At 46.9% G+C, this 55324-nt stretch carries 46 protein-coding genes; 32 read left to right on the forward strand and 14 right to left on the reverse strand.

Annotated features, from left to right (window positions below; translation table 11 throughout):
- Positions 1-195: DUF2179 domain-containing protein (locus tag DW657_RS18340; RefSeq protein ID WP_233546636.1), on the forward strand; the 195-nt coding region annotated here is incomplete at its 5' end.
- A gap of 81 nt (positions 196-276) precedes the next feature.
- Here the strand turns inward: DW657_RS18340 and DW657_RS18585 are convergent.
- From DW657_RS18585 to DW657_RS06495, 3 genes are all read right to left on the reverse strand, one after another.
- On the reverse strand, positions 277-408 hold the full coding sequence (locus tag DW657_RS18585) for a hypothetical protein (protein WP_255415901.1): 132 nt from the start codon (positions 406-408) through the stop codon (positions 277-279).
- Positions 409-1243: 835 nt separating this feature from the next.
- Positions 1244-2554, reverse strand: coding sequence for a serine hydrolase (locus tag DW657_RS06490; RefSeq protein WP_118311869.1), 1311 nt, complete (start codon positions 2552-2554; stop codon positions 1244-1246).
- Positions 2555-2577: 23 nt separating this feature from the next.
- Positions 2578-4434, reverse strand: coding sequence for a DNA polymerase III subunit gamma/tau (locus tag DW657_RS06495; protein WP_118311870.1), 1857 nt, complete (start codon positions 4432-4434; stop codon positions 2578-2580).
- Positions 4435-4534: 100 nt separating this feature from the next.
- Between DW657_RS06495 and DW657_RS06500 the strand changes: the two genes are divergently transcribed.
- The 10 genes from DW657_RS06500 (at position 4535) to DW657_RS06545 (ending at position 16616) form a co-directional block, all read left to right on the forward strand.
- On the forward strand, positions 4535-4891 hold the full coding sequence (locus DW657_RS06500; protein ID WP_118311871.1) for a septum formation initiator family protein: 357 nt from the start codon (positions 4535-4537) through the stop codon (positions 4889-4891).
- 71 nt (positions 4892-4962) lie between these two features.
- Positions 4963-5388 (forward strand): hypothetical protein, encoded by a 426-nt coding sequence (locus DW657_RS06505; protein WP_117663027.1) that lies wholly within the window; start codon positions 4963-4965, stop codon positions 5386-5388.
- A gap of 100 nt (positions 5389-5488) precedes the next feature.
- Entirely contained in the window at positions 5489-6310 is an 822-nt protein-coding gene (locus DW657_RS06510; protein WP_118311872.1) for a DUF4369 domain-containing protein, read from the forward strand.
- A gap of 27 nt (positions 6311-6337) precedes the next feature.
- Entirely contained in the window at positions 6338-7717 is a 1380-nt protein-coding gene (locus DW657_RS06515) for a dihydroorotase (RefSeq protein ID WP_118311873.1), read from the forward strand.
- Positions 7704-8534 carry a vitamin B12 dependent-methionine synthase activation domain-containing protein gene (locus DW657_RS06520; protein WP_233546637.1) on the forward strand — a complete coding sequence of 277 codons (831 nt, stop codon included), beginning with the start codon at positions 7704-7706 and terminating at the stop codon, positions 8532-8534. The genes DW657_RS06515 and DW657_RS06520 overlap by 14 nt, the downstream gene beginning before the upstream one ends.
- A gap of 64 nt (positions 8535-8598) precedes the next feature.
- Complete coding sequence (locus DW657_RS06525) at positions 8599-9831, forward strand: metallophosphoesterase (RefSeq protein ID WP_118311874.1); 1233 nt, start codon at positions 8599-8601, stop codon at positions 9829-9831.
- A 44-nt stretch (positions 9832-9875) separates the two neighbouring features.
- Positions 9876-10634, forward strand: a complete 759-nt coding sequence (locus DW657_RS06530; protein WP_118311875.1) for a 1-acyl-sn-glycerol-3-phosphate acyltransferase — start codon at positions 9876-9878, stop codon at positions 10632-10634.
- A 20-nt stretch (positions 10635-10654) separates the two neighbouring features.
- The gene (locus DW657_RS06535; RefSeq protein WP_199658315.1) at positions 10655-11395 is read left to right on the forward strand and encodes a polyprenol monophosphomannose synthase; all 741 of its coding nucleotides are present in this window, start codon (positions 10655-10657) and stop codon (positions 11393-11395) included.
- A 2-nt stretch (positions 11396-11397) separates the two neighbouring features.
- Positions 11398-14844, forward strand: a complete 3447-nt coding sequence (gene mfd / locus DW657_RS06540; RefSeq protein WP_233546638.1) for a transcription-repair coupling factor — start codon at positions 11398-11400, stop codon at positions 14842-14844.
- 410 nt (positions 14845-15254) lie between these two features.
- A complete protein-coding gene (locus DW657_RS06545; protein WP_118311878.1) occupies positions 15255-16616 on the forward strand; it encodes a TrpB-like pyridoxal phosphate-dependent enzyme in 1362 nt (453 codons plus the stop codon).
- A gap of 87 nt (positions 16617-16703) precedes the next feature.
- Here the strand turns inward: DW657_RS06545 and DW657_RS06550 are convergent, their stop codons facing one another.
- Together DW657_RS06550 and DW657_RS06555 are read right to left on the reverse strand one after the other, a co-directional pair.
- Positions 16704-17258 (reverse strand): glutathione peroxidase, encoded by a 555-nt coding sequence (locus DW657_RS06550; RefSeq protein WP_117663015.1) that lies wholly within the window; start codon positions 17256-17258, stop codon positions 16704-16706.
- 560 nt (positions 17259-17818) lie between these two features.
- Positions 17819-21874: a response regulator gene (locus DW657_RS06555; RefSeq protein ID WP_118311879.1), complete on the reverse strand. Its 4056-nt coding sequence runs from the start codon at positions 21872-21874 to the stop codon at positions 17819-17821.
- 248 nt (positions 21875-22122) lie between these two features.
- Between DW657_RS06555 and DW657_RS06560 the strand changes: the two genes are divergently transcribed.
- Positions 22123-22860, forward strand: coding sequence for a hypothetical protein (locus DW657_RS06560; RefSeq protein WP_147381896.1), 738 nt, complete (start codon positions 22123-22125; stop codon positions 22858-22860).
- A gap of 98 nt (positions 22861-22958) precedes the next feature.
- Here DW657_RS06560 and DW657_RS06565 read toward each other — a convergent pair whose 3' ends face one another.
- The gene (locus tag DW657_RS06565; protein WP_089542903.1) at positions 22959-23210 is read right to left on the reverse strand and encodes a type B 50S ribosomal protein L31; all 252 of its coding nucleotides are present in this window, start codon (positions 23208-23210) and stop codon (positions 22959-22961) included.
- Between the two features lie 385 nt (positions 23211-23595).
- Between DW657_RS06565 and DW657_RS06570 the strand changes: the two genes are divergently transcribed.
- The 3 genes from DW657_RS06570 to udk are packed head-to-tail and all read left to right on the forward strand — an operon-like array spanning position 23596 to position 25867.
- A complete protein-coding gene (locus tag DW657_RS06570; RefSeq protein ID WP_118311881.1) occupies positions 23596-24660 on the forward strand; it encodes an endonuclease/exonuclease/phosphatase family protein in 1065 nt (354 codons plus the stop codon).
- 2 nt (positions 24661-24662) lie between these two features.
- The gene (locus tag DW657_RS06575) at positions 24663-25238 is read left to right on the forward strand and encodes a uracil-DNA glycosylase family protein (protein ID WP_117663010.1); all 576 of its coding nucleotides are present in this window, start codon (positions 24663-24665) and stop codon (positions 25236-25238) included.
- 5 nt (positions 25239-25243) lie between these two features.
- Entirely contained in the window at positions 25244-25867 is a 624-nt protein-coding gene (udk, locus tag DW657_RS06580) for a uridine kinase (RefSeq protein WP_117663009.1), read from the forward strand.
- Positions 25868-25939: 72 nt separating this feature from the next.
- On the opposite strand, the gene DW657_RS06585 is transcribed toward udk, so the two are convergent.
- The gene (locus tag DW657_RS06585; RefSeq protein WP_118311882.1) at positions 25940-26545 is read right to left on the reverse strand and encodes a DUF308 domain-containing protein; all 606 of its coding nucleotides are present in this window, start codon (positions 26543-26545) and stop codon (positions 25940-25942) included.
- 225 nt (positions 26546-26770) lie between these two features.
- On the opposite strand from DW657_RS06585, the gene DW657_RS06590 reads away from it, so the two are divergent.
- On the forward strand, positions 26771-27349 hold the full coding sequence (locus DW657_RS06590) for a histidine phosphatase family protein (protein ID WP_118311883.1): 579 nt from the start codon (positions 26771-26773) through the stop codon (positions 27347-27349).
- Positions 27350-27372: 23 nt separating this feature from the next.
- The gene (locus DW657_RS06595) at positions 27373-28125 is read left to right on the forward strand and encodes an SDR family oxidoreductase (protein WP_089542897.1); all 753 of its coding nucleotides are present in this window, start codon (positions 27373-27375) and stop codon (positions 28123-28125) included.
- Between the two features lie 48 nt (positions 28126-28173).
- On the opposite strand, the gene DW657_RS06600 is transcribed toward DW657_RS06595, so the two are convergent.
- Positions 28174-29790 (reverse strand): DUF6377 domain-containing protein, encoded by a 1617-nt coding sequence (locus DW657_RS06600; RefSeq protein ID WP_118311884.1) that lies wholly within the window; start codon positions 29788-29790, stop codon positions 28174-28176.
- Positions 29791-30417: 627 nt separating this feature from the next.
- Between DW657_RS06600 and rfbD the strand changes: the two genes are divergently transcribed.
- The 8 genes from rfbD (at position 30418) to DW657_RS06640 (ending at position 40594) form a co-directional block, all read left to right on the forward strand.
- Positions 30418-31290, forward strand: a complete 873-nt coding sequence (gene rfbD / locus DW657_RS06605; protein ID WP_118311885.1) for a dTDP-4-dehydrorhamnose reductase — start codon at positions 30418-30420, stop codon at positions 31288-31290.
- 23 nt (positions 31291-31313) lie between these two features.
- Positions 31314-32447, forward strand: a complete 1134-nt coding sequence (locus tag DW657_RS06610; RefSeq protein ID WP_006847283.1) for a dTDP-glucose 4,6-dehydratase — start codon at positions 31314-31316, stop codon at positions 32445-32447.
- A 195-nt stretch (positions 32448-32642) separates the two neighbouring features.
- Entirely contained in the window at positions 32643-33605 is a 963-nt protein-coding gene (locus DW657_RS06615) for a PCMD domain-containing protein (RefSeq protein WP_233546639.1), read from the forward strand.
- A gap of 106 nt (positions 33606-33711) precedes the next feature.
- The gene (locus tag DW657_RS06620; RefSeq protein ID WP_369973468.1) at positions 33712-34848 is read left to right on the forward strand and encodes a BamA/TamA family outer membrane protein; all 1137 of its coding nucleotides are present in this window, start codon (positions 33712-33714) and stop codon (positions 34846-34848) included.
- A 93-nt stretch (positions 34849-34941) separates the two neighbouring features.
- On the forward strand, positions 34942-36672 hold the full coding sequence (locus DW657_RS06625) for a phosphoethanolamine transferase (RefSeq protein ID WP_118311888.1): 1731 nt from the start codon (positions 34942-34944) through the stop codon (positions 36670-36672).
- Positions 36673-36816: 144 nt separating this feature from the next.
- On the forward strand, positions 36817-38346 hold the full coding sequence (locus DW657_RS06630; RefSeq protein WP_118311889.1) for a carbon-nitrogen hydrolase family protein: 1530 nt from the start codon (positions 36817-36819) through the stop codon (positions 38344-38346).
- A gap of 64 nt (positions 38347-38410) precedes the next feature.
- The gene (locus tag DW657_RS06635; protein ID WP_118311890.1) at positions 38411-39487 is read left to right on the forward strand and encodes an o-succinylbenzoate synthase; all 1077 of its coding nucleotides are present in this window, start codon (positions 38411-38413) and stop codon (positions 39485-39487) included.
- 108 nt (positions 39488-39595) lie between these two features.
- The gene (locus tag DW657_RS06640; RefSeq protein ID WP_118311891.1) at positions 39596-40594 is read left to right on the forward strand and encodes an AMP-binding protein; all 999 of its coding nucleotides are present in this window, start codon (positions 39596-39598) and stop codon (positions 40592-40594) included.
- On the opposite strand, the gene aroB is transcribed toward DW657_RS06640, so the two are convergent.
- A complete protein-coding gene (gene aroB / locus DW657_RS06645) occupies positions 40581-41627 on the reverse strand; it encodes a 3-dehydroquinate synthase (protein ID WP_118311892.1) in 1047 nt (348 codons plus the stop codon). The genes DW657_RS06640 and aroB overlap by 14 nt on opposite strands.
- Positions 41628-41903: 276 nt before the next feature.
- On the opposite strand from aroB, the gene DW657_RS06650 reads away from it, so the two are divergent.
- Complete coding sequence (locus DW657_RS06650; RefSeq protein ID WP_118311893.1) at positions 41904-44828, forward strand: TonB-dependent receptor; 2925 nt, start codon at positions 41904-41906, stop codon at positions 44826-44828.
- Between the two features lie 173 nt (positions 44829-45001).
- Here DW657_RS06650 and DW657_RS06655 read toward each other — a convergent pair whose 3' ends face one another.
- The 4 genes from DW657_RS06655 to DW657_RS06670 form a co-directional block, all read right to left on the reverse strand.
- Positions 45002-45532 (reverse strand): porin family protein, encoded by a 531-nt coding sequence (locus tag DW657_RS06655; RefSeq protein ID WP_118311894.1) that lies wholly within the window; start codon positions 45530-45532, stop codon positions 45002-45004.
- A 283-nt stretch (positions 45533-45815) separates the two neighbouring features.
- Positions 45816-46238 (reverse strand): RNA-binding S4 domain-containing protein, encoded by a 423-nt coding sequence (locus DW657_RS06660; protein ID WP_118311895.1) that lies wholly within the window; start codon positions 46236-46238, stop codon positions 45816-45818.
- A 10-nt stretch (positions 46239-46248) separates the two neighbouring features.
- Entirely contained in the window at positions 46249-46821 is a 573-nt protein-coding gene (gene pth, locus DW657_RS06665; protein WP_118311896.1) for an aminoacyl-tRNA hydrolase, read from the reverse strand.
- A 49-nt stretch (positions 46822-46870) separates the two neighbouring features.
- Positions 46871-47476: a 50S ribosomal protein L25/general stress protein Ctc gene (locus DW657_RS06670; protein ID WP_118311897.1), complete on the reverse strand. Its 606-nt coding sequence runs from the start codon at positions 47474-47476 to the stop codon at positions 46871-46873.
- A gap of 309 nt (positions 47477-47785) precedes the next feature.
- Here DW657_RS06670 and nusB point away from each other — a divergent pair, with 309 nt between their 5' ends.
- The 5 genes from nusB to DW657_RS17715 all read left to right on the forward strand — a co-directional run bounded on the left by nusB (position 47786) and on the right by DW657_RS17715 (position 51303).
- Positions 47786-48793 (forward strand): transcription antitermination factor NusB, encoded by a 1008-nt coding sequence (gene nusB / locus DW657_RS06675; protein WP_118311898.1) that lies wholly within the window; start codon positions 47786-47788, stop codon positions 48791-48793.
- A 111-nt stretch (positions 48794-48904) separates the two neighbouring features.
- Positions 48905-49222, forward strand: coding sequence for a preprotein translocase subunit YajC (gene yajC / locus DW657_RS06680; RefSeq protein ID WP_117662985.1), 318 nt, complete (start codon positions 48905-48907; stop codon positions 49220-49222).
- 18 nt (positions 49223-49240) lie between these two features.
- Positions 49241-50212: a CdaR family protein gene (locus DW657_RS06685; RefSeq protein ID WP_118311899.1), complete on the forward strand. Its 972-nt coding sequence runs from the start codon at positions 49241-49243 to the stop codon at positions 50210-50212.
- A 30-nt stretch (positions 50213-50242) separates the two neighbouring features.
- Entirely contained in the window at positions 50243-50818 is a 576-nt protein-coding gene (gene coaE, locus DW657_RS17710) for a dephospho-CoA kinase (protein ID WP_158577326.1), read from the forward strand.
- Positions 50819-50853: 35 nt separating this feature from the next.
- Positions 50854-51303 (forward strand): DUF5606 domain-containing protein, encoded by a 450-nt coding sequence (locus DW657_RS17715; RefSeq protein ID WP_153128383.1) that lies wholly within the window; start codon positions 50854-50856, stop codon positions 51301-51303.
- Positions 51304-51388: 85 nt separating this feature from the next.
- Here DW657_RS17715 and DW657_RS06695 read toward each other — a convergent pair whose 3' ends face one another.
- On the reverse strand, positions 51389-52729 hold the full coding sequence (locus tag DW657_RS06695; RefSeq protein ID WP_118311900.1) for an MATE family efflux transporter: 1341 nt from the start codon (positions 52727-52729) through the stop codon (positions 51389-51391).
- Positions 52730-52958: 229 nt separating this feature from the next.
- Here DW657_RS06695 and DW657_RS06700 point away from each other — a divergent pair, with 229 nt between their 5' ends.
- Positions 52959-55163 carry a sodium-translocating pyrophosphatase gene (locus DW657_RS06700; RefSeq protein WP_118311901.1) on the forward strand — a complete coding sequence of 735 codons (2205 nt, stop codon included), beginning with the start codon at positions 52959-52961 and terminating at the stop codon, positions 55161-55163.
- Positions 55164-55324 lie beyond the last annotated feature (161 nt).

A 55324-nucleotide genomic window follows, 5' to 3' on the forward strand; every position in this document is an offset into this window, starting at 1 on the left:
GCCAGCGGTTTCTATTCCGGTCAGGATGTGAAGATGCTCTTCGTGCTTGCCAAGCAGCGCCAGGCTCCAGCCATTTTCCGCCTTATCAGCGAGATAGATCCACATGCCTTTGTCAGTCAGAGTGCCGTTATCGGTGTTTATGGCGAGGGTTTTGATAAGATTAAGTACAAAGCCAAGAAAGAGCACGGAGTTTAATCTTGACTAAAATATCCCCCATCCTGCTTGCAAAAATAGGATGGGGGATTTCTGTTTATCTATTAACTCTAAGATAATATCTTATTTCCAGTTTTCTATCTGTTCCTGGGTAAGTCCGGAATACTTCATGATCAGATTGATGTCAACACCATCTGCAAGCATATTCCTGGAATGATAGTTGTCTGCGTCATATATGATGATCGTCTGCGTCATGTTAAATCTGCGTAATCTGTGTCTTTGAGATATCCCCTGCGGGATTCTTGAGATAAATAACTTTACAGAATCAATGCGTCGGAAAAATCTCTTAAGAGAAGCTGTCTTTTTCCTTAAGGAAAAAAATAAAAACCCTTAAGGGAAAATTCTCAATCTCTTCTTTCCCCATTTTCCAGGCGTTTTCGTCTGATTTTCTCTTCCTTGAATATTGTATACACGGATATGGAGAGAAAATGGGAGTTGAACAGTCGTTTTAGTAGCTTCGGATATACCTTTCCTCCGTTAGGCGTTCCGGCGAAAGGCAACCCTTGTCACATAAGCAAAACCCCCATACCGATTGCGAAAGATAGAAGAAAATTTGGCTGAAACAGAAAAAAGACGTATCTTTGCATTCATAATTTGATCTCAAACAAACAAAAATAATAATATGGTAAACGTAAATTTTTCGAAAGCAAAGTGCCCAACTTGTGGCAAGAAGGTGTCTTTGCGGGTAATCAGCAAATACTTCTGGCATGGAACAAGCTATTATACCGAATGCAACCATTGCGGGCAAAGAATACATCCAGCAAAAGAACCTGTAAGTATGTTCAAATGCTTTTCCTGGGGTGGAATGTCGGTCTTGCTTCCGATGTATTCCTACTGGAATCTGGTTGCGTGGGATTTCTTGCCAGCTCTTTTATGTGCCATTCCTTTTATACTGCTAACATTATTAATAAGTTGCATCCTCATAGTGCGTAAAATACAATTCATTATTTAATAAAAAGTGCCGAATAGGAGTAATCCTATCGGCACTTGTCTATCTGGTAAGTTGAACTGTCGCATCCCTCTGTCCTTTTTACAGGAAGAGATTACGCTTTGGCATCTGCGGCATATATTTCTTGCGCAGCTTCTCGAAGAATGCCATGGTGTCGTTGCTGAAGCCATGACCCTTCCAGGTGGAGGTGTTGGTGATGAGAATCCAGCACTGACCGTCGGGATATTTCAGAATCAGCGCAGAGGTGCCGGCAAGGGAACCCGTGCGGATCCAAGGGCGGTTGCTCTTCGGGGTGTAGTTCCAGCCTATGGAGTACTGATGGTTAGGCTGTTCCTGCGTCATAAACTGCACACTCTTCCTGCTCAGGATATCCTTGACATGAGGCATGCCGTCGATGCTCGCAATGAATCTCGACAGCTCGGCTGCCGAACCGCACCAGGCTCCTGCTCCCGAAAGTCGGGGAAGGTCAGTATCGCCATAGCACTTCTCTACCATCCTGCCACTGTTGTTGTACTCATATACCGGAATGCTGCCCTGATGCATGTAATACTTCGTCTCGTTAGGACGGCGGTCCTTGTAATAGGTGCCCGCAATGTGCATGTCGAAACAGCCGGCTGGCTGGAGCACATACTTCTGGATGAAGTTCTCGTATTTCATTCCGCTCTTCTTCTCCACGATCATCGAGAGAATCATATAGCCCAGATTGCTGTAGCACTTGCCCTCGCCCGGTGTATAAGCCAGATGACGCTTCAGGAGAATCCTGAGCAGGGTAGGATGGTCGGGAGGGGTGATGAGGTGGTTCTGCATCATGATGTAACGGGTGGAGGATACCGGGTCGCCGGCATAGTTGTTGAAACCTGCCTGGTGGCGCAGCAGCTGTTCTACGGTGATGTTGTAGTAGCGCTGGTCCTTGATACTGTTGTTATAGGTGGTATCGCAGAGGATGCCCTTCTGTCCGAACACCTTGTCGCCCATGCGCAGCTTCTTCATCTCTACGAGCTTCATGATGCCGGCAGCGGTGATGAGCTTGGATACGGATGCAAAGCGCATCAGCATGTTGGGTTCCATACGGATGCCCCTTTCCTTGTCTGCCCATCCGAATCCACGGGCATAGAGCAGGGAGTCGTTGCGGGTGATGACGAGCTGGGCACCGTTGATTTCCCATCTCTTGAGGTATCTCTCGATGACGGAATCCATCTCCTGGTATGCCTTTCCCTCGGTGAGGGCATTGGTGATGGAATCGTTGATATGTACCGTAGGCAGTGAATCTGCAGATTTCTCCTTGTCGGATGAGGTGCAGCGCGATACGCAGCTGTGGGTGGTCCATCCGATGAGGGCTGTAAACGTGAGCAGTATCACGGCTATACGCTTCTTTCTAAGTCTTCTTGCCATTATTGTCTTACTATTCTGTTTGTTTATGCCATGACTAACCGTAGATCCTGGGTCAGCTTGCCGATGGCAGGGTTTTCCTTTATCATATTCTCAAGTATCTCTCGCTTGGAAAGGATGCGGGTTACTTCATCCGATTCTGCCAGACGGTAGTCGAGGGTTACCTGGCTGTTGTTCAAGCCGATTCTGAAGGTCTGCAGGATTCTGCCCTTGATCTTGACCACGTCGTCGAGCAGCAGCTTGTTGTCGATGACTACCTCGATATGCGGAAAGTCGGTGATGGTAGGTACGATCGGTTTCATGCGATTGGCAAGTCCGATGAAGTCCTTGATGCCTTGCATTCTCAGACACATGCTGATCCACTGGCCTTCTACCTGTTCCTGGGTGAAAGGCTGGTCGTGGTTGGCGGCAGCTCCGGTTGATGCCGGTGTTTCTTCCTTGAGCTGGTCGATAGGATTGTAGATGCGCTGACTGTTCTGCTCCGTCTTCTCCAGGTTGGCGAAGCTCATGCCGATGCCTTTCAGCTTTACCTGAGCCGGCGACTTGAGAATGGTCTTTGCCTTCGGCGATGCTGCGGATGCAGCCTCCTCTGAGCCGTTTTTCTCTGTTGATATAGGCGCAGCAGTAGCTGCAGCGACAGGCTGTGCTCCTGTAATGGGAGCCTTGCTGCCGCTCTCTTGCCCGGCACCTGCACCCTGAGAGGCAGGCTTAAGCTGGGCAACGATTTTCTGAAACAGGGATTTTAGTCTGTGGGGCGTACGCCCCGCACTAGGCACATCCTGGTCTTCGGGCTGGGTAATCTGACCAATCTGTATCAGGGTCAGCTCTACGAGCAGTCGCTTGTTGGAACTCTGTCGGTACTGCACATCGCAGTTGTTCATCAGCTGGAGTGCCTTATATAAGAAAGGTGTTGGGGCCTTCTTTGCCTGCTCCACGTATTTTGCCTTCTGCTCTTCGCTGGTTTCCAGCAGCGGCAGGGTCTGGGTATCCTTCGCCATCATCACGTTGCGTACGTGCTGGGCGAGTCCCTGAATCATGTTTCCGCCGTCGAATCCCTTGCCCAGGATATTGTCGAGCAGCAGCATCATCTGGCTCACCTTGTTCTCCAGGGCGAGGTCCACGAGCTTGAAGTAGTTGTCGCTGTCGAGCACGTTCAGGTCTTCTATCACCTTCTGGTAGGTGATGTCGCCCTGGCAGAAGCTGGCAGCCTGGTCGAAGATGGAGAGGGCATCTCGCATACCTCCGTCTGCCTTCTCGGCGATGACGGCAAGCGCCTGCTCCTCGTATTGGATGCCTTCCTTCTCAGCCACCATCTTGAGGTGGGCGATGGTATTGGGCACGGTCATACGCTCGAAGTCGTAGATCTGGCATCTACTCAGGATGGTAGGCAGGATCTTGTGCTTCTCGGTGGTGGCGAGGATGAAGATCACGTGCGATGGCGGTTCCTCCAGAGTCTTGAGAAAGGCATTGAAGGCGGCGGCACTCAGCATGTGGACCTCGTCGATGATGAACACCTTGTATTTGCCTACCTGAGGCGGGATGCGGGTCTGCTCCATCAGGGTCTTGATCTGATCGACACCATTGTTGCTGGCGGCATCCAGCTCGAAGATGTTGTAGGAGCGCTGCTCATTGAAAGCCTGGCAGCTCTCGCAGGTATTGCATGCCTCGCCGTCCTCGCGAGGGTGCTCGCAGTTGATTGCCTTGGCAAAGATGCGGGCACAGGTGGTCTTTCCCACACCTCTCGGACCGCAGAAAAGATAAGCGTGGGCAAGCTTGCCACTCTTCACTGCATTCTTCAATGTGGTAGTCAACGCACTCTGTCCAACTACCGAATCAAAGGTCATCGGACGGTATTTTCTAGCCGAAACTATGTATTCTTCCATTCTTTTTTGCTTGAATATACGTTCACTTACATTATTTTTTCTTAATTGTGATGCAAAGATAACAAAAAAATATTATCTTTGCAAACAAATTCGGAAATTAATGAGTCAAAAGTTAAGTATTATATGGAATTATCTCGCTCACTATAAATATCTTATAGTGATAATTGCGGGTGTTTTGATAGTGGGTGTCATTGACGACAATAGCATCCGCCAGCATATCAAGTATCAGATTGAGATAGCCACGCTGCGTTCTGAGATAGAAAAGTACAGAACGGAGTATGACCGGGATCTCCGCATCCTGCAGGAAATGCGCAAGGGACCGGAAGTCTTCGGCAAGATAGCACGCGAACGCTACTTCATGAAGGCTGACAACGAGGATATCTTCGTGCTGAGCACGGATCTGCCTGGTTCGGTGGAAATAGATGAAGACGAGGAGGATAAGGATTCCATCCGGTAACGCAATCTATATATAATAACGCTATCTATATATAATAAGGTGTGAACGAACAGAAAAAGAAAGTAAGAAAGATGAAACAGTTGAATAAAATACAGAGTGCTTTGTTTTTGTTGGGCGGCGTGCTGATGGTTGTCGGTGCGTGCAGCTTTGTGCTGAAACAGATTTATCCTTCGCTGGTGGAAACCACGAGCTGGGTGTTCCTTCTGGGCACCGTGCTCTTCAGCGTGATCCAGTCGATGCAGACCTACGAGGGCAAGTCGACTGTCATCCATCGCCTGAAGCGCATCCAGAATGTAGCCAACATCCTCTTTGTCTTTGCCGGCATCTCGATGGTGGATACGGTCTATACCTTTACCGAGAAATGGCTGGGCAATCCGCAGCTCTTTTACTCCATCTTCTACGGCAAGTGGATCGTGGTGATGCTGGTGGCATCTATCCTGGAACTCTACACTACCTTCCGCATTTCGCACGAAATGAAGGGGGAAGAATGCAAATAAAACATAAATACTTGTAATATTCAATTAAATTGCATCAATTTATTTCGGTACTTCAAGAAATGATTGTACTTTTGTTCACTGAATGTGAATTATAAAGCTTATGAATAAGATATTTTACGCACTTATCACCTTGGTGGCGCTTACCTCATGCGCCAGTAGCTACGATATTTCGGGTACTTCCAACGTGAGTACCCTGGATGGCCGTATGCTCTACCTTCAAATCTTAAAGAATAACGAATTCAGCAAGATCGACTCCTGTGATGTGGTACATGGACAGTTCCATTTCCAGGGAACGGTAGATTCTGCAAGAATGGCAAATGTCTTCATGGACGATGAGCCTGTTCTGCCGCTGGTGCTGGAGGCGGGAAGCATTACCGTGAAACTCGACGATGTACAGCAGGTAGTAAGTGGAACGCCACTCAACGATAAGCTCTTCGGATTCTTCAAGAAATACCAGCAGCTGCAGAGCCAGCAGCGGGAACTGGTGCATAAGCACGACCAGGCCATCATGAATGGAAGCGATATGCAGGCGGTGACTGCCCAACTGAATGCTGAGGCGATGAAACTCTCCGAGCAGGAGGACAAGCTGGTGACTACCTTCATTACCGACAACTTCGAGAATGTCTTGGGACCGGGCGTATTCTTCCTCGTAACCATGGGCAACCAGTATCCGATGCTTTCGCCATGGATAGAGGATATCATGAGCAAGGCTACAGAGCACTTCAAGAGCGATCCATACGTGAAGGACTACTACCAGAAAGCACAGGAAAACCAGGCTATCATGAACGGTACCCACGAAGCGCAGATGGATCCAAGCATGCAGGCTGGACAGATGGAGGCTCCGCAGACCGATCCGAATGCGGCTCCTGCACCAACGCCTAACGAGCTGGCGAAGCCAAGCATTCCTGAAGCAAAAGAGTAAATTCAAAGTTTAGAAAAAAGAAATACTATGTCTAAAATGTTAATTAAAGGCGGAACTATTGTCAATGAAGGTCGCTCATTCCTGGGTGATCTTCTTGTCGATGGTGAAGTGATATCTGATATATTTGAAGGCATGGCTCCCCGTGGCATCTACGATGAAGTAGTGGATGCTACGGGGTGTTTCGTTTTGCCGGGTGTAATAGATGACCATGTTCATTTCCGTGAGCCGGGACTTACCCGCAAGGCGGATATCGAGAGTGAAAGCCGTGCGGCTGCCTATGGCGGCGTGACTTCCTATATGGAAATGCCGAATACCGTGCCGCAGACTACCGAACTGCAGGCGTGGAATGACAAGAGAAAGCTGGGCGCAGAGAAGAGTCATGTAAACTACAGCTTCTTCTATGGTGCCACCAATGACAACGTGGATTCCTTTGCCCAGCTGGATATGCACCATGTGCCTGGCATCAAGCTCTTCATGGGTTCCAGCACCGGTAATATGCTGGTGGATAAGATGGAATCGTTGAAGCGCGTCTTCAAGACGGCTAAGGACCTGAACCTGCCGGTGATGACGCACTGCGAGGATACCGGAATCATCAACCGCAACATGGCAGAGGCCAAGGCTAAGTACGGAGAGGATCCTGCCGTGGAGCATCATCCGGAAATCCGCAGCGAAGAGGCATGCTATGAGAGCAGCAAACTCGCAGTGGAATTAGCCCGCGAGTTTGGTACCCGTCTGCATATCGCCCATGTTACGACAGCCCGGGAGCTGGAGCTCTTCGCCCATCAGAACGGAAAGGCGAATGAGCATTCCGGAGATGGCATCCCTCTCCCTCAGATTACAGGAGAGGCGGTGATTGCGCATCTCGTCTTCTCGGATGCCGACTATGCTACGAAGAAGGCGCTCATCAAGTGCAATCCTGCCATCAAGACCCTGGCTGACCGTGAAGCCTTGCGCAAGGCGCTCAACGACGGAACCATTGCCACCATCGGTACCGACCATGCTCCACACGAGTGGAAGGACAAGCAGGGGGGATGTGCCAAGGCGGCTTCGGGTATGCCGATGGTACAGTTCTCGCTCGTTTCCATGCTGGAACTGGTAGATGAAGGCGTGCTTACCATCGAACGGATGGTAGAGCTGATGGCACATCAGCCGGCTCAGCTCTTCCGGGTAGCCCAGCGTGGTTTCCTGCGCAAGGGTTATCAGGCAGACATCGTCATCGTGAAGCCTCATTCTCCATGGACCGTTACAAAGGATGTCATCCAGAGCAAGTGCAAGTGGAGTCCGATGGAGGGACATGAATATCAGTGGCAGGTGGAGCAGACCTTCTGCAATGGTCACCTTGTCTATAACAAGGGTGCCTTTGATGCAGCCTACCGTGGCGAGGAGATGACTTATGACAAAAGATAGAATCGTAAGGCAATACAGAATATCAGAACTGGTGCCTTATATCAACTGGCTCTATTTCTACCATGCCTGGGGATTGAGCGGAAAACCACGCTGCGACAAGGAAAAGATGAGGCTGGAAGCACTGGATATGCTTGCCTCCTGGGAGGACAGGTTTCACTGCCATGCCATCTTCCAGCTATTCGATGCCAACAGCGATGGGGATGATATCCTGTTTCTGGGTCAGCAGCTCCGTTTTCCGATGCTCCGTCAGCAGCATCCATCTGCTCCGGGCGCACCGAATCTCTGTCTGGCTGATTTCATCCGCCCATTGTCTCTGGGCAAGAAAGACCAGATCGGGGTGTTCTGTTCTACGGTAGATGGAGGAATCATGGATGCCTACCGGCACGATGATTATCTCAACATGATGGCACAGACCCTGAGCGACCGACTGGCAGAGGCTACTGCCGAGAAACTGCACGAAGAGGTAAGAAAGACTTACTGGGGCTATGCACCCGATGAACATCTTACTATCGAACAGCAGCATAGGGAGGAGTATCAGGGCATCCGACCTGCCATCGGTTATCCTTCGCTGCCGGATACGAGTGCAAATTTCCTCATCGACCAGCTTCTCGATATGAAGCAGGTGGGCATCCGACTCACGGAAAGCGGAATGATGACACCCCATGCCAGTGTGTCGGGACTGATGTTCGCTCATCCCATGGCGAGATATTTCGAACTGGGTAAGATCGGGGATGACCAGCTGAGGGATTATGCCCGCCGCAGGAGCGTTCCCGTGGAACTGATGAAAAGGTTCCTGCAGTCGAGCCTGCTGAAATAGAAGGTGAGAAGATGATGTTAGTAATCAGAAGTTAGAGAAGATAAAAAAAAGATAGTTTTTAACAATGATAGCTAGATTATTGATTCCCGTGATTGTGCTCACGGTATTGCCCTATCTCTGGATAGACCGGAAATACCTGCATATTCCTAAGGGAAAACGAAAGATACTATATTGGTTGCCTGCTGCCATCGTGATAGGATACACATCCTATCTCACCCTGGAGCCTGACTTCCTGCCTGCCAATCCGGTGTTCATAGACATCTGGTTTGGCATGATGGCACTGTTGGCTGTTCCGCAGTTTGTCTTTGCCTTCGTCAGTTTTGTGGGATGGGAATGTATGAAGCTCTCCCGCCGCTTCAAGGCAAAAAAAGGGGATGGCAGGTTTGGAGGCAGTGTGCATCGGGCACGCAACTGGGGAAAACTGGTAGGAATCATCCTTGCTGTATGGGCTTTCTTCAGTTTCATCTATGGCTTTACGATGGGGGTACGACAGTTTCAGGTGAAGCATCTCACGGTCTATGTGCCCGATCTGCCTGAGGCGTTTGAGGGTTACCGCATCGTGCATTTCAGCGATATCCATGTAGGTTCCTATTATGGATGGCGCAGACACATGCCTCAGCGGGATGTAGATAGCATCAATGCCCAGCATCCCGACCTGATCTGCTTTACGGGTGATCTGCAGAATGTGAGACCGGAGGAACTGGCTCCTTTCAAGAAGACATTGAGTGGTCTCAAGGCGAAGGATGGCGTGGTGAGCGTATTGGGCAATCACGATTACACCTATTATATGAATGTGGATGACGAGGCTGAAATCCTCAGGATAGAAGAAAAGGTGCAGCAGACGGAACGGGAGATGGGATGGCATCTGCTGATGAATGAGCACTTTGTGCTGCATCGCGGCAAGGATTCCATCTATGTTGCCGGTACCGAAAACTTCAAGAAGCCTTCGCGTGCAGAAGTGGCACAGGCACTCTACGGTATAAAGAAAGGACAGTTTGTGCTGATGCTCCAGCATATTCCGGAGATGTGGAAAGACATGACGCCTTCACGTATCAACGAGAAATATGGTTCGAAGGACAGCGTGCTGGTAGCTCCGCAGCTTACCCTGAGCGGACATACCCATGCCGGACAGGTTTCTGTTCTCGGCTTGCGCCCGTCTATGTTCTCGGCTTTCGATTACGGACTCTATGAGCGTGAGGGCTGTCAGCTCTATACCACAGCTGGATTGGGAGGAACCATTCCAATCCGCATCGGAGCCACTCCTGAAATAGTAGTCATCACATTGAAACGAAAATAAGATGATCAAATTACGATCTTCCAATCATTCATGAAATTGCGATTATGAAATACTTATATCGATTATATCAGCTTTTGATATGTTTGCCGATTCTTGTTCTGGCGAGCATTCTTACCAGTCTTACTACCGTGATAGGCTGCAGACTGGGCAATGGTCACTTCTGGGGATATTATCCCGGCAAGTGGTGGTCTATCCTGTGGATCCGTCTCCTTTTCCTGCCGGTGAAGGTAGAGGGTAGGGAACATCTGAAGAAGAATCAGAGTTATGTGTTTGTAGCCAATCATCAGGGTGCTTTCGACATCTTCCTGATCTACGGCTTCCTGGGACGTAACTTCAAGTGGATGATGAAGAAGGGCATCCGCAAGATTCCTCTGGTAGGTTTGGCTTGCGAGTATGCACATCATATCTTTATCGACAAGAGCGGACCTTCCAAGATCCGTGCTTCCTATGACAGGGCGCGCGAGGTATTGAAGGAGGGTATGTCGCTGGTGGTATTCCCGGAGGGTGCCCGCAGCTTTACCGGTCACATGGGTGTGTTCCGCCGAGGTGCCTTCATGCTTGCCGACGAATTGCAGTTGCCGGTTTGCCCGCTTACCATCAATGGCAGTTTCGACGTCAAGCCCCGCATGAAGGATATCTACTGGGCTTTCTGGCATCCGCTGAAGCTCACTATCCATGAACCGATTGAGCCGATGGGCAAGGGTCCTGAGAATATCAAGAACCAGATGACCAAGAGCTATGATGCCATCATGAGTGGACTGGTGAAGGAATATCAGGGATTCGTGGAGAATCCTGACCAATAAATATATTAAATTAGAACATTATGAGTGACAGTATTGTAATCATTCCTACATACAACGAGAAGGAAAATATAGAGAAAATCATCCGTGCCGTTTTTGGTCTGGAGAAGAAATTCGACATCCTTGTTATCGATGACGGTAGTCCGGACGGAACAGCAGCCATCGTTAAGAAGCTGATGGCTGATGAGTTTGCCGACCGTCTCCATATCCTGGAGCGTTCGGGTAAGCTGGGCTTGGGCACAGCCTATATCATGGGCTTCAAATGGTCGCTGAAGCAGGGTTATGACTTCATCTTCGAGATGGATGCCGACTTCAGCCACGACCCTAATGATCTGCCTCGCCTCTATGCGGCTACCCACGATGAGGGCTACGATGTAGCCATCGGTTCCCGTTATGTTTCGGGTGTCAACGTGGTGAACTGGCCTATCGGTCGCGTATTGATGAGCTATTTCGCTTCCAAGTACGTGCGTTTCGTTACCGGTTTCAAGGTACATGATACCACAGCAGGATTCGTCTGCTATCGCCGCAAGGTATTGGAGACTATCAATCTTGATGCCATCCGCTTCAAGGGCTATGGTTTCCAGATAGAGATGAAGTTTACTTCCTATAAGATTGGTTTCAAGATCAAGGAGGTGCCGGTTATCTTTGTGAATCGCCGTGAGGGAGTGAGCAAGATGAGTGGTGGTATCTTCGGAGAGGCTTTCTTCGGCGTGATGAGACTGCGTCTCGATGGATGGTTCAAGAAATATCCGAAATTGAAGTAAAAGTGACATTACAGGAAATTGCAAAACTATACGGGCGTTCGCCACAGGCGAATGCCCTCTTTGATTTATTGAAGAAGAAGTCGGTTCATTCTGTCTTTCTTCAGGGATTGGTGTGCTCTTCTGCCTCGGTGTTCTTCGGTTCGCTGCAGGCTAAGATGAAGCGCACCGTGCTTTTCGTGCTCAATGATGCAGATGAAGCGGGTTATTTCTATCATGATCTTACGCAGATGCTGGGACAGGAGTGCGTCTTCTTCTTTCCTTCCAGCTACCGACGCGCCATCAAGTATGGTCAGCGGGATGCGGCTAACGAAATCCTGAGAACGGAAGTGCTGGCACGATTGTCGGCTGGCAAGCAAATCTATATCGTTTCTTATCCAGATGCCTTGGCTGAGCTCGTGGTTTCCAAGCAGATTCTGGATGAGAGAATCCTCAAACTTACTGTCGGACAACAGACAGCACAGGTGGATATCGTGCATCAGTTGCGTGATTTCGGACTTCAGGAGACTGATTACGTCTATGAACCGGGACAGTTTGCCGTTCGTGGAAGCATCCTCGACGTCTATTCCTACAGTTGCGAATATCCGTTCCGTATCGATTTCTTCGGTGATGAGATTGATACCATCCGTACCTTCAACATCGAAGACCAGCTTTCGAAGGATAAGCGTGATGCCATCGAAATCGTTCCGGAACTTGCTGCCGAACAGAGCGTGAAGCAGTGCTTCCTCCATTTCCTGGATGCGGATGCACTCGTGGTGATGAATGACTATACGCTGCTGCACGACCGTATAGAGCAGATTTACAAGGACGGTTTCTCTACCCAGAGTCTAACCGAACAGCTGGAAGGTGCCACCGAGATGGAGGCAGAGAAGATCAGAAGGGAGATGAAGGCTGAGCTGAATCTCGTTTCCGCTTCAGATTTTCAGCATGCGCTGGTTGAGCACGTACGTATTGAATTCGGCAAGCAGTCTGAGGGTGATGTTGCCAGGAAGCAGGAGCATCTGTTGACTGCCAAGGGCGATAACCAGGCTCTCGTCGCTTTTGATATGGCGCCGCAGCCGCTGTTCCACAAGAATTTCAATCTTCTCGCCCAGACTCTTGAAGATTATCAGCTCCAGGGCTATACCTTATATATATTGGCAGACAGCCAGAAGCAGCAGGAACGACTGAAGGATATCTTCGACAGTGAGGAGCTGAAAAGGTATCAGATCCGGTTTACCCCTGTAGAGAAAACCATTCACGAGGGATTTGTGGACCATGAGAAGCATGCCTGCTTCTTTACCGATCACCAGATCTTCGACCGATTCCATAAATACAACCTCCGTTCAGATTCGGCAAGAGCCGGAAAGATGGCGCTCACCATGAAGGAGTTGCAGGAGATGGATTATGGCGACTTCATCGTTCATGTGGATTATGGTATCGGAAAGTTCGGCGGACTGGTGCGTGTGCCTACCGGCGACAGCTATCAGGAGATGATCCGCATCGTGTATAAGAACAACGACAAGGTGGATGTGAGCATCCACTCGCTCTATAAGATCAGTAAATACCGCAGAAGCGATACCGGCGAACCGCCACGCCTCTCTACCTTGGGAACAGGTGCCTGGGACCGGTTGAAGGAGAAGGCTAAGAAGCGAATCAAGGATATCGCCCGCGACCTGATCAAACTCTATGCGCAACGCCGGCGTGAAAAGGGATTTGCCTATAGTGCCGACAGTTATCTGCAGCATGAGCTGGAGGCTTCATTCCTTTATGAAGATACGCCCGACCAGAGCAAGGCTACGGCTGACGTGAAGAAAGACATGGAAAGCGGTAGGCCGATGGACCGTCTGGTGTGTGGCGATGTGGGATTCGGTAAGACGGAGGTTGCCATCCGTGCTGCCTTCAAGGCAGCTTGCGATGGAAAGCAGGTGGCTGTGCTGGTGCCTACCACGGTGCTAGCCTACCAGCATTACCAGACCTTCAAGCATCGACTGGAGGGACTTCCTGTTTCCCTGGAATATCTGAGCCGTGCCCGTACTGCCAAGGATACCAGGCGCATTCTGGAAGAACTGAAGGAGGGCAAGGTGGATATCCTGATAGGTACCCACAAACTGATATCGAAGTCAGTACAGTGGCACGACCTGGGATTGCTGATCATTGATGAGGAGCAGAAGTTTGGTGTATCTACCAAGGAAAAGCTTCGCCAGCTGAAGGTGAATGTGGATACCCTTACCATGAGTGCTACTCCGATTCCGAGAACCCTGCAGTTCTCGCTGCTGGGAGCCCGCGATATGAGTATCATGCGTACACCGCCACCTAACCGTTATCCTATCCAGACCGAGGTAATCACCTTCGACAAGTCGGTGATTGCCGATGCCATCAATTTTGAGATGAGCCGTAACGGTCAGGTGTTCTTCGTCTGCGACCGTATCGCCAAACTGACCGAGCTGAAATTGCTCATCGAGAAACTGGTGCCAGACTGCCGCGTAGCTATCGGGCATGGACAGATGAAGCCGGAGGAACTGGAGAAGATCATCATGGGATTCATCAATTACGACTATGATCTGCTCCTTTCTACTACTATCGTAGAGAACGGAATCGATATTTCCAATGCCAATACCATCATCGTGAATGATGCCCACCGTTTCGGATTGAGCGACCTGCATCAGATGAGAGGTAGGGTAGGGCGTAGCAACAAGAAGGCTTTCTGCTATCTGATAGCTCCGGCTAAGGCATGTCTTACTCCGGAATCCCGTCGCCGTCTGGAAGCACTGGAAACCTTCAGTGACCTGGGTAGCGGTTTTAATCTGGCTATGCAGGACCTGGATATTCGTGGTGCTGGTAATCTGCTGGGTTCTGAACAGAGTGGATTCATGGAAGATCTGGGTTACGAGACTTATCAGAAGATTCTCTCCCAGGCTGTCACCGAGTTGAAGAACGAGGAGTTCAACGACCTGTATCAGCAGGAGATGGATGAAGGAAAACAGCTCACGGGTGATGACTTCGTGGATGACTGTGCCGTGGAGAGTGACTTGGAGACCTATTTCCCGGATACCTACGTGCCGGGTAGTTCTGAGCGAATGCTGCTCTACCGCGAACTCGACCATCTGCAGAGTGAAGAGGAGGTGGCTGAATTCCGCAAGCGAATGATCGACCGTTTCGGTCCGGTTCCTAGGGAGGCGGATGAGTTGATGTGTGTGGTAGGTCTGCGCCGACTGGGCAAGTCGCTGGGTTGTGAGAAGATCATGCTCAAGCAGGGTACCATGCAGCTGCAGTTTGTGAGCAATGTGAATAGTCCGTTCTATCGCAGCGAGATGTTCTCCCGTGTACTCGCTTATGCCACTACCCATATCCAGGATTGTGCCTTGAAGGAAAAGAACAACAAGCGATACCTTCGCATCCGTGACATGAAGAGTGTGGAACAGGCAAAGAATCTGCTGAGTTTCATTTCTCAGATCAAGGTGAATGACTAGGAGTGAAACTTCTGCCAATTTTTTCAGCGTGAACTGAAATCAATAAAAAAAAGCATTGGAAATCTGATCCTCTTATCAGATATTCCGATGCTTTATATTTTTTGTATAAGTAAAAGATGATGATAGCGTTTCCCAACGCCTTTGTTTTAGCGTTTCCCAACGCCTTTGTTTTAACTGATGCAAAGGTACGAAGAAAATGAAAAATATAGGGGGAATAATTGTTGTTAGTAGGGGTGAAAACTGGTAAAAGTACACTTATTAAACATCAAATAATCCTTACGCAATAATAATTACTCCTATTTTATGCTCAAAATACATCAAATTCGTTAAAAAACGAGGGAATATTTCTGTATTTCATTTTTTATTTGTACTTTTGTAGCTAGAATTAACAATTTAATAAAAACATATACATGAGACAGAAAAAGTTTATTCTCCAGGAGCAGGATATCCCTACTCAGTGGTACAACATTCAGGCAGATATGCCTAATAAGCCTTTGCCACCGTTGAATCCACAGACTCACAAGCCGCTCAGTGCAGACGACTTGTCTCACATCTTTAATAAGGAGTGCTCTAAGCAGGAGCTTGATACCGAGCACGCTTGGATTGACATTCCAGAGGATGTACAGGAAAAGTATGCGTTCTACCGTTCTACACCATTGGTTCGTGCCTACGGATTGGAGGAAGCTTTGGGTACTACAGCACATATCTATTTCAAGAATGAAAGTGCAACACCATTGGGTTCACATAAGATCAACTCTGCCATTCCTCAGTGCTATTACTGCAAGCAGGAGGGGGATACCAATGTTACTACAGAGACTGGTGCCGGACAGTGGGGTTGTGCCCTTTCCTATGCTGCCAAGCTCTACGGACTGGAGGCTGCCGTTTATCAGGTAAAGATTACCATGCAGCAGAAGCCATACCGTTCCAGCATCATGCGTACCTTTGGTGCTACCGTTGAGGGTTCTCCTAGTATGAGTACACGTGCCGGTAAGAACATCATTACCCGCGATCCTCATCATCCAGGTTCTCTGGGTACTGCCATTTCTGAGGCTGTTGAGTTGGCTACAACCACTCCTGGCTGTAAATATACCTTGGGTTCTGTTTTGAATCATGTGGCTTTGCATCAGACTGTCATCGGTCTGGAGGCTGAAAAGCAGATGGAGATGGCGGGTGAGTACCCTGACAAGGTGATAGCTTGTTTTGGTGGCGGTAGTAACTTTGGTGGTCTTGCCTTCCCATTCATGCGTCATAACCTGAAGGGTGAGAAGCATACCGAGTTTATCGCAGCAGAACCAGAGAGCTGTCCTAAGCTGACTCGTGGTAAATTTGAATATGACTTTGGTGATGAGGCTGGATATACTCCTCTGTTGCCTATGTTTACCTTGGGTCATGACTTCAAGCCAGCCAACATCCATGCAGGTGGTCTCCGTTACCATGGTGCCGGCATGATTATCTCTCAGCTGATCAAGGATGGTTATATGCATGGTGTAGATATAGCCCAGACAGAAGCCTTCGAAGCAGGTATGCTCTTTGCCCGTGTAGAGGGTATCATTCCGGCTCCAGAGAGCTGTCATGCCATTGCTGCAACAATCCGTGAGGCAAAGAAGGCAACTGAGGAGGGTAAGAATACCGTGATTCTCTTCTGTCTTTCTGGTCATGGTCTCATTGATATGCCATCATACGAAAGCTATATCAATGGAGATTTGCATGATTATAGGGTGAGTGATGAGGAAATCAACAAGTTCCTCCAGACTGTACCACAGGTAGATTAAAAAAATAAAATAAATAAGAAAGCCAGCCTACAGGAATGTAAGCTGGCTTTTTTATGCTTTTATCAATGAAAGTACTTAACTTTATCTTTATGCCTGAAGCCACTCTTCAATGGCCTTTGCGATAACGTCGAAGCTGGTAGTAGGTTCGAAGCGAGCCACCACCTGACCCTTCTTGTTAACGAGGAACTTGGTGAAGTTCCACTTGATGTCTGCGCTTTCCTTGTAGTTAGGATCTGCCTCAGAGAGCATTTTGTCGAGAACAGGGTAGAGCGGATGAGTCTCGTCCCAGCCTGCGAAGCCTTTGCATTCCTTGAGGAATTTGAAGAGAGGAGCGGCATCATCACCATTTACCTTGATCTTCTTGTAGCGCTGAAATTCTGTGCCGTATGTAAGTTTGCAGAACTGATGGATGCTTTCATCAGTACCAGGAGCTTGCTGACCAAACTGATTGCATGGGAAGTCGAGTATCTCGAAGCCTTGCTGGTGGTATGTCTCATAGAGCTTTTCCAGTTCCTCATACTGAGGAGTAAAGCCACACTTGGTAGCTGTGTTAACGATGAGCAGTACTTCGTTAGCGTACTCTTTGAGGGAAACTTCCTTTCCCTTTCTGTCCTTAACGGAGAATTCGTAAACGGTTCTCATTTTTTATTTGTATCTAATTTTATGTTTATTTCTATCCCTTTTTTTTTGACATTGGAGAAAATCCTTTGTCGCAGAATCATTATTATTGTGCAAAGGTACTATTTTTCTTTTAGAAATAGTAAATAGTTTGCATAAATTTTCTAAAAAAATAGCCTGAGTTATCATTTGTAAGGTGCATAGGGGGATATAGGTGGTTGGGTGAAATAAAAAGAGTCCGGGAATTTCACAATCCCCGGACTCTTTCGTCTTCTTTCCTAACTCGAAATATAAAATAGGAGAGAAGCCTTACGATTAATCTATCATTTAACTTTTCTAAGAACTTGGTGCAAAGTTACACATTTTTTTTGTAAGTTGTATTATATACAACGTTAATTTTTTTTTTTTGCGTTAAAAAAGTGTTAAAAACCCAGTTTTTGCTCTCTTTTTTTTATTTTTGGGACGGTTTTATGGCTGTTTATACGCTATTTTTTACCGAATAGACACAAAAATAGGCAGAACGTTTTGTTCTGCCTATTCTCGTGTGTAGCCTTATAGAGTACAGGTTTTTGTCTCTTATTGCTTTATTCCTTGGTTCGTTCGCGATATTCGCTAGGAACAATACCCAGTTCTTTCTTGAATACCTTGGAGAAGTACTTAGGGTCGCTGAATCCTACTTCGAAAGCGATGCTGGTAAGCGGATCATTGGTCTGCTGCAGCAATTCGCAGGCTCTCATGATTCGGATATGGCGCACGAAGTCGATTGGTGTCATACCTACAGCCTGCTTGATCTTGTTGTAGAGTACACTTCGGCTCATACCGATGGCATCTGCGATGTCGTCTATCTTCAGGTCTGGACTGCCCATATTGTCGGTCACGTACTTCAGGATCCTACCCATGGTCTTGTCGTTGATCTGACTTTCCATGAATGCATAACTCTTCATTTTCGACTTTTTCTCTTCTGCCAGTCTTTCCTTTTCCTGGATATCGAAGTTCAGCTCGCTGAGCGTCTTTCTTGGCTCTGTAGCTGGTTGGAAGATTTCTGCTTCTTCGGCATTTCCTGAATTTTCAGTCTTTCCAGCATATCCTACTTTTCCGTTCTGCTTCATCATCTTGGCAATGTCGGTCTGCGCAGCCTTGCGTTTATTGATGGCAGCCTCGATACGTCCCATCAGGTATGAGGTAGAGAATGGTTTCGTAAGATAGCCATCCACTCCCTGTTCGAATCCCTTCAACTGGTCTTCCACACTGGCTTTTGCCGAGAGGATGATGATAGGTATATGCGAGATGGTACGGTCTTGCTTGATTTCACGTATCATCGTGATACCATCCATCACAGGCATGGTTACATCGGTGAGGATAAAGTCTGGCATCTCTGTGCGAGCCTTATAGAGACCCACCTTGCCGTTTTCTGCCAGGAGCACATTGTACTTTTCTTCGAGTACGCTGTTGAGATATAGGCGCAGGTCGGAGTTGTCTTCCACTACAAGAATGGTGAGATTCTTGCTTGGTTTGTCAGGGGCGGTACCCTTCTGGTTTTTCTCCTCTTCGTGTTTTGCCTTTTCTTTCTTCTTTTCTTCTTCCAACTCCTTCAGGTACTTGGATACGGTGGTATCGTCTATTTCGCCTTCAACTTTTTCCATCTCATTGCCTTCCTCATTGACGTTTTCGTTGAGTCCGCCGTTGACCAGGAAGTTGGCATTGTCGTCGAACCTCAGTACCTTGTTGAGCATATTCAGCATTTCTCTTGAGTTCTTCAGGGCAATGACGAGCATTTCCCTACTGTTTCGAGTGATACCATGCTCGGTGTCCAGAACGTGTTGCAGCGGTCCGCCGATCAGGGTCAGAGGGGTGCGCAACTTATGACTGGCATCGCTGAAGAAGTCGTTCTTCATCAGACTCATTTCATGCTCCAGCTTCTCACGCTGCTTCCTGTTATAGGAGTAGAATATACTTGCCACTACCGCAGCGAGCAATAGCAGCAGGGTGAGTCTGCCCCATACACTTTCCCAGAAAGTAGGACGTACCTCGATAGGAAGTTCTGCAATGTACTTGCTCCATACACCATGGGAGTTGGTGGCTGATACCTTGAGAATATAGTCTCCTTGTGAGATTCGGTTGAAGCCGATAGTATTGCTGCTACCATTGTCAATCCATTTTCCTGGAGGAGTTTGTCCCTCCAGACGATAGCGGTATTTCATCTGGTATTTACGTGAATAATCGAGCGAAGCGAAGCTGATGGTCAGGTTTCGCTTGTTGGCTGGAATCACGATCTTCTTGCTATGCAGGATAGGGATAGACTCGCTTTCGCCGGTAAAGTGCAGCGAAGTGAAGATGATATGAGCCTGGTATTGACTCTTCTTCAGGGTTGCTGGATTGAAGGTCAGCCATCCGAATGGGGTTCCTACGGAGATGTCATTCGTGGCTGGATCATGGGTAGGGCGAGCCTCGGTGAAGGAGATGTTGTAATCGAAGTCGTTCGGACCGAAGACGGTGGTCTTTCCTGTCTTCAGATTACATTTGTTGATACTCGACTCACGGATCACCCATAGGTTGCCCTCGTTATCTTCTATCATGCTTTGCACGATACCTTCATTATAGTTGATGTTCTTGAAATACTTTGTCTTCAAGTTGTCCTGCAGCAGTTTCTTGTTGATGATGCTTTCCAGAATTCCTCCTAACTGAGAGATGTAGGTCTTGCCATTGCTATGCTCTATGATAAAGTTGACATCGTTGGCTGCCAATGATGTGGTATCGTTGGGAATATAGCAGGTTTGATAGAACTTGATCTGTTGCGGATTCCTGAAGTTATCGCCGAATGTAATGAGACCGTCTGTGGTACCTACCAGAATTTCTCCTGTAGGGCTACAGAAAATGCGTCGTATATCGGCAAAACGGTTCTTAGGCCATGGCAAGCCATTTTTCATATTGTAGAAGAATAAACCAGCATTTCCTTCCTGGGCAAGAGCCAGTCCGCCACCATAGGTGGCTACCCATATTCTGCCATAGCGGTCGGCTACCATATCATAAATGTCGTTATGCGGTAACGATGCCTTGTCGGCTGGGTTATGCTCGTAATGGCTTATACCTTCCTGGGAGCGAACGTAGAGTCCGCCGCCTTGGGTTCCTATCCACATCCTGCCCCGTGTATCACAGAAGATTGAAAATACTGGATATGGACAGAATGGCACCTGGTTAGGTACAATCTGACCGCCAGGAGCCAGATAACCTACGGTTTGGTACTTGCTGTCAGTTATTTGCACGACGCCATTCGCATAACCGGTCCAATGGTATCCTTCTGGAGTATTGCAGAGTGCACGTACCTCTGCTTCTCCATTTTCCAGTTTATTCAAGCGATAAGTATGATTCTTGAAGGCTACCTGGGTAAGATCGTGGGTACCTGCTATCCAGAGGATTCCCTGGTCGGAAAGGAAATGCTTTCCGATTTTAGGCACGCGGTAGTTGCCTGAAGAGTTGCTCCTCAGGAGATAAGGTACCAGTTTGCCGGCTTTGCGGTCGAAGTAGCTGAAGGTACCTCCATTCGGCACAATCCATAGAGTCTTGTTTTCATCTTGGGTGATGAAGAAACTGTCGGAGGTGGTGCGATCCATAGGATCTTGCTGGTCGGCAAACAGCCATTGCTTGGCTGATGTCTTTGGATTTACCAGGGTTACACCCATACCATCCGTAAACACCCATACCATTCCGAAATCATCCGTATAGATATTCTTTACCTCTGCCAATGGCTGGCTTGGGCTTTGTACATTGATGATTTCTGTCTTGAAGGTGCGTGGATTGTAGATGATCATTCCCAGGTTAGTAGCTATCAGGAGCTGATAGCCCGTGTTCTTGAGCTGATTGATGCGGGTTACTCCAGCTGGGAGTGGTATCATATTCAGCTTGTTGTTCTCATCGAATACGGCGAGTCGGCCATCTTCTGTTGCCAGGAAGATATTATCGCCCACTTCTCTTATCCATTTGAAGGGGATGGGAGTGCTGAATTGAGAGTGGTAGATGGTGGTTCCCTTGTCAGTGAGAATCCAATCGCGTTTTTTCTTATCTGCCCAGATATGCCATACGTTTCCGCTTCGGAGTCCGTCTTGTCCTACCTTGATGAGCTCTGGAATATTTCCCTCTCTCTGGAGTCCATTGATACGTATCAGATAATCGCCAGACTTGGTCGTTACCCAGGTGTTGCCCTGTTTGATAGGGTATATCTTATCTACTCGCAGGTCGATGTTATATAATTTATTGATGTTGTCACCTACGGGAACGAAAGTACACAATATGGTCTCATAGGCATAGAGGTGTCTGCCCGCAGTGATACACCACACGTTGTTTCTGCTTGTGGCATAAACATCCATGAAGCGGTTGGTTGAAAGAAGATCGATATCGTCTGCCTCATCACGGAAGGTATGGAAGGAGTTTCCATCATAATAGGATATTCCATTCCAGGTGCTGAACCACATCAGGCGGTCGGGTGTCTGGGTTATGCCGGAAATCGTGTTGGCGGCAAGTCCGTCGATGATGGAGAATTTGCGAACATCGCAGTAGGGGAGTCCCATAACCTGCAGTGAGGTTATGAGTATGAGGAGTATGCTATAAATGGCTCTCTTAATCATATTATCTGTTTTTGACATTCTGTTCGTCAGTCTTTGGTTGGTAAATATGCATAAATATTGTTGCAAAGATAGTGTATTTTTTTGAGAATGACAAGGTTTTGTAGGGAAAAACTGTTATATAATAGGGATTTTCCCCTAGATTATTCCTCTTTTCCCTTTGCTAGGTGTAAAAATTGCCTTATCTTTGCACCATCATTCAAGGAACCAGATCTGTTAAGGGTCTGAGCTCTGTACGGATATTAACAATAAAATAAAAATCTTACGATATGAGAAAAATGAGACTTTTCGTGATGCTGATGGCGATAGCTGCGGTATCCTTTACGTTTACCAGTTGCGATGATGATCCTTGGGATGATGATTATTGGGATGATCCTTATGGATGGTACGATGATTACAACCATGGTGGCTGGGGATGGAACCAGGATTATTGGTATGAAGGTTCGCAAGGATCACATGATGACGATCTGGTCGATGAGGCGATGACCTTGGTTGGTGAGTGGTATGGTCCGGTGAAGTATTCCTATATCCAGGATGATGGTATGTCAAGAGGCTATGATGAGTTCTATGCCAATATGATATTCTATCAGAGCGGAAACCAGAGCGATGCCCTGAGTGGGAGTGGTGTGGAGATAGATGAGGTTCATGATAATCAGGGAAATGTTACCGATCAGCAGACCTTGAAATTCTCCTGGTATATCGATAACAATGGCGATATCTACCTGAAGTATGCCAGTGGTGCCACCTTCGTATTGGATGCAGGTGCTAGCCAGTACGGTTTCCATCTTGGTGCCGAGAAGGGCAAGAATTATAATACCTTCTATGGTTATATGATTGGTACCGGTAAGGTGAAGGGTGATATCATCTACTTCGATTTATCTGAGGTTTCTACTACCGGTTATGCCAAGAAGCTTACACGTTCTGCATCAGCTGTAACTTCATTCGGCAGTGGAGCAACCATGAAGCCAATGGCTGGCACGGTGAAGCAATTGAACAAGAGAAGATAGGTTTATAAAAAAAGTGCATTCCTACGTATATGCAACTACGTTGGAATGCACTTTCTATCTTTCGATATTATATATCCTTATTAAAAAAGGTATATATATTACTTCTTCAACTTAGCGTAACGGCTCATGAAGCGGTCAACGCGACCAGCAGTATCAACGAGCTTGCTCTTACCTGTGTAGAATGGGTGAGAGGTGCTAGAGATTTCAATCTTAACAACTGGATAAGTCTCGCCCTCGAACTCTACAGTGTCGTTAGTCTTGCATGTTGACTGAGAGAGGAACATATCGCCGTTAGACATATCCTTAAATACTACAGGACGATAGTTCTCTGGATGAATACCTTTTTTCATTTTTCTTTTATTTATTATTAATTTGTTAAAAAATAGACGTTATGGGGACGCTTTCACATCATTTCATGTCCCTCTTTAGGGCATGCCCATTATAGCCTTTACCTAATTCAGGGTGCAAAGTTACTGCTTTTTCCTGAAATCACCAAATATTTCCCGGTGTTTTTTAGAAATATTGGGGATTTTGGTGTCTGTGTATATATAAATAAGGTGGAAAATGATCTTTTAGAGTGGTAAAAAGAGGACTGGATGTGTTAAAAATGAATGAAAACCCAAAATTTTATTCCCATTTATGATGATAATTGTAATTAATGCGGTATCTTTGCATATTAGTTTGAGAACATCAGATGATGTATCATATAGTTATAACTTTAAAGCGAGAAAAAGAATGAAAAGACAAATGCTATTATTGGCAGCCCTGCTCATGGTTGGCTTGGGTGCTTGGGCGCAGAAAGCGGAGCAGAATTTCAACCTTAAAAAGTTTCAGGTTTATGCCGTTGGATTCTATAATCAGGAGAATCTCTTTGATACCTGTCATGATGCCGGCAAGAATGATTATGAGTATCTGCCTGCTAAGGGATGGAATAGCGAGAAATATACCAGTAAGTTGAAGAATATGTCTCGTGCCTTGGCTGATATGGGTACGGATGTGCTGCCTGATGCTGGTTGCGCCTTCATCGGTCTTGCCGAGGTTGAGAATGCCAACGTACTGAGAGACCTTACTGCCCAGCCGCCTTTGAAGGCTCGCAATATGCAGTTCTGCCATATAGAAGGTCCGGATAAGCGAGGCATCGACTGTGCACTGCTTTATAATCCGGCTCTTTTTACGGTGAAGAATGTGAAGCTGGTTCCTTATGTGCAGGAGTTGGCAAAGGATTCTGCCTTTTATACCCGTGGCTTTCTTACGGTGAGAGGTGAGATGGCGGGGGATGATGTGGCGGTCATCGTTTGTCACTGGCCAAGTCGTTTCTCCGATTCCTTCTATCGCGAGAGTGGCGCCCGTCAGACCAAGGCTGTGAAAGATTCCCTGCTTCGCCTGAATCCAGAGATGAAGGTGTTTGTGATGGGAGATATGAACGATGATCCTACCAACAAGAGTATGCATGAGGTTCTCCGTGCCCAACCGGAAATATCAGAAGTAGGTGAGGGAGATATGTATAATCCTTGGTATAACATCCTGGCAAAGGAAGAAAAGGGAACCCTTTACTACAGAGGAAAATGGAATCTCTTCGATCAGATTGTGCTGACTCCTAATCTTCTGAACAAGGATGGAAAGAAGAAGGGCTATCGCAGTCTGAAGTACTGGAATCATCAGGTGTTCCGCAGAGATTATCTCATCCAGCAGGAGGGTCGCTATCAGGGAGCGCCGTTGCGTACCAAGGCTGGCGGTAAATGGCTGAATGGATATAGTGATCACTTGCCTGTAGTACTGTATCTGGTAAAAAAGAAGTAGATATGTTAGAGTCTCATCCTTTTGAACCATGGTTGCCGGGCAATGCCAAGCTGTTGATGCTCGGAACCTTTCCGCCGGCAGAAAAGCGCTGGTGTATGCCCTGGTATTATCCTAATTTCCAGAATGATATGTGGCGAATCTTCGGCATCATCTACTTTGATGACAAGTTTCATTTCGTAGATGTGGAGCACAAGACTTATCGCCTGGATGCCATCAAGGAGTTCCTGATGCAGAAGGGGGTGGCTATCTATGATACTGCCCAGCAGGTGATCCGTACCAAGAATACGGCATCTGACAAAGACTTGCAGGTGGTTCAGCCTTCTGATCTGGATGGCATGCTCCGTTCCCTGCCTGATTGCACGGCGGTACTTACTGCCGGACAGCTGGCAACCAAAGTCTTCTCCGATCACTTCGGTATCAGGGAAAAACCGGAGATGGGAGGATTTGTGGAGTTTGAATTCGAAAACCGCAAGTTCCGTCTCTATCGTATGCCTAGCAGCAGTAGGGCTTATCCGATGGCTGTAGAGAAGAAGGCGGAGTATTATCGGAAAATGTTTAATGATATATTGGAAAAATAAGAGATATGGCAGAAAATAAAGTAACAGTGATCGGTATCGCTGGTGGTACCGGATGCGGTAAGACTACCGTAGTCAAGAGATTGGTGGAAGCTTTGCCTCCTCATTTCGTGGCAGTTGTTCCTCTGGATTCTTATTATAATGATACGACGAATATGACGGAGGAGGAGCGTAGGGCGATCAACTTCGATCATCCAGATGCCTTTGATTGGAAGTTGCTTCATCAGCAGCTTGCCGACCTTCGTGCCGGTAAGGCAATCGAGCAGCCTACCTACAGTTATCTGAAGTGTAACCGCGAGAAGGAAACGATTCATGTAGAACCTAAGCCTGTGATTATCATCGAGGGAATCATGACTTTGGTGGATAAGCAATTACGTGATTTGATGGACCTGAAGGTGTTTGTGGATACAGATGCCGATGAGCGCCTGATCCGTAACATCCAGCGTGATACCATCGATCGGGGGCGTACGGTTTCCATGGTGGTAGATCGTTATCTGAAGGTGCTCAAGCCAATGCACGAACAGTTTATCGAACCTACCAAGCGCTATGCAGACATCATCATTCCTCAGGGAGGAGAGAATGCTACCGGTATTGGTATTCTCTGCAGATATGTAGAGGGATTGGTAGATTAAAAACATAAAAGCTTCTATCATTCGGATATGAATCCCATGATAGAAGCTTTTTTTCGTATTATCTCTTTCGTATTATCTCTTTTGTATTTCCTGTGTCTTCTGCCATCTGCGTCGGTTGTTGGAAACCTTCAGGGCATTGACGGCTTCCACCACGCCATATACCAGCATTGCCCATCCGATAACGAGCAGTGGGGCAGAGGCAATGGAAGATGGCTTGAAGAGGGTGAACAGCCCCAACAACAGCAGGAGTGTAGGCATCAGCCAATATACGATACCCACTCTGCCCATCTTGGCAGCCGATACCAGGTTCGCCATTTGGGTAAGGGCTCCCATAATCAGTATTGCCGAGAGGATGAACATCAGCCAGGCGATGAATACATTTGGCATCAGTGCCAGTATCAGACCGAAGATGAGTGAACCGAGTCCTACGAGAGGAAAGTTAGGGCGCATACCTATGATATGGTTGCCTTGAGCATCATAGAGATACTGTCCCTTCATTTTCTCTGCACTTCGCTTGGCACTCATATAACTGAGTAACGAGAATACGCCCGAGAGGAAAAACAATACACCGATGGCAATGGTAATCCAGGTGACTGTCTGTTCTCTGTATTGTATGAGTAGAGCACCTATAATGATGGCGCATAAGGCTCGAAATAATGAACTTTGTATTACTTTCATATCAATTGATTTAAAATGTTGTATTGCAATATTGCGTTTCCTTTTCCTGAAAAGTATTTCCTTTCTATTGCAAAAGTACGAAAGATTTTTGATACCACAAGTTTTTTCTCTCGCTTTTATATCATATTTAACGCAATTTATTCCTTCATTTCAATTATTATCAGTAATTTTGTAAGCAAAAATAAAATAGATGGGTGAATGCCCATCTGATGATAAATATTCAATATGACAAAGCTATATTTAGTTCGACATGGTGAGACCATGGATAATGCCGCCCAGATTATGCAGGGGCAGACTCCAGGCAGGCTGAATGACGTGGGTATTCAGCAGGCTGAAGAAGTGGCAAGGAAAATGGCAAGTGACCACATTGACGTCTTCGTTTCTAGCGATCTTTATCGCAGTATGCAGACTTGTGCCATCATTGCCCGTCCCCATTTGGAGGCAGAAATGCACTTGAAGGGAACTGCAGATGCTTCTGCATTCTTGACGGAAGATGATATTCTCCAGAGAATAGAGACGACTCCTTTAATCAGAGAACGTGACTGGGGAGATTTTACGGGTAAGTTCATTCCTTCTCTTCCCAAAGATCCGAAGGATTGGCCGGATAATGTCGAGACTCTGGAGCGGATGAAGTCGAGGGCACAGAACTTCCTCACTTGGTTGAAGGTGGCGTATCCTGATAAGACGATACTCGCAGTAGGTCATGGTATCATCAACAAGGCGATTCAGAGTGTGTATTACAAACGCCCGATGAATCAGATAGAGAAAATGGCGAATGCTGAGGTCAGGGTTCTCATTCTATAGACTAATCATAAAAATCAAAGTATATGAAAATTGCTCTTATCACAGGTGCAACCAGCGGAATTGGCGAGGGTTGTGCACGCCGCTTTGCAAGAGGTGGCTACGATTTGATCATTACGGGTAGAAACACCGGTAAACTGGAAATTCTCAAGAAAGAGTTGGAGGCAGAGGGGGTACAGGTCCTTGCTCTGGCTTTTGATGTGCGTAACCGTGAAGCGGCAAGAAAGGCTGTGGATTATATTCCGCAGGATTGGCGCAATATTGATGTGCTGATCAATAATGCAGGATTGGCTCGTGGTTTGGAACCTGAGTATCAGGGTAGTTTTGAGGATTGGGATCAGATGATTGATACCAATATCAAGGGACTTCTCACCATGACTCGTCTGATTGTTCCTGGTATGGTGAGACGTAATCATGGACACATTATTAATATAGGTAGTGTGGCTGGTGATGCGGCTTACGCTGGTGGCAATGTGTATTGTGCTACCAAGGCTGCCGTCAAGGCTATCACCGATGGCTTGCGTATTGATGTGGCTCATACCAAGGTGCGTGTTACCAATGTCAAGCCCGGCTTGGTGGAGACGAATTTCTCTAATGTCCGTTTCCATGGAGATAATCAGCGTGCTGCCAGTGTTTATCAGGGTATCGAACCTTTGAATGGTGATGATATTGCGGATGTGGCTTTCTATGCTGCCAGTGCTCCGGAACATGTGCAGATTGCAGAAGTCCTGGTTCTTGCTACCCATCAGGCTAACGGAACCGTTATACATCGTGACTAATCTTTAAAGTAAGTTCCGTACGCCCTCAGGGCGTGCGGAACTTACTTATTATATAATGTGGCAGAGTCGGTTGATATCCGACTCGAAGGTTTCCCTGTTGAGCGACTTGGCTCTCATTCCCGACTTGTAATTGTAGATGGTCTGGGTAGAGTAGTATAGCAGGGTTGCTATTTCCTGGCTATCCGTTACGCCCAGTCTCATCAGGGCATAGATTCTTACTTCGGTTGTCAGCTCATTAGGAGATGGCAGCACGATATGGTGCTCTGGCTTGAGAAGCGTATTCAGTTCCTCAACGAAATTCGGATACAATTCCATGAAAGCCTTGTCGAAACGGATGTAGAACATTGACGATTCCTCTTCTGCCAGCTTGAAGCTGTTGATGCTCTTCAGCAAGTCTTCTGTCTGCTTGGCTTTTACCTTTCTGCTCACCAGTTTTCTGTAGTCATCCAACTTGCGGATATACAGGGCGCTGATATCCATGAAGAGGCTCATATAGGTTTCGCGTCGCTTGTTGGTATCCATCAGTCGCTGGTTGAGCTCTGCCAACTGCTTGTTCTGTGCCGCAATCTCCTTTCGGTTTTTCTTCAAACTGTTTTTCTGTTTGGTATTCACCACTGTAAGAATCAGGATGATGGTTAAGATGACGCAGGCACAGATGAGTCCAATCTCCATACGGGTACGGGAGCGTTCTGCAGCCTCCTGGTTGCTTGTAACAATCACTGGCAGGATGTTTGAAATCTCTATCATACGGAGACGGTTGTTGAAAAACTGGGCATCCTCCATGGAATGCTGGATATATCGGGTGGCACGCTTGCTGTTGTCTTTGTCTGTTTCATAGAGAAAATAGGAAAGTTTTTGGAGGGCTGCTGTCTCCTTGAGTTGGCAAATCCCATCAGACTCACTTGCCTCTACCAGATACTTCACATACAGATCATACTGTTCGAGGTCTCTGTAGTAACGGGCTATGCCGTATGCTGCCATAGGATGCAGTCGATCGTTTTTAGCCGTCATCTTTAAAGCTTTGAGATAACAGTCTAATACACTTCTGTGTGTAGGCGAGCTGAGAAAGATATACTCTCCTTTCATATACTGGTAAAAAGCCGACTTCTTTCCTTTTTCATTGAAGTTTTCAAGCAAAATATTCATATAATACTTCTTCTTGGCTTTGAAGTCGTTTGCAAATTCCGATTTGGCTGCGTAAGATTGCCAGTAATTGAACAGCCAGGCATAGGTGAAGTAGTAATACAGCTTCTGTTCGTAGGGCATTTGCTTAGGGTCGAGTGTCGCCAGAATGCCTTCCGCCTTGTCATAGAATCCTCCCACCGACAGCACGGATGCCCGGTGTATCTTAAAGCAAGTAATATAAAAGGTGTTATGGGTAGCTTCTGCCAGTTGGAGTCCTTTACTCACATAGGCACATGACGAATCGTAGCGATAGTTACTATAGGCACGATAGAGACTGTCGAGGTAGCATAACCTTTCCTCGTCAGTGATTGCATCGCCTGCCTGTCGTCTCAGTCGTTTGAGCTCCTTCTCTTTCTGTTGCTGGTAGTAGCTGTCCATTTCGATAGCATGGTCAACCCGCTCCAATAGCTTTTCCATATCGGTCTTGCCATAGGAGAGAAGTGGTATCATGATGAATAATAAAAGTATGTACTGCTTCATTTTCTATACTATTTTTATCCTTTTGTACTATTTTTGTTGTTTACGCTGCAAAGATATAGAAAAGATTTCTAATAAAAGCATTTACTTTGATAAAAATGCTTAAATGGGTTAAAATACTGATAATCGGTAGGTTATATACCTAGCAAATCTACATTTTATTTACTATACGCCTACTAGGGTGTACAGATAGCCAAAAAAGTACGTATCTTTGCAGCGGAATTCAAAAAAGCAGTAAAAATGACTTTGGTTTAAAAACCACTTCAAGTCTTCTAAAGTTTAAAGGTATATAAATATTCCTTTTGTTGATTTAGTATGTTGATTTAAATAACAGTATTAGTTTCTTAGGGGAAAGATTGATTGAAAAATAGGAAGCCTGCTTGATTGAATCTATTTGCTTTCAAAAAAGCAGCAATGCTTTACTATTATGTTTAGGAAAGACTCGTCGTTTTCTTGTGAAAGAAGGCGGCGGGCTTTTTGTTTTTATAGGGGTGTACTTCCTAAAAGTATAATTTATGTTACTATGAATCTTTTTGTCTTCATAAAAGTTGTGTAGCTCGGAATAATTCATTATCTTTGCCACATATTATATATATAATGTATTATCATTAACTAGTATCACAGCAAAATATGAATATATTAGTTACAGGCGCTAATGGTCAGCTCGGCCATGAAATGCAGATTTGCGCCAAAAACAGCAATCACAAGTTTGTCTTCACCGATGTGGCTGAAGGCTATGAGAAATTGGATATTACTAACCTCGACGCTATCCGCGAAAAGGTGAAGGAAAATGATATCCAGGTTATTGTTAACTGCGCTGCCTATACCAACGTGGATAAGGCGGAGAGCGATTTCGACCTCGCCAACCTGCTCAACAATACGGCAGCAGGCAACTTGGCTCAGGCGATGAAGGAAGTGGATGGAACCCTGATTCATGTGAGCACAGACTATGTGTTCCAGGGCGACAAGAACATCCCTTGCAAGGAAGACTGGGAAACCAATCCGCTCGGCGTATATGGCAAGACCAAGCTCGCAGGAGAAAAGAGCATCGAGGCTACTGGCTGCAAGCACATCATCATCCGTACGGCATGGCTCTACTCGCAGTGGGGTAAGAACTTCGTGAAGACGATGCAGAACCTCACGGCAAGTCACGACACCCTGAAGGTGGTATTCGACCAGGTGGGTACTCCTACCTATGCCGGCGACCTGGCTGCTGTCATCTCTCACATCATCGAGACCAACCAGCTCGACAAGACTGGCATCTATCATTTCTCTGACGAGGGTGTATGTTCCTGGTTCGATTTTGCCAAGATTATCTGCGAGCTCAGCGGAAACACCTGCGATATCCAACCTTGCTACAGTGAGGAATTCCCAAGCCCAGTGAAGCGTCCTCACTTCTCTGTGCTCGACAAGAGCAAGCTGAAGCAGACCTTCGGTTTCAAGGTGCCATACTGGACAGACAGTTTGAAGAAATGTATCGCCGAATTGGCGGAAGCAAAATAATTATAATATAAAAAAGAATTGAAATGAAGAATATCATTATCACGGGCGGTGCTGGTTTCATCGGCTCACACGTAGTAAGACTTTTCGTGAACAAATATCCTGAGTATCACATCATCAACCTCGACAAGTTGACATACGCAGGTAACCTGGCTAACCTCAAGGACATTGAGGACAAGCCTAACTATACTTTCGTTAAGGGTGATATCTGTGATTTCGACCTGATGTTGAAGCTGATGCAGGACTACAAGGTGGATGGCATCATCCATCTCGCTGCCGAGAGCCACGTAGATAGAAGTATCAAGGATCCATTCACTTTTGCTCAGACCAACGTGATGGGTACCCTGTCTCTGCTCCAGGCGGCAAAGATTTACTGGGAGAGTCTTCCTGAGGGATATGAGGGCAAGCGTTTCTACCACATCTCTACCGATGAGGTTTACGGTGCATTGCAGATGACTCACCCTGAGGGCATTCCTGCTCCTTTCACTACCAAGGCATCCAGCGATAAGAACCACGAGGCTTACGGCGAGGAGTTCTTCTTGGAGACTACCAAGTACAATCCTCATTCTCCATACTCAGCATCCAAGGCAAGCTCAGACCACTTCGTCCGTGCTTTCCACGATACATACGGTATGCCAACCATCGTAACCAACTGCTCTAACAACTACGGTCCATACCAGTTCCCAGAGAAGTTGATTCCGTTGTTCATCAACAACATCCGTCATCGCAAGCCATTGCCTGTATATGGTAAGGGTGAGAATGTACGCGACTGGTTGTATGTAGTAGATCATGCCCGTGCCATCGATATGATTTTCCACAAGGGTAAGATTGCCGAGACTTACAACATCGGCGGTTTCAACGAGTGGAAGAACATCGATATCATCAAGGTGGTCATCAAGACTGTTGACCGTCTTCTCGGCAGAAAAGAAGGTGAGGATATGGATCTCATCACTTACGTAACAGACAGAAAGGGTCACGATATGCGTTATGCCATCGACTCTCGCAAGCTTCAGAAGGAACTCGGTTGGGAGCCATCACTCCAGTTTGAGGAGGGTATCGAGGAGACCGTAAAATGGTATCTCGAGAACCAGGAATGGATGGACAACGTTACCTCTGGCGATTACCAGAAGTACTATGACAACATGTATTCTAACCGTTAATAGACACCCTGTAAGAGCAAAAGCTTTCACTATCCCAAGCTTTTGCTCTTGCGGGGCTTTTTTTGTTTTTCATCGATTAAAATCCCCTAAATATATTATTATTTCTTAATATTTCATTTTTTAGTACTTTGAAAACCCGAAAGTACGAAAAGTTTTTCTATCTTTGCAGCATCTAGAAAGATAAAAGTAATAGATATGAAAAAACAAGTAATTTTCGGCATTGCATTAGCGCTTGCTATTTTGTCATGCCTTCCTATGCAGGGACAGGAAAAAGTGGTTCCTCTGAAATATGGAAACATGGACCACTGGGTAATCAGAAATATCAAAGAGTCGGCTATCATTGGTGGTAATCAGAAAACCATTTATGCCGTAGGACCTAATATGACTATCCATGGCAATACTCCATATACCAATAAGGGTGGGTCTCCTTGGGGCTCATCCAATGTTCTTGCGCATGTTTCCGGCATTTACAAGACCAATAATTCGGTTTATCGCGACAGGCACGGCAGTGGCTATTGCGCCAAACTGGAGACTCATATAGAAAAGGTAAAGGTGTTGGGACTTATCAATATCAAGGTACTTGCAGCTGGTTCCCTTTTCCTGGGAGATGTTCGTGAACCGATCACCAGTACCAAGGATGGTCCAAAGGCTATCAACTGGGGTATTCCGTTTACGGCTCGTCCTAAGGCTTTGCGTTTCGATTACAAGACCTCCCTTCCTAATGTTGCCAACCGTATCAAACAGAATGGATTCAGTGGTGCCTCTACTGTGGCTGGAAGAGACCATGCCATCGTGGTGCTCTATCTTCAGAAGCGTCACGAGGATGCCAAGGGTAATATCACAGCCAAGCGAGTGGGTACGATGGTGGTACGATACGGCAAGAGTACGAATGGATGGGTGGAAGATGCAACCTATACCATCCACTATGGTGATATCCGTCACATGGCTGGCTACCATGCCGCAACGATGGGACTCCGTTCTACCGATTATGCCCGCAACAGCAAGGGTAAGAGTGTGCCCGTAAGAGAAGTGGGATGGGCTGCTGCCGATGAAACGCCTACTCATCTCATTCTCCAGTTCTCTTCTTCGGATGGCGGTGCCTATATCGGAACACCAGGCAACACCTTGTGGATAGATAATGTGTCACTGGTATATTAATAATGTATTAATAATGCGTCACTGGTTTATTAGTAAATGACGAAAATAGAATCAACAGGAAAATATTGACTTTATGAAGCATATTCTAACCATACTTTTTGCGATGATGGCATTGAGCAGCTATGCCTCGGAGCCAATTTCTTCAGATACTCTCTCTTCAGAGAAGGTGGATACTGTCCAGCAGGTCAAGAAATCGTGGATGACGCGATTCCTTGACTACTTCAATGATGCCAACAAGAACAAGCAGCATAAGCGGTTCGACTTCAGCGTAATCGGAGGTCCTCACTATGCTTCTGATACCAAGTTTGGTCTGGGAATGGTGGCTGCAGGACTTTACCGCACCGATCCTAACGATAGCATCTTGCCGCCTTCCAATGTATCGCTTTTCGGTGATGTCAGTTCGGTGGGCTTCTATATGTTGGGTGTTCGGGGCAATCATATAGCTCCTGCCGGTCGTTACCGCATTGATTATCATCTCTATTTCTATTCCTTCCCTTCCGATTTCTGGGGAATCGGTTACGAGATGGGCGATAACGATGACAACAAGAGTGATATGAAGCGTTGGCAGGCTCAGGCAGAAGCCAGTTTTCTGTTCAGGGTAGCCGATAACTTCTATGTGGGACCGATGGCAGCTTACGACTATGTCATAGGCAAGCAGATAGAGCGCCCGGAATTGCTGCAGGGGATGGATAAGCATACCTGGAATGTAGGAGTGGGTGTATCTTTGGTTTATGACAACCGGGATAATCTTACCAATCCGCACCGGGGTATCTATCTGAATCTGAAGCAGATGTTCCGGCCAGAATTTATGGGTAATGATTATGCTTTCAGTACGACTCACTTCCGTTTTGATGCCTATCAGCGACTGAGCAAGGGAACGATTCTTGCCGAGGATTTCGGAGCCAATCTCAATTTCGGCAATCCTTCATGGGGTATGATGGCGGAACTGGGAGGTACCAGTTCGATGCGTGGCTATTACGAGGGCCGCTATCGCGACAAGCATTCCCTGGAGGCTACCGTGGAGTTGCGCCAGCATGTCTGGAAGCGAAATGGTATTGTGGTCTGGGCTGGAGCAGGTACAGTTTTCCCTAAGTTCTCTGCGTTGCGAAGCAGACAGATTCTGCCGAATGCGGGAGTAGGCTATCGCTGGGAGTTCAAGAAGAATGTGAATGTACGATTGGATTATGGATTTGGAAAGTCGGGACAGTCTGGCTTCCTCTTCAATATCAACGAGGCATTTTGATGAGGCTTTTTCATGATGCATTCACGATGCTTTCACGATATGCTCATGAATTCTTTTCACGATATGCTCTATATATATAATAAGGTATAGTCTATGAATCATTCTATATGTAATACTATATATAATAAGGTGTCTTCGGGTACCTTCCTTTACTGGTATGCGGTGGTGGCATTGCTGCTGCCCAACATCGCCCTGTGCTTTACCGAAAGATTGTCTTTCTGGGCGGGCGCAGCCAATGTGCTGTTGCCTCTGGCTCTGTATATGTGGTTCTTTTCCGTAGCCAGATGTCCGGGCAAGATGGTATGGTGGGCATTTCTCTTTGTCTTTTTCGCAGCCTTCCAGCTGGTGTTGCTCTATCTCTTCGGTACAGGAGTGATAGCGGTGGATATGTTCCTGAATCTCGTGACTACCAATCCAGGAGAGGTGATGGAACTGCTGGACAATCTGGTACCTGCTGTAGTAGGTGTTTTTGTGATTTATCTTCCCTTGCTCATTCTGGCTGTCATCCATATCAGGAAGAAGCGTCTGTTATCAGTCTCTTTTCAGCATCACGTTCGCAAATGGCTGATGGAGGTGGGGGCTATCGGCCTCTTCTGTCTGCTGGCATGCTATGTGGTGGTGGATGATTACCGGATGCGCAATCAGCTCTATCCTGTCAACGTCTGCTACAATTTCTATCTGGCTTTCGAGCGCAATGCGGCATCGGAGAATTACAGGGAGGCAAGCCGTAACTTCCGGTTTGATGCCCGGAGCGAGCACGATGTGGAAACTCCTGAGGTGTATGTGATGGTAGTGGGAGAGACGGCACGAGCCCATAACTTCAGTCTCTATGGTTATCCTCGAAATACCAATCCTCTGCTTTCCAAAACGCAGGGTATCATGGCTTTCCCTGATGCAACTACGCAGAGCAACACCACCCACAAGAGTGTACCGATGCTTCTGTCGGCAGCTTCGGCAGAGGATTTTCCACGGCTCTTTCATGAGAAAGGCATTCTGGTAGCCTTCAGGGAAGCCGGATTCCATACCGTGTTTATCAGCAACCAGTTGCCCAATCATTCGTTTATCGATTTTCTGGGAGAACAAGCTGATGAACATTATTTTCTGAAGAAAGAGGATGCTTTGCAAGGTAATCATTATGATGAGGATTTGTTGCAGAAACTGGATGAGATATTGCCCAAGGCTGATGCTTCCTCGTCTGCCCATTACCGTTATCGCAAGCTCTTCGTCGTTCTTCATACCTATGGTTCTCACTTCAATTATCAGGAGCGTTATCCCCGTAGTTTCGCTTATTTCAAGCCCGATAGCAGGAGTGAGGCAAAGTCAGAGAATCGGCGTGACCTCCTGAATGCCTATGATAATACCATCCGATATACCGATTATATCCTGCATGGTATCATTGAACGTCTGCAGAAATGGGAGGGGATACAGACTAAGACGGATGGGGTATATGGTCAGCCTATATCAGCGATGCTCTATACCAGCGATCATGGAGAGAATATTTTCGATGATGAGCGCTGCCTCTTCCTTCATGCTGCCCCGAAGGCTTCGGATTACGAACTGCATGTGCCTTTCATCATCTGGACTTCTGAAGGATTCAGTAAACAATATCCGGATATATTGAAGGCATTGGGAGAAAATCGGTCAAAACAGGTACAGAGTAGTCTTTCGGCTTTTCATACCATGTTGGGCATCGGTGGCATTCAGACCCATTATCGTCAGGATGAATACTCGGTGGCAAGTGATAAATATCATCCGGTAAAGTTGCTCTATCTCGATGATCATGACGAGGCAATACCGCAGGAAGATGCCAAGTTTTTGCGTTAAATTCTAAGCCAAAAGGCTTTCTTACAGCAAAATATATGAAAAGAGTTTTCGTAAATATCAATTATTTGCGAAAACTCTTTGTCGTATCTATAATTTGCTGTATCTTTGCACCCGGATTTAGATAATAATAAAAATACAGTTGTTATGGAACCAACTCGAAAAATCGAAAAGGTGAGCATGCGCAACCTCCACATGGAGGATTATGACCAGCTCGCCAAGTCGTTTAAGCGTATTTACGCAGACTCAGATGTATTCTGGACAAAAGAACAGATTAAGAAACTCATTACTATCTTTCCTGAGGGACAGGTGGTTATCATCGTGGATGATAAGATTGTGGGCTGTGCCCTCTCTATTATCGTCAACTATAATATGGTGAAAGGCGACCATACCTATGCTCAGGTGACAGGTAATGAAACCTTCAATACCCACGATCCTAATGGAAACATCCTTTATGGTATTGAGGTATTTATCCACCCTGATTATCGTGGCTTGCGATTGGCTCGCCGTATGTATGAGTATCGCAAGGAACTCTGCGAGAAGCTCAACCTGAAGGCGATCATGTTTGGTGGTCGTATTCCAAACTATCATAAGTATGCCGACAAGATGCGCCCTAAGGAGTATATCGAGCACGTAAGAAACCGTGAGATTTATGACCCGGTTCTTACCTTCCAGCTTTCCAACGACTTCCACGTTCGCCGTGTCATCCGCAACTATCTTCCTAGTGATGAGGAGAGCGAACACTGCGCAACCCTCTTGCAGTGGGATAACATCTACTATCAGCCACCTACGGATTCCTATGTAGATAGAAAGCCAACCGTGCGAATCGGTCTGGTACAGTGGCAGATGCGTCCATACGCTTCGGTGGACGACCTCTTTGAGCAGGTAGAGTTCTTCGTGGATTCCGTGAGCGACTATAAGAGCGATTTCATCCTCTTCCCAGAGTATTTCAATGCACCGTTGATGGCTCGCTTCAACGATCTGGGTGAGGCACAGAGCATCCGCATGATGGCTCAATATACCGATGAGATTCGTGACCGATTCCGCGAGTTGGCCATCAGTTACAACATCAACATCATCACCGGTAGTATGCCTTATCTTAAAGGCGATTCCCTCTATAACGTGGGTTTCCTCTGCCGTAGAGATGGTAGCGTAGATATGTATGAGAAGATTCACGTAACTCCTGATGAGCAGAAGTGCTGGGGATTGAGCGGTGGTAGCCATATCCAGACCTTTGATACTGATTGCGGTAAGATCGGTATCGTCATCTGCTATGATGTGGAGTTCCCTGAACTTTCCCGTCTGATGGCAGAGGATGGTATGCAGATTCTCTTCGTTCCATTCATGACCGATACGCAGAATGCTTACTCCCGAGTAAGAGTCTGTGCCCAGGCTCGTGCCATCGAGAACGAGTGCTATGTAGCCATTGCAGGTAGTGTGGGTAACCTGCCACGTGTTCACAACATGGATATCCAGTATGCCCAGAGTGCCGTGTTTACTCCTTGCGACTTCGCCTTCCCTAACGATGGCAAGCGTTCGGAGGCAACACCGAATACCGAGATGATTCTCGTTTCAGATGTAGATTTGAACCTTCTGAACGAGCTTCATACCTATGGTGCCGTTCGAAATCTTCGTGACCGTCGCAAGGACTTGTACGACTTGAAACAGAAAAAGTAAGTTAAGTGAAGAGTGAAGAACGAAGAGTGAAGAATTCAATTGTATTGATATATAGATATAAAGAATGTATAAGATAGACATCTCGGAGCGCACGCTCCACTTCAAGCAGCCGGCAGGCACGTCTCGTGGCGTATATACCACGAGACACAGTTATTATCTCACCCTTACATCGGATGAATTGCCGGGAGTAGAGGGAGTGGGAGAGTGTGCTACGCTCCCTGATCTCAGTTGTGATGCCAAACCGGAATATGCTGTCACCCTTCGGCAGGTGTGCCAGATGGTGGAGCAGATGGGGCGCATCCCATACGATATGATTCGTGCTTACCCTAGCATCACCTTCGGCTTGGAAACCGCCTTTGCCTCTCTCTTCGATGCAGCGAAGAAGCAGGGATTGCCTATTTATGCTCCAGCAGGAATGGAGAACCTGGTAGATCTTTTTGACTCTCCTTTCGGAAAAGGAGAAGAGGGTATCACCATCAACGGACTGGTATGGATGGGTACTTACGAGGAGATGCTGGCACGACTGGAGGAGAAGCTCCAGGCGGGTTTCCATTGTGTGAAACTGAAGATTGGTGCTATTGATTTCTTCAAGGAACTCGATCTCATCAAGCGCATTCGTGATGTCTATACCCAGGAACAGGTAGAACTGAGAGTGGATGCCAATGGTGGTTTTCTGCCGGAGAATGCCATGAGCCAGTTGGAGGCATTGGCTAAGTATGATATCCATTCCATCGAGCAGCCTATCAAGCAGCATCAGTGGCCTAAGATGGCGCAGCTCTGTAGGGAAACTCCGCTTCCTATCGCCCTGGATGAGGAGTTGATTGGTGTGAATGTGAGAAGCATGAAGGAGGCATTGCTCGATACCATTCGTCCACAGTATATCATCCTGAAGCCTTCACTCCATGGTGGTATCTATGGTTGCAACGAGTGGATCCAGTTGGCCAGCCAGCGTGGTATTGGCAGTTGGATTACCTCGGCATTGGAGAGTAACATCGGGCTGAATGCCATCGCACATTATGCAGCCAAGGTATATGGTCCGAATGTAAAGATGCCTCAGGGTTTAGGCACCGGTCAGCTCTTTACTGATAACATCCCAATGCCATTGGAAATCCGGGGTGATAAACTCTTTGTTGTAAAATAATATAATATAGTATTTTACCCCTATTTGTTTCGGCGGATTTGCAATCCGCCGCATCATTGGGTAACTATCGCGGATTTGAAATCCGCTAAGCAGGGTATAATTTAAATTATGACTTTAGAAGATTTCTTTTCTGAATGGAATAACGATAGCGACCGGGTACTGGTGCATACCAGTGGCTCCACGGGAAAGCCCAAGCCGATGATGGTGGAGAAGAAGCGAATGCTCAACTCCGCCCGCATTACTTGTGATTTCTTGGGATTGAAGCCTGGTGATAGCGCTTTGCTCTGTATGTCGCTTGATTATATCGCAGGTAAGATGGTGGTGGTGCGCAGTATCGAGCGCCATCTCCATCTTATTTCTGTTTCTCCTAGTGGTCATCCGCTCAAGGATGTGAATCTCAAGGAGGTAAATGGCGAAATTACTTTTGCTGCCATGGTTCCGATGCAGGTATATAATACCCTGCTGGTTCCTGAGGAGCGGGAGCGACTCAGCCATATCCGTCATCTGATTATCGGAGGCGGTGCCATCGATGCATCTTTAGAAAAAGAACTCCGTTCGCTTCCTGGCAATATCGCTATCTGGAGCACCTACGGCATGACCGAAACCTTATCTCATATCGCCTTGCGAAGAATCAATGGCGCTGAGGCTAGCGAATGGTATCAGCCTTTTGATAGCGTGAAAATCAGTCAGACCGAAGAAGGTTGTCTCGTCATCGATGCTCCTCTGGTTTGTGCAGAAACCTTGTTAACGAATGATATCGTTGAGATAGAGCCTTATATATATAATAAGGTGGAAAAACTTCGTTTCCGAATCAAGGGCAGAAAGGATAATGTAATCTGCAGCGGTGGTATCAAGATTCAGATAGAAGAAGTAGAAGAATTTCTGAAACCTCATCTGGAAAAGCCTTTCATGCTTGCCAAGAAGAAAGATGAAAAGTTTGGAGAAATCGCCGTTCTCTTGTCAGAGGACAAAGAGATAAAAACAGTAGAGGCGACTATCCGCCGCCTCTTATCTGATCATAAATATTGGATTCCAAGGGAATTCCTTCATGTAGATCATCTTCCGCTTACCGAAACCGGAAAGCCGAAGCGATCTATCCTTCTCTGAAGAAGTCGAGTGCTTCCTTGATTTCTTCTGTTGTAGCGGTCTGGTTGATGCGGATGTCTCCGATGGCTCCCATCATGGTGAAGTTGATGATGCCATTCTGGTTCTTCTTGTCGTGCTGCATCAGCTCAATCAGCTCGTCGTAGTCATCGCAGGTGATATTCAGCGTACCGTAGTTCTCCTTGATGAAGGTCACGGTCTGGCGCATCTTCTCTGTTGGGAATCCTGTCTTTGCCACACTGAGATAAAGCTCAGGGATGAGACCGAATGCCACGGCATAACCATGAAGGATAGGCTTGCGCTTCAGCGCCCAGCTCTCGAAGGCATGACCGAAGGTATGTCCCAGATTCAAAGCCTTGCGGATGCCCTTCTCATGAGGATCCTGTTCCACGATGCGCTCCTTTACCTTCACGATGTCGCCCACCATACGCTGCAACTGCTTCAGGTCAGGGGTGGCAAGGTCGAAGCTTACCAGCTCTTCCCACATCGCCTCGGTAGAAATCAAACCGTGCTTCAGCATTTCGGCATAGCCCGAACAGATATTCTCGGCATCCAGGGTCTTCAGGAACTCGGTGTCGAGAATCACGAACTTAGAATCGTTGAAAACACCTACCTCATTCTTCAAACCTCCAAAGTTGATGCCGGTCTTTCCACCCACAGATGCATCTACCATCGCCAGCAGGGTAGTAGGGATATTGATGAAGTTGATGCCGCGCTTGAAGGTGCTGGCAGCAAAACCGCCGAGGTCGGTTACCATACCGCCTCCGAGGTTGATCATGCAAGAGTGACGTGAAGCGCCACCTTCCTGCAGTCCCTTCCATACCATCATCAGGCTTTCGATGTCCTTATGACTGTCGCTAGCCGGAATCGTTATCACCTTGGCTTCCTTCATGCAGTAGAATTTCTGCAAAACCGGAAGGCACAATTCCTGTGTGGTAGTATCTGTAAGCACAAACAGCTTGTCGTGCTCGCATTCTGAGAGAGCGCTTACCAGTTCGTTCTCCAGATGGGTTGATATGATTACTCTCTGATTCATAACATATATACTTTTAAAAGAAACTGACTTTCAGAGTCACCTTTTGTGGGCAACTCATTGTAAATTCGCTTGCAAAGGTACGTTAAATCAGAGACAAAACAAAATAAAAAGCACTTTTTTATCTATAAAAGTTTAAACCTTGATATATTTTATGCGTCAAAAGAAGCAGAATGCCCCAAAAAGAACATGTGTTTTTTACAATTGCGCTTTTATCGGGTCTAATCATGTAAGTAAGTCAAATATATAAGTAAGAAATAATAATAACGTCTATAATTAATGAAAAGATCTATTCTGATGATGCTTCTGGTGTTCGTAACCATGGCATCTTTTGCTCAGGATCGCTTGATTACCGGTGTGATTACCGACCGTGATACCAAGGATCCCGTAGAACAGGTAACGATTCAGTTACTCAAGACAGACAGTACCTATGTGTCGGGTGCTCTCAGCAATGAGCAGGGCCTCTTTCATATCAAGGCTCCTGCCAATGGCAAGTATTTACTCAAAATGTCGAGTGTAGGTTACAAGACTACCGTAAAGCGTATCGAGATTTCTGATGACAAGAATCTGGCGATGGGCAATGTGGTTCTCGGTGCTGATGCCATCATGCTGAAGGGTGCCGTGGTAACCGCCATGGCTCAGAAGGTGAACCTGAAGGAGGATACCTTCGTCTATAATTCGGCTGCTTACCGCACACCGGAAGGTTCGGTGGTTGAGGAACTCGTCAAGCGTCTGCCGGGTGCAGAGGTCAGCGACGACGGTACCATCAAGATCAACGGTAAGGAAGTGAAGAAGATTCTCGTGGATGGCAAGGAGTTTATGACGGGCGATACCAAGACTGCCCTGAAAAACCTGCCTACCAGCATCATCGACAAGATTAAGGCGTACGATGAGAAGAGTGATCTCTCTAAGGTAACCGGAATTGATGACGGCGAGGAGCAGACCGTGCTCGACTTCGGTGTGAAGAAGGGTATGAACAAGGGTGTGATTTCCAATATCGACCTGGGTGTGGGTAACAAGAGCCGCTACAATATGCGTGGTATGGGTGGTTACTTCAATGATAACAACCGATTCATGCTTTTTGCCAATGCCAATAATACCAGCGACCGAGGATTCGGTGGTGGCCCTGGCAGAGGATTCTGGGGCGGTGCCAATGGTTTGAATGCCAGCAAGATGATAGGTGCCAATTATAACTATGAGTTGAAGAATAAGTTCAAGTTCAATACCTCTCTTCGCTGGAATCACAGCGATGGCGATGTATGGAGCCGTCGTTCCAGTGAGAACTTCATGGGTAGCAGCAGCTCTTTCAGCAATAGCCTGAGCCAGAATTTCTCCCGCAGCAACAGTTGGAATGGTAACATCCGATTGGAGTGGATGCCTGATTCCATGACCAATATCCTCTTCCGTCCTTCCATCTCCTGGAGTACCAGTGATGGCTTGAGTGGCAGCCAGTCGGCTTCCTATAACAAGGATCCTTACACCATTACCTCCAAAGACCCTCTTTCTGAGGAAGGTATCGATGAGTTGGACAAGGCGGATGCTATGGTGAACAGACAGCTTTCCCAGGGAATCAGTTATTCCGAGAGCAATAATGTGCGTGGTATGCTGCAGGTAAACCGTAAGTTGGGCAACAAGGGACGCAACATCACCTTCCGTGTGGATGCCAAATATACGGATAAGGACAGCAAGAGCATCTCGCTCAACAATGCCAAGCTCTATCTCGTGCAGACAGCGGAGGGTAAGGATTCTACTTATCAGACCAACCGCTATAACCTGACTCCTTCGAAGAATTACAGTTATGCGGGACAGTTGACCTATAGTGAGCCACTCTGGAAGGCAACCTTCCTGCAGTTTAGCTATAAGTTTACTTACAGCTACTCCAAGAGCGACCGCAGCACCTATGATTTCAGCAAGTATGCGATGAGTGGTGATCATAATTATCGTGGTTGGGACAGCTACTTGAATCCGTTCGCTGGTCAGCTCAATGATTACAAGGATGATGAGCTGAGCCGTTTCTCAGAGTATCGCAACTACAATCATGATATCCAGGTGATGATGCGATTCATCCGTCAGAAGTACAACCTGAACTTCGGTGTGATGGTTCAGCCACAGCAGTCTAAGTATATTCAGGATTATCAGGGAGTGCATGTAGATACAGTTCGCAATGTGGTGAATGTAAGTCCAACGCTCGATTTCCGCTATCGCTTCTCCAAGATGAGCAACCTGCGAATCAACTATCGTGGTACCACTTCGCAGCCAAGCATCTCACAGTTGCTTGATATCACCGACAACAGCGACCCGCTGAACATCTCGAAGGGTAACCCTGGCTTGAAGCCATCGTTTACTCAGAACTTCCGATTGTTCTACAACAACTTCGTGCAGAACCACAACAAGGGTGTCATGACCTTCATCAACTTCTCTACCACCAACAATAGTATCAGCAACAAGGTGACCTACGATGAGACGACTGGTGGAAGAATTACCCGTCCGGAGAATATCAATGGCAACTGGAATGTGATGGGAGCCTTTATGTTCAACTGCTCTATCGACAGTGCAGGAGTCTGGAATCTGAATACTGACACCAATTTGGGTTACAACAACTACGTGAGCTATCTGAGTCTTGACAAGCAGTCAGATTCCCAGAAGAACACCACCCGCAGCACCACTTGGAGAGAACGCCTCTCTTTCAGTTATCGCAACAACTGGTTGGAGCTCTCGCTCGATGGAACATTGAATTATAACCATGCCAAGAACAAGTTGCAGCCAAACAGCAACCTTGATACCTGGCAGTTCTCTTATGGTCCTAGCATGACGCTTACAGCCCCTTGGGGCACCAGCCTGAACTCAAGCCTCTCTATCAGCAGCCGCCGCGGTTATAGCGATAGCAGCATGAATACGGATGAGTTTGTATGGAATGCGCAGCTCTCTCAGGGCTTCCTGAAGGGCAAGCCGCTGACCGTGATGCTCCAGTTCTATGACATTCTTCGTCAGCAGAGCACCTTCTCTCGTGCTATCTCTGCTACATCCCGTACAGATACCGAGTATAATGCAGTCAACAGTTATGCGATGCTCCATGTGGTATATCGCCTGAATCTCTTTGGAGGCAAGCAGGCACGTCAGGGTGGTCCTGGTGGTCCTGGCGGTCGTCCTGATTTCCATGGTCGTTCATTCCGTGCCGGTCGTCCTGGTGCCATAATATTCTAAAGGAATGTTTAGATAAAGAATATTTAGATAAAAAATATTCTGGCAAAGAAGGATTTTCTTAGAGAAAATAAAATAGGTATGACAAAAGAAATCCCCGCTCTTCGCAATGAGGAGCGGGGATAATTCTTTTCTATGTTAAATAGCGAGGGGAATCGCTATTTTCATTTCCCTGATTAGAGAGTGAACTTGTAACCTACAGTAATCTGGATTACGTTGTTGTAGCCTTTATCTGCGTGCTTGAATACCTTTGTGCAACCGATGTTGTAACGAGCATCGAATACTAAGTTCTGGTACTCATAAGAGAGACCTACTGGTACAGAAAGGTCGAATGTCTTAACTGCGTCATCTGGCATGTCATCTTTTGCAACCATGAAACCTGGCTGGATACCTGCCTTCAAAGCGAGTCCCTGAGCTACATAGTAGTTCAATGTTACAGGTATATTGATATATCCTGGAGTCCAAGTTACATGGTTAGACTTTGTTCCCTGAGCAGAGTAGAGTGCACCGACAGCAAGACCTACCTTATCTGTAGCCTGATACTGCAATTCAGCACCGGCTGCGAAACCTGCCTTCCAATCACCGTCTGCGATAGTAGAAACATTCAAACCTACCTTAGGCTGGATAGTTGTTGTACCTACAGCCTGCTGTGCGAAAGCACCTACTGAAGACAGCACCATAGCTGCCATAACAAATAATTTTTTCATAATCTCTAAATTATAAAATTAATAGTATGTTAATACTCACGATTGAGTAAGTTGGTAATCAGCTTATACTCTGATACCATAAATAACTGGTTGCAAAGATATAGGTTTTCTCTATTCGCTCCAAACTTTTTAAGCTTTATTTTCCATCATATTACAAAATGTAGCATATTTGTTCCCATATCGTATGTTTTTAGAAATTATTATCCCCTTTTTCTTGCAAACTATCGGCTTTTAGGGAAAAGAAAAAGAGGATATAACTGATGCTATATCCTCTTTTGGTTATTTATTCTTCTTCTTCGTCCCAGTCTTCTTCATCAAATCCAAACATGGCTGGATCAACGAAGGCATCCAGGGCACGGCGTTCTTTCTTGGTTGGGCGACCAGTGCCTCTTGCTCTATCTACGAATCCGCTGATGCGACTCATCTCCAGCAGTTCATACTGCTTAGGGTCAGTCACGTTCTTATAGACCCCGAAGAGCATTTTGGCTCCTACACGCTGCTCTATGCAGTCGAGTACCTCAAAAGAGTAGGTGATAGGGGCTTTCTTCACGCTCACCACGTCGCCACGTTTAATGATGAAGGAGGGTTTACGGGTTACGCCGCCTACAGTTACTCTGCCATTCTTACAGGCATCGGCAGCAATGCTGCGAGTCTTGTAAATGCGGGCTGCCCAAAGCCACTTGTCTATTCTAGCTGATTCTTTCATTTCTGGCTTCCTATTTTTTTCCTAGCTTGTTGTATTGGTTCATGGTGATATCAATACCTGCCAATACGAAGCTTTTGATGATCTCCACACCCAGGTCGATGGCAGGCTGAAGCTGCTTCATATCTTCCTCGGTATATTTGCCAAGTACCCAGTCTATCTGTCCGCCACGAGGATAATCGTTGCCGATACCCATACGGAGTCGGGCGTAGTTCTGACCGATAAGCTGCTGGATATGTCCCAAGCCGTTATGACCACCATTGCTTCCGTTAGCCTTCAGGCGGAAAGCGCCGAGAGGCAGGGCGAGCTCATCACTGATCACCAGGAGGCGGCTCTGGTCAATCTTTTCCTGATTCAGCCAATATCTCACGGCATTACCACTCAGGTTCATGAAGGTGGTAGGCTTCAGCAGGATAATCTTTCTTCCCTTGAGCGTAGTCTCGGCAACGAAACCATATCGCTTATCCTCAAAATGAATATTGGACGCTTTAGCAAAAGCGTCCAATACCATAAATCCTGTGTTGTGCCTGGTATCAGCGTATTCGTCGCCAGGATTACCAAGCCCACAAATCAAATATTTATCCAATGTTTGATAATGCTTTACTCAGGTTCGTAAAATCTTTGATGACTATCGATTAAGCCTCCTCCTCAGCAGCAGCCTGTGCAGCGAGTTGAGCGTTACGTGTCATCTTGATAGAGCAAACTACAACAGCCTTGCTTGTAGCCAACTCGAGACCCTCGAATGAGAGGTCACCTACCTTGATGCTCTTACCAATCTTCAACTCTGTAACGTCGATATCGAGGTGCTCAGGAATAACCTGGTAAGGAGCTGTAACGTTGATCTTACGGATAGAGAGGTTCATACGACCACCATCACGTACACCCTGTGCAAGACCTACCAACTTAACTGGGATACCGATAGTGATAGGCTTCTGATCGTTCACCTCGTAGAAGTCAACGTGCAGAGGAGCGTCTGTTGTTGGGTGGAACTGGATCTCCTTCATGATAGCTGTGTGGCTCTCACCGTCGATGATGAGGTTGATTACATATACATGAGGAGTGTAGATGATCTTACGCAACTCAGTGAATGGAACTGCGAAAGACAAAGCCTCAGGAGCACCGTTTGCATCCTTCTTCTCACCATAAAGGTTACATGGGATGAAACCTTCCTTACGCAATGACTTAGAAGCTTTCTTGCCAAGGTCTGTACGCTTCTGACCTGTTACATTAATCTCTTTCATTTGTGTTACTCTAAATTAAGTTGTTAAAAAATAATTTTGCCTTAACTCGCCATCACACGGATTAGCTTTGTTTGAAGCATGCCTCGCGAGTGTTTCTCGTAAAGCGGTTGCAAAATTACTACTTTTATTTGGAATATGCAAATTTCTGGGCGATATTTTCTCCAAAATGCCCGTTAAATATATAAAACTCATCTCCTAACCTTAAAAAAATAGAAATTATTGCCCCTTTTCTTGCATATTATATATTAAATATGTAAATTTGCACTGTTTTAGGTAATTATATAAATAAATCTTTTAAATTATTAGAGAATGATTAATAGGGATTTGATAAGACGTAAGATTGTGCAGTTAACCTACGCATACTATCAGAACAGCAATCATAATATTGATAATGCTGAAAAGGAGCTGTTGTTTGCTCTTTCTAAGTCGTATGACTTGTACAACTATATGTTGCAACTCATTGTAGCTCTCACCCAGGAGGCACAGAAGCGCTATGAGGTAGAGGTGGCTCGTGCTCAGCGTGAGGGTGCTCCTGAGCCTTCTTCAAGATTCGCATACAATAGATTTGCCGTGCAGTTGGAAGAGAACAAGATGCTCGCCGACTGGGCTGATGTGAAGAAGTCTTCTTGGGAAGAGGATATCGAAACAGTACGCAAGATTTATACTGCCATCGTCTCCAGCGATCTCTATGCCAGCTATATTGACGGTTCCATGACCAAGGATCATAAGGAGGAACTTACCGATTATGCATACGACCGCGAGTTCTGGCGCCGTGCTTACAAGACCTTCATTCAGAACAATGATGATCTCGATGCTTTGCTCGAGGAGAAAAGCCTCTACTGGAATGATGACAAGGATATCATCGATACCTTCGTGCTGAAGACCATCAAGCGCTTCGAGCCAACCAGCAAGGCTGATCAGGAATTGCTTCCGGAATATAAGGATGAAGAGGACCGCGACTTTGCCCGCAAGCTCTTCCGTGCTACATTGCTCAACTGCGATGCTTATCAGCACTATATCGGCGATGCTTGCCGCAACTGGGATTTCAACCGCCTGGCTTATATGGATGTAGTAGTCATGCAGATTGCCATTGCCGAGTTGATGACTTTCCCTGGCATTCCTGCTACGGTTACCATCAATGAGTATGTAGATCTTGCCAAGCTCTATAGTACTCCTCGCAGTGGTGGCTATGTAAACGGCATGCTCGATACCATCGCCCGCTTCCTCATCTCTCGTGGCTTGATCCAGAAGAAGTTGCCTGAGCGCAAGGGTGGTCACCATGGACCTCATGGACCTCATGGACATAAGGAAGGCTAATGTATAGAGAGTGTATATGTAATGTACGCGCGTACATTATATATATGAATACTTTCGATAATATATAGTGATATTCAAGAATAAACAACATTAATCAATTAGAATAAAGACATGACAAATTTAGTATTGCAGGCTGCTGCTGGTGGTAGCAGTATGAGTTTCCTCATTATGATGGTAGCTATCTTCGCTATCATGTGGTTCTTCATGATTCGTCCTCAGCAGAAGAAGCAGAAAGAGATACGTAAGTTCCAGAATTCTTTGGCAGAAGGTACAAAGGTGGTTACTGGCGGTGGTGTGTATGGCACTGTTAAGCGTGTAGATCTCCAGGCTAATACGGTAGATGTAGAGATTGCACGTGGCGTAGTCATCACTGTTGCTAAGGGTTACGTTTTCGCAGACGCAGCTAGCCAGACTCCTAACGCACAGTAGTCTATTCATAGAATTCTGATGCATAGTATTGGAAACATATTGAAGGCTGTCAGAAACTTCCTGTTCAGTGGCCTGAATAAGGAGTTTCTGATTTTTTTGTTCTTTCTCGCTCTCAGTGGCGCCTTCTGGTTGATGATGACGCTCAATGAGACCATGGAGAGGGAATATAAGATTCCTATGCGCCTGGTGGGAACACCACGTAATGCGGTGATAACAGGAGATTTGCCTGATACTGTGCGTATTACGGTGCGTGATAAGGGATTCACTCTGATAACCTATGCTTTCCGTCCGCTTAATTTCAAGTTTAACAACTATGCAGATGAAACAGAGGGACAGGGTGTGATTCCGGTAGCTGATGTCCAGAAGCAGATTCTCTCGCAGCTCTATGGTTCGAGCAAACTCCTGCAGGTAAAGCCGGGCAAGTTTGATTTCTACTTCACCTATGGTGCTTCCAAGAAGGTGCCGGTGGTGTTCAGGGGAAAGATTACGACCAGCAAGAGCTATTATCTGGCGCATACCGAGTTTTTCCCTTCTACGGTTACCGTATATGCCAACAAGCGACAGCTCGATGAGGTCAAGGCTGTAGAGATCGTACCTTTCTATTACCGCAATCTCCAGGATACCATCCGGGAAAATGTGCGCATCAAGAAGATTCGAGGCGTGAAGGTAATGCCTGATATGGTTCGACTGGCTGTGTATCCGGATATCCTGACCGAGGAAACGGTGGATGTTCCGATTACGGCTATCAATATGCCACCCGATAAGGTGCTCAGAACCTTTCCTTCCAAGGTGTCGGTGAAGTTTACCATCGGGGCTAGTCTCTTCAGAACCATCAAGCCTAGCCAGTTTACGGTGGTAGTGGATTATAATGAAATCGCTGACAATCCTTCAGATAAGTGTACCCTGCAGTTGCGTAGTGTGCCTCGTTCGGTAAGCAAGGCGTCGCTGGAAATGGAAACGGTGGATTATCTGCTGGAACAGCAATTATGATTGATAATTTATAATTTACAATTCATTGGTATGAAGATAGCTATAACGGGGGGCATAGGTAGCGGAAAGAGCTATGTGTGCAGAATCCTGGAGAAGCACGGCATCAGGGTTTACGACTGCGATGCCGGGGCTAAGCGGTTGATGAGGCAGGATGCTGACTTGCAGGCGGGCTTGAAGAAGTTGGTCGGCGAGGAGGTGTACAGTGCCGACGGTATCTTGAAGAAACCGGTGCTTGCCCAGTTTATCCTGACAGGCGAGGCAAACAAGCAGGCGGTAAACGATGTGGTGCATCCCGCAGTGGCTCGTGATTTCGAGCAGAGCGACTGTGACTGGATGGAGAGTGCCATCCTCTTCGATAGTGGGTTCCAACGTCGTACCCATTTCGATAAGGTGGTATGTGTCTCGGCTCCCGTTGCCGTTCGTCTGCAGCGCATCATACAGCGCGATCATATCTCTCAGGAGAAGGCGCAGCAGTGGATAGATGCCGTGATGCCGCAGGAAGAGCTGATAGCCCGTTCGGATTATGAAATCGTGAATGATGGGGTGAGGGATGTAGAAGCGCAGGTAGTGCATCTGCTCAATCTGCTCAATCCATCAGATAATTGATCATATTAAAAAATAAAAATAGATTATAATAGACAATGGAAACAATTCTTTCAATTGCAGGCAAGCCAGGCCTTTACAAATTGGTATCAAGAGGTAACAGAACTCTTATCGTTGAGACTCTCGACGAAACTCACAAGCGTGTACCAGCTTTCGCTACAGACCGTGTAACCAGCCTTGGTGACATCGCTATGTACACAGATGCAGACGAGGTGCCATTGTGGGAGGTACTCGACAGCGTAAGCAAGAAGGAAGAGGGCAAGCCAAGTTCTTTCAACTACAAGAAGGCTCCTGCTGCTGAGCTTCACGATTACTTCGCTGAGGTTCTTCCTAACTACGATCGCGACCGTGTACACGACAGCGACATCAAGAAGCTCCTCCAGTGGTACAACATCCTCGCTAAGTATGGTATCACAGATTTCAAGGCTACTCTTGCTCCAACAGAGGGTGAGAATGTAGATGATCGTGCTGAGCAGGTTGCTGAGTAAGATTCATGGGTATATAAAGGTCGCCCTGAAAGGGCAAAAGCTTTCAATTTCAAAGCTTTTGCCCTTTCAGGGCGACTTGGTTTATTTATTTCTTTTCTATCTTCTTCAGTTCCTTCTCAAATCTTCTTCGATACATTTCGCCGGCAATGGTCAAACCGAACGGGAAGGCAATCCAGATGCCCAGCAATCCCATGCCGCAAGGGAAACCGAGGGTATAACCCAATGGCAATGAGATGACGAAATAGGCGATGAAGGCATAGAGCACCATCGGCTTCACGCAGGCAATGCCTCGAAGCGCATTGGCAAAGGTGTATTGCAGACCATCGCCAAACTGATAAACCATCATCAGGATAATCAGCGTAGCTACATACGCCTGTACCTCTACGTTATCATTAAACCATCCGCCTATCTGGTGGCGGAGCAGAAGTACCGGCAGACCCATGCAGAGCGAGAACAGCAGGTTCAGTCGGAATCCGTCGTAGGCATTGAGGCGAACGGCGGCATAGTCTTTCTGCCCCATAAAGTGGCTCACACGGATGGCCATGGCTGCTGCCATACCCGAGAGCACGAGGTAGAAGAGCTGCGAAATGGTAATCATTACCTGGTGAGCTGCCAATGGAATGGTGCCGAGCCAGCCTACCATCACGCAACTCAGCGTAAAAGCAGCCGATTCCATACCCAGCTGGAGAGCCACCGGCCAGCCCAGTCGGTTCATCTCCTTGAAATCCTTCCTGTTTACGCAACTGTGTACAATGTCATAACTGTAGGTTCTGAATTTTCTGCAGGTCACTACCATTCCTACCATCGCCAGCGCCATCAGGATTCTACTTGCCAGGGTAGAGATTCCAGCTCCGAGCAATCCCAGTTCCGGGAAGCCAGCCACACCGTAGATGAGCACCCAGTTGCCCAGGATGTTCACGATGTTACCGCCTATCATCGCCCACATCGCCACCTTAGTCTGTCCGATTCCGTCGAGGAATTGCTTCATGGTATAGAAGATTCCCATGAAGAGCACTGATGCCAGATTCACCAGAAAGTAAGGGCGGATAAGCTCCAGCAGTTCCTCCGGCTGTCCGATATGTGCCAGATTGAGATAGAGCAGGATGAGGGCAAGGGTGAAGATGCCTCCCGTCAGCATGTTGGCAAGGAAGGAGTTGCGTACCTTCTGACCGATGACGTCGGTACGTTCCTCTCCGTAGAGTCTGCCGATGATAGGGGTGAGTCCGTAGGTGAATCCCATATAGGATACGAATACAAGACCGAAGATATTGTTTACCAGTCCTGCTGCCGCCAGTTCGGGAGTACTGTGATGACCGATCATCAGCGTGTCGGCGAATCCCAGGATGATGGTTCCCAGTTGTCCGATGATGATAGGAAATCCTATCGAGAGCAGTTCGCGGTAATGATGTTTCTTGTGCATTGTCATTGCTTTACTATGGTTGTTTATATTGCTTTTTAATTACTAATCTTTTTCTTGATGTTCTGAACTTCCGTTTGGATGTGCAAAGTTACTGCTTTATTCAGTAACTACCAAATTTTTCATTCAGAAAAAGATTTTTTCTTCCTTTTATTTGGAGTTGTCGGATAAAAGTACTATTTTTGCATTATCAATCAACTGACAATCAGATTTATAAACCAAAAACAATTATACCGTTATGAACAACATTCCATTAGTATTTTGGCTCATCCCGATAGCCAGCGTTGTAGCATTGGGTATGGCATGGTTCTTCTTCCGTTCGATGATGAAGGAAGATGAGGGAACCGACAGAATGAAAGAGATTGCGGCGCATGTAAGAAAAGGTGCGATGGCTTATCTCAAGCAGCAGTATAAGGTGGTGACCATCGTCTTTGTGGTGCTCGCCATCGTCTTCGCCTTCATGGCTTACGTACTGAAAGTGCAGAATCCGTGGGTTCCGTTCGCATTCCTTACGGGTGGTCTCTTCTCCGGACTGGCAGGCTTCTTCGGTATGAAGACGGCTACCTATGCTTCGGCTCGTACAGCTCATGGGGCTCGTACAGGACTTGACAAGGGATTGAAGATAGCCTTCCGCAGCGGTGCCGTGATGGGACTTGTCGTGGTAGGACTCGGTCTGCTCGATATCGCCATCTGGTTTGTTGTTCTGAACGCCGTATATGCCGGCGAGGCAACCGCCCTCGTTACCATCACCACCACAATGCTTACCTTCGGCATGGGTGCTTCTACCCAGGCTCTCTTTGCCCGAGTAGGTGGAGGCATCTATACCAAGGCAGCCGATGTGGGAGCCGACCTGGTGGGTAAGGTGGAGGCGAACATCCCTGAAGATGATCCCCGTAATCCGGCTACCATTGCCGATAATGTAGGAGATAATGTGGGCGATGTTGCCGGAATGGGTGCCGACCTTTACGAGAGCTATTGCGGTTCCATTCTTTCTACAGCTGCCCTGGGAGCTACCGCTTTTGCCATGAACGGCGATATGCAGCTCCGTGCCGTCATCGCTCCTATGGTCATAGCAGCCATCGGCATCTTCCTCTCGCTCATCGGCATCTATCTGGTTCGTACCCAGGAGGGTGCATCCATGAAGGATCTGCTCCATTCCCTGGGATTAGGTACCAATGTCAGTGCCGGTCTTATCGCCGTGGCTACCTTTATTATATTATATCTTCTGGGTATCGAGAATTGGCTCGGACTCTCATTCTCTGTCATCAGTGGATTGGTGGCTGGGGTCATCATCGGTCAGGCTACGGAGTATTATACTTCGCAGAGCTACCGACCAACCCAGAAGATTGCCGAGGCATCAGAGACGGGTCCTGCCACGGTGATTATCAAGGGAATAGGAACGGGAATGATCTCTACCATGGTGCCTGTGGTTACCATCTCCGTAGCCATCATGCTCAGCTATCTCTGTGCCAATGGTTTTGATATGTCGCTCTCTGCCAAGTCTATCAGCGTAGGACTTTATGGCATAGGTATTGCAGCCGTGGGTATGCTGTCAACGCTGGGTATCACCCTGGCAACGGATGCTTACGGTCCTATTGCCGACAATGCCGGAGGTAATGCGGAGATGAGCGGACTGGGTAAGGAGGTGCGTGAACGTACCGATGCACTCGATGCACTTGGCAATACCACTGCTGCCACAGGTAAAGGCTTTGCCATCGGTTCTGCAGCCCTTACTGCTTTGGCGCTTCTTGCATCTTACATTGAGGAAATCAAGATAGCCATGATTCGTGCGGTAGAGAATGGCAAGCAGTATGTGGATGCAGCCGGAAACATCTTTGACCCATCGAATGCCACTACCATCGATTTCATCAATTTCTTCCAGGTGAATCTCATCAATCCGAAGGTGCTGGTGGGTGCTTTCCTGGGAGCGATGGCAGCCTTCCTGTTCTGTGGACTGACGATGGGAGCTGTAGGTCGTGCGGCTGAATCTATGGTTCAGGAGGTACGTCGCCAGTTCCGTGAGATCAAGGGAATCCTTGAGGGCAAGGCTACGCCTGATTATGGAAGATGTGTGGAGATCAGTACGCGCAGTGCTCAGCGTGAGATGATTATTCCGTCCTTGCTTGCCATCATCATTCCGATAGTAGTAGGTCTGGTTTTGGGAGTAGCTGGAGTCTTGGGTCTTCTTACGGGCGGACTTGCAGCCGGCTTCACGCTTGCCGTCTTCATGTCCAATTCTGGTGGTGCATGGGATAATGCCAAGAAGATGATAGAGGAGGACAACTTCGGAGGCAAGGGTAGTGAGAATCACAAGGCTACGATTGTAGGTGATACCGTTGGTGATCCGTTCAAGGATACCTCGGGTCCATCCCTCAATATCCTCATCAAGCTGATGTCGATGGTAAGTATCGTGATGGCAGGTTTGACCATTGCCTTCCTGTAAGACTGAGGTTTAAGGTCTTAAAACACAGGAGAAGATTTTGAACGCTTTAGTAAATAACTTTACAAAGTTTCTATGCCAAAAAACTACCCTTAAGGAAAGAAAAACTTTCCCTTAAGGAAAAATATTTTTTCCCTTCCTTAATTCCGCAACACTATAATTTA

The sequence above is a fragment of the Prevotella sp. AM23-5 genome (assembly GCF_003473645.1).
In the GTDB taxonomy this organism is placed as follows: Bacteria; Bacteroidota; Bacteroidia; order Bacteroidales; family Bacteroidaceae; genus Prevotella; species Prevotella copri_A.

Bases quoted from the DNA above. Each gene is read 5' to 3' on its own strand.
- DW657_RS06590 (WP_118311883.1), top strand. From the start codon at position 26,771: ATGACAAAGCTATATTTAGTTCGACATGGTGAGACCATGGATAATGCC.
- rfbD (WP_118311885.1), top strand. From the start codon at position 30,418: ATGAATATATTAGTTACAGGCGCTAATGGTCAGCTCGGCCATGAAATG.
- DW657_RS06695 (WP_118311900.1), bottom strand. From the start codon at position 52,729: ATGACAATGCACAAGAAACATCATTACCGCGAACTGCTCTCGATAGGA.
- DW657_RS06495 (WP_118311870.1), bottom strand. From the start codon at position 4,434: ATGGAAGAATACATAGTTTCGGCTAGAAAATACCGTCCGATGACCTTT.
- DW657_RS06490 (WP_118311869.1), bottom strand. From the start codon at position 2,554: ATGGCAAGAAGACTTAGAAAGAAGCGTATAGCCGTGATACTGCTCACG.
- DW657_RS06670 (WP_118311897.1), bottom strand. From the start codon at position 47,476: ATGAAAGAGATTAATGTAACAGGTCAGAAGCGTACAGACCTTGGCAAG.
- DW657_RS06515 (WP_118311873.1), top strand. From the start codon at position 6,338: ATGTCTAAAATGTTAATTAAAGGCGGAACTATTGTCAATGAAGGTCGC.
- DW657_RS06700 (WP_118311901.1), top strand. From the start codon at position 52,959: ATGAACAACATTCCATTAGTATTTTGGCTCATCCCGATAGCCAGCGTT.
- DW657_RS06600 (WP_118311884.1), bottom strand. From the start codon at position 29,790: ATGAAGCAGTACATACTTTTATTATTCATCATGATACCACTTCTCTCC.
- DW657_RS06570 (WP_118311881.1), top strand. From the start codon at position 23,596: ATGAAAAGACAAATGCTATTATTGGCAGCCCTGCTCATGGTTGGCTTG.
- DW657_RS17715 (WP_153128383.1), top strand. From the start codon at position 50,854: ATGGAAACAATTCTTTCAATTGCAGGCAAGCCAGGCCTTTACAAATTG.
- nusB (WP_118311898.1), top strand. From the start codon at position 47,786: ATGATTAATAGGGATTTGATAAGACGTAAGATTGTGCAGTTAACCTAC.
- DW657_RS06575 (WP_117663010.1), top strand. From the start codon at position 24,663: ATGTTAGAGTCTCATCCTTTTGAACCATGGTTGCCGGGCAATGCCAAG.
- DW657_RS06545 (WP_118311878.1), top strand. From the start codon at position 15,255: ATGAGACAGAAAAAGTTTATTCTCCAGGAGCAGGATATCCCTACTCAG.
- aroB (WP_118311892.1), bottom strand. From the start codon at position 41,627: ATGAATCAGAGAGTAATCATATCAACCCATCTGGAGAACGAACTGGTA.
- coaE (WP_158577326.1), top strand. From the start codon at position 50,243: ATGAAGATAGCTATAACGGGGGGCATAGGTAGCGGAAAGAGCTATGTG.
- DW657_RS06610 (WP_006847283.1), top strand. From the start codon at position 31,314: ATGAAGAATATCATTATCACGGGCGGTGCTGGTTTCATCGGCTCACAC.
- DW657_RS06560 (WP_147381896.1), top strand. From the start codon at position 22,123: ATGAGAAAAATGAGACTTTTCGTGATGCTGATGGCGATAGCTGCGGTA.
- DW657_RS06525 (WP_118311874.1), top strand. From the start codon at position 8,599: ATGATAGCTAGATTATTGATTCCCGTGATTGTGCTCACGGTATTGCCC.
- udk (WP_117663009.1), top strand. From the start codon at position 25,244: ATGGCAGAAAATAAAGTAACAGTGATCGGTATCGCTGGTGGTACCGGA.
- DW657_RS06505 (WP_117663027.1), top strand. From the start codon at position 4,963: ATGAAACAGTTGAATAAAATACAGAGTGCTTTGTTTTTGTTGGGCGGC.
- DW657_RS06535 (WP_199658315.1), top strand. From the start codon at position 10,655: ATGAGTGACAGTATTGTAATCATTCCTACATACAACGAGAAGGAAAAT.
- DW657_RS06625 (WP_118311888.1), top strand. From the start codon at position 34,942: ATGAATCATTCTATATGTAATACTATATATAATAAGGTGTCTTCGGGT.
- DW657_RS06510 (WP_118311872.1), top strand. From the start codon at position 5,489: ATGAATAAGATATTTTACGCACTTATCACCTTGGTGGCGCTTACCTCA.
- DW657_RS06635 (WP_118311890.1), top strand. From the start codon at position 38,411: ATGTATAAGATAGACATCTCGGAGCGCACGCTCCACTTCAAGCAGCCG.
- DW657_RS06595 (WP_089542897.1), top strand. From the start codon at position 27,373: ATGAAAATTGCTCTTATCACAGGTGCAACCAGCGGAATTGGCGAGGGT.
- DW657_RS06640 (WP_118311891.1), top strand. From the start codon at position 39,596: ATGACTTTAGAAGATTTCTTTTCTGAATGGAATAACGATAGCGACCGG.
- DW657_RS06565 (WP_089542903.1), bottom strand. From the start codon at position 23,210: ATGAAAAAAGGTATTCATCCAGAGAACTATCGTCCTGTAGTATTTAAG.
- DW657_RS18585 (WP_255415901.1), bottom strand. From the start codon at position 408: ATGACGCAGACGATCATCATATATGACGCAGACAACTATCATTCCAGG.
- DW657_RS06585 (WP_118311882.1), bottom strand. From the start codon at position 26,545: ATGAAAGTAATACAAAGTTCATTATTTCGAGCCTTATGCGCCATCATT.
- DW657_RS06615 (WP_233546639.1), top strand. From the start codon at position 32,643: ATGAAAAAACAAGTAATTTTCGGCATTGCATTAGCGCTTGCTATTTTG.
- DW657_RS06660 (WP_118311895.1), bottom strand. From the start codon at position 46,238: ATGAAAGAATCAGCTAGAATAGACAAGTGGCTTTGGGCAGCCCGCATT.
- DW657_RS06520 (WP_233546637.1), top strand. From the start codon at position 7,704: ATGACAAAAGATAGAATCGTAAGGCAATACAGAATATCAGAACTGGTG.
- DW657_RS06650 (WP_118311893.1), top strand. From the start codon at position 41,904: ATGAAAAGATCTATTCTGATGATGCTTCTGGTGTTCGTAACCATGGCA.
- DW657_RS06685 (WP_118311899.1), top strand. From the start codon at position 49,241: ATGCATAGTATTGGAAACATATTGAAGGCTGTCAGAAACTTCCTGTTC.
- DW657_RS06630 (WP_118311889.1), top strand. From the start codon at position 36,817: ATGGAACCAACTCGAAAAATCGAAAAGGTGAGCATGCGCAACCTCCAC.
- DW657_RS06655 (WP_118311894.1), bottom strand. From the start codon at position 45,532: ATGAAAAAATTATTTGTTATGGCAGCTATGGTGCTGTCTTCAGTAGGT.
- DW657_RS06550 (WP_117663015.1), bottom strand. From the start codon at position 17,258: ATGAGAACCGTTTACGAATTCTCCGTTAAGGACAGAAAGGGAAAGGAA.
- DW657_RS06530 (WP_118311875.1), top strand. From the start codon at position 9,876: ATGAAATACTTATATCGATTATATCAGCTTTTGATATGTTTGCCGATT.
- yajC (WP_117662985.1), top strand. From the start codon at position 48,905: ATGACAAATTTAGTATTGCAGGCTGCTGCTGGTGGTAGCAGTATGAGT.
- DW657_RS06620 (WP_369973468.1), top strand. From the start codon at position 33,712: ATGGCATTGAGCAGCTATGCCTCGGAGCCAATTTCTTCAGATACTCTC.
- DW657_RS06500 (WP_118311871.1), top strand. From the start codon at position 4,535: ATGAGTCAAAAGTTAAGTATTATATGGAATTATCTCGCTCACTATAAA.
- DW657_RS06555 (WP_118311879.1), bottom strand. From the start codon at position 21,874: ATGTCAAAAACAGATAATATGATTAAGAGAGCCATTTATAGCATACTC.